Genomic DNA, 57,545 nt, shown 5'->3' with positions numbered 1-57,545 from the left:
TGTCTGGTGCTGGAGGGGATCCGGAGTATTGACCCTGAGGCAAGAAAGGCGGCCAGCGCGTTTCATTCTGCTGCTGAAGGCAGGCTCCGCGACTACATTGCCGCACGTCACCCCGAATGTGCGGAGCGGCTGACCGACTTCATCAGCACCACGCTGTCTGGCCTCTCGGCCAAAGCGCGTTACGGTTGCAGCCAGGGTCGCCTGTTGGCAACCGCGCGGCTGGCAGGCCTGGTTGTGGTGCATGAGATTTCTGGTAAGTGAGCCATTCCATACAGGGATCGCAGCAGCAATGGAATGGCCTGCACCTGAAAAATTATGCCTCTTTCAGGCCCCGGTTTATCAGCATAGGTTCGATCTCCGGATCGTGACCACGCCAGTCTGAATAGAGTTTTTTCAGGTCCTCGCTGTTGCCGCGTGACAGGATTTTCTCACGATAGATCTGGCCGTTTTCTCGCGTCAGGCCGCCCCGCTCCCGGAACCATTCGAAGCCGTCATCGGCCAGCATCTGCGTCCACAGGTAGGCGTAATAACCCGCAGCGTAGCCACCTCCCCAGATATGATTGAAATAGCTGGAACGATAACGCGGCGGTACGGCTGCCAGATCCACCCGATCGGCCTGCAGGGCGCTCTTCTCGAAGCTGTCGACATCCTGCTCTGGCTCGCCCGCTGACAGGCTGTGCCAGTGCATATCCAGTAGTGCTGCGGCCAGCAGCTCAGTCATGTCATAGCCCTTGTTGAATTTACTGGCTTTGATGATTTTCTCATGCAGAGCGGCAGGCATTGCCTCACCAGTCTGATAATGGCGGGCGAAGTTTTTAAACACCTGCTCATCGCTCGCCCAATGCTCATTGCACTGTGAAGGAAACTCGACAAAGTCTCTCGGCGTGGCCGTGCCCGACAGGCCCGGATAGCGCTGCTCCGCAAACAGACCGTGCAGCGTGTGGCCAAATTCGTGGAACATAGTGATGACATCATCCCAGGAGATCAGCGCGGGCTGGCCGGCAACCGGTTTGCTATAGTTGCAGACGTTGTAAATGACCGGCACCGATTTCAGCAGGGTCGATTGTTCAACAAAGTTACCCATCCACGCGCCGCCGCTTTTGTTGTCCCGCTTAAAGAAGTCGGTATAGAACAGCGCCATCGGCTCGCCGTTGCTGTCAACAATCTCATAAACCTTCACATCCGGATGATAGACAGGGATTTCGGATCGGGGCTTAAAGGTGATGCCAAAGAGCTGGGTGGCGGCGTAGAACACCCCGTTTTCCAGCACGCTGGTGATTTCGAAATAAGGTTTAATCTGGCTGTCATCGAGATCGTATTTCGCCTTGCGTACCTGTTCGGCATAGAACTGCCAGTCCCAGGGCGCGAGACTGAAACCGCCCTTTTGCTGGTCGATGACCTGTTGGATATCAGCAGCTTCCCGCCTGGCACGGGAAGTGGCTGCAGGAACGATTTCCCGCATAAAATCCAGCGCGGCCTGCGGCGTTTTCGCCATCTGGTTTTGCAGATTCCACTGCGCATAATTTTCGAAACCCAGTAGCTGCGCTTGGCGGGCACGCACGCTTGCCAGCCGGGCAATCAGGCTGCGGGTGTCGCTGTCATCGTTTTTCTCTGCCCGGTTCCAGCCAAGACTGAACAGGGCCTCACGTGTTTGTCGATCGCTAAGATCCTGCAGCGCGGGTTGTTGGGTCGTGTTTTGTAACGCCAGCAGCCATTTACCCTGCAGTCCCTTTTCACTGGCGGCCTGTGCGGCAGCGCTCAGTTCAGCTTCACTCAATCCGGCAAGCTGTACAGGATTTTCCACGCTTAACCCGCCGGATTTCGTCGCGGCCAGCAGCCGGTTGGTGAACTGGGTACTCAGGCTGGCAGCCTGTTGGTTAAGGACTTTCAGCCGGGCTTTCTGATCCTCATCCAGACTCGCTCCGGCCAGCTGGAAAGTCTGCCAGGTCACCTCGACCAGCCGCCGAGATTCCGCATCCAGCTTCAAGTTCTCGCGCTGTTGCCAGACAGCGTTCAGTCGCGCAAACAGCTTTGCATCCAGTTTGATGTCATCTTCCAGTGCGGTCAGCTTTGGCGACATCTCTTCATCCAGTGCCTGCAGAGTATCGCTGGTGTTGGCGGCGGTCATGGCACCAAATACCGCCACGACGCGTTTCAGCATCTGGCCGCACAACTCCAGAGCCTGATAAGTATTTTCGAAAGTCGGCGCATCAGGGTTATCGGCAATGCGTTGCACTTCTGCACGCTTTTGCTGCATACCTTCTTCCAGCGCGGGACGGTAATCGCTCTCGCTGATTTTATTGAACGGCGGCGCCTGGAAAGGCAATGTGCTTTGCTGACTGAACGGATTGACTGGCATGATTTATCTCCTTGTCTGATAAACACTTCAGCACAGGATAAGAAACTGCGCAAGCTGGCCTCAGGCCGCTTTCACCTCAGCCTTCTGCTGCCAGACGCACTGGCCGTTAACCCAGGTGCAGGCGATATTACGGTCGTCGCCCAGCGTCATCAGCACAAACAGTTTTTCCCAGATGTCGCGGCTGTTACCGTGACGCATCTGCTGCAAAGCGGAAACGGCCGGGTCCAGCACTACAAAATCAGCCTCTTTACCCGGCATAAAATTGCCGATGCGATCCTGCAGATCCAGCGCCTGAGCACCGCCAAGCGTGGCATGATAAAACGCTTCGCAGGCTGCCAGTTTATAATGCTGAAGTTGCCCCACCTTGTAGGCCTCACCCAGTGTTTTCAGCATGCTGAAGGTGGTTCCCGCACCGACATCGGTACCAATCCCCAGCTTCACGCCCTTCTCCCAGCAGGTTTTCAGATTGAACAGACCGCTGCCCAGAAACAGGTTCGAGGTCGGACAGAAGGCCGCCGCCGAGTCGGTGTGATGCAGGCAATCCCACTCTTTCTCTTCCAGATGCAGGCAGTGTGCGAAGACACTGCGACGGCCGGTAAGCTGGTACTGGTGATAAACGTCAAGGTACCCATCATGCGCAGGAAAAAGCGCTTTAACCCATTCTATTTCCTGAGGGTTCTCACTCAGATGGGTATGCAGCCAGGTATCGGGATATTCCGCCTTCAACTGGCGCACTTTTTCCAGCAGAGCCGGTGAGGATGTCGGAGCAAAACGCGGGGTCAGTGCATAGCTCAGGCGGCCATGATTGTGCCAGCGCTCAATCAGCTTACGGGTTTGCTGATAGCTCTCTTCCGGCGTCTCGGTCAGATAATCCGGCGCGTTACGATCCATCATCACTTTACCGGCGATCAGACGCATGTTGAGTGCCTCTGCCGCGCTGAACAGCGCATCCACCGACTGAGGGTGAACGGTGCCAAAAACCAGCGCGGTGGTCGTGCCATTGCTCAGCAATTGATGCAGAAAGAAAGCGGACATTTTTGCCGAATGTTCCGGACAGTGATACTGGCTTTCTACTGGGAAAGTGTACTGCTGGAGCCATTCCAGCAGCTGCTCGCCAAAAGCACCGATCATTTCCGTCTGCGGATAATGAATATGCGTGTCAACAAAACCCGGCACGATGAGTTTGCCACGATAGTCGATCACCCTGCTTTCATCTGCCAGCCGCTGGCGGCCCTCTTCCCAGCTCTGTAGCGAGACAATTTCACCGCCGTTAAGCAGGAGCAAACCGTCTTCAATATAGCGGGCATGCTCAGGCAACTGCTGAGGATCGGTTACCGTCACGGTAAGATCAAAAAAGCTGCCACGAACAGCCTGGGTTACTGATACTGACATAGTGATTCCTTGTGAGAGCGTGTACCGCTCTCCGCGTGTTGTTGCAGGTAATGACGTATTTATTAATGTGATAAGCAAAGACTATGCCAGTTGATGAAGATGATAAATTACCATTAAATATCAATGTATTATAAAAAACAGACCACTACACCAGACCACTCTGCACGTAATCGTATGCGCAATCGCTTGCTTTGATATGCAAACGGTTGCTTTGCGAAACATCCTGTTTCACTGCGACTTACGGATGCTTTATTAATACTTTTACGCACCAGCAGAAAGCGGGTTGTTGCCGCTGCGCACCATCAGCGTGCAACATTTCTCATCAATCATCACATTTCCGTTCTTATCACTCCCCGGGGGAAGTGGTATGGTGATGTAAACCCAAAATGTGTTGAGGAACAGTGAGATGATCGTATTTGTTACTGGTGCCACCGCGGGCTTTGGAGAGAGCATTACCCGCCGCTTTATCGCTCAGGGCCATAAAGTGATTGCGACCGGTCGTCGTCAGGAACGCCTGCAGGCGCTGAAAGATGAACTCGGTGACAGCCTCTTTACCCTGCAGCTGGATGTCCGCAACCGTGCCGGGATTGAAGAGGCGCTGGCCAGCCTGCCTGCCGACTGGCGCAATATTGACGTACTGGTGAACAATGCCGGGCTTGCGCTGGGAATTGAACCCGCGCACAAAGCCAGCCTGGATGACTGGGAAGCAATGATTGATACCAACAACAAAGGCCTGGTCTATATGACCCGCGCCGTGCTGCCAGCCATGGTGGAACGCAACATCGGGCATATCATTAATCTGGGCTCTATTGCCGGAAGCTGGCCCTATGCAGGTGGCAACGTTTATGGAGCAACCAAAGCCTTTGTACGACAGTTCAGCCTTAACCTGAGAACCGACCTGCACGGCACCGCCCTGCGCGTCACGGATATCGAGCCAGGCCTGGTTGGCGGCACGGAATTCTCAAACGTGCGTTTTAAAGGTGACGATGCCAAAGCCGACAGCGTGTATGAAGGTGCCGAACCCCTGACCGCGGAAGACGTCACGGAAGCGGTTTACTGGGTGGCGACGTTGCCGAAGCACGTCAACATCAATACGCTGGAGATGATGCCGGTAGGCCAGACGCTGGCCGGTCTGAAAGTGCATAAAGCTTAATAGAATTTTGTGGCGGGCTGGTCGTCCGCCACAGTGCTGAACAGTTCCTGTTGCCAGCAACCAGCCCGGTTCAGGCTCGTCCCCATCCCGCCACAATAATCAACATGCCACTGAATGCCACCGCTGCGCCCAGCCAGTCGTAATGACTGAGTTTGACCCCATCAATAAAACGCAACCATAACAACGCGGTCACCACATACACCCCGCCGTAAGCCGCGTAAACCCGCCCACTCGCCGCCGGATGCAATGTCAGCAACCAGACAAACAGCGCCAGACTTGCCGCCGCAGGTAACAGCAGCAGCACCGAAGCCCCTTTTCTCAGCCAGAGCCAGGGGAGAAAGCAGCCAATAATTTCCGCCAGCGCGGTAAGAAAAAACAGCAGCGTTGTTTTTAGTAACATACTAATCTCTCTGAATCTTAAACGATGTCACAGGCTTCAGTACGGACCCGGCGAGGCAGATGATATACTAAACATAGCGATCGTCGCAGCTGCACAATACTGCTGTGAGGGATATACACAAGGAACCGATGATGAAGATGACGATGAAAAAATGGCAAAAACAGCTGAGCACCGCCGCTCTGCCACTGGTGCTCTTTGGCACCCTGTTCAGCATTCAGCCCGGCGCTCAGGCGAAAACGGACACCCTGATCATCCAGGACGGCAGCAGCCCCCTGTCCAACGAACAGGCCCGCCAGCAGAAACAGCAGTGGGATGCCACTCAGCGCCTGCGTAATAAAGAGAATCTCAGAGATGAGAAAAACTTCGATAAAAGCGATCGGGCTATAGATACCCGTGATGCCTGTGACCAGAGTCTGAACGTTAACGCCTACTGGGAACCGAACACCCTGCGTTGTCTGGATCGTCGCACCGGCCGTCCGGTTGCCCCCTGATAATATAATGCTGCTATAGTTATCGCTGGTTTCATGTAAAAGGAAAGGATGATGAAAAGGTTTAAGTGGATGTTAACTGCGCTGATTATTGCCACCCCGCTGGCGGTACAGGCATCATGTGAAACGGTCAAAGCGGACATTAACCATAAAATTATCAATAATGGCGTACCGGCTTCCGGTTTTTCACTGGAAATAGTACCGAATGACCAGGCCGATCAGGCTGGCGGCCAGGTAGTGGGACACTGCGAAAACGACACGCAGAAGATCGTCTATAAACGAAGTGGCAGCGACAGTGATGCATCTGCTCCAGCCACTACCGGAACATCACAGGACGCACCGTCCTCTTAAGACTACTGATGTTGTAAAGCCAGTTGGTTGTATAACTGACTGGCTGTTTTCAGGCGTTGAAGACCCCTTTCCCCGAATCAGCTGTTTCACTCCTGATGGCATACACCGCTCCCTGACCACCGGTTTTCTCGCATAGCTGAAATTTATCGTCCAGACTTAAATCAAAGACGTAGTCTGCGCAGGCATTGTGCTTTACACTGCGCGCTGCAAAAAATTGAGTAGATTAACGATTAAGCGGGCGGAAACGGCGATGAACGGAACGATCACATCCTGGTTTAAAGACAAAGGTTTTGGCTTTATTAAAGATGAAAACGGCGACAACCGTTATTTTCATGTGATTAAAGTCGCCAATCCTGAGCTGATTAAGAAAGATGCTGCGGTGACTTTCGAACCCACCACTAATAACAAAGGCTTGTCCGCATATGCGGTGAAAGTCCTGCCAGAAAGCAAATACATCTATATTGCAGGCGAGCGCCTTAAGCTCACCTCAATCAAGTCTTACCTGGTTTTCAGCGAAGAAGTGCCTGCCGAAACCCGAATTGATAAAGAAAATGCGATACTTTCAGTGGGCGTTCTGATGAACAGTATCAAACCGAAATCAGCTGCTGCACAGCCTGGTGAAATGCGATCGCTGAAAAAACTGGCGATCACCACCTTCCAGGGAACGACGTTAATTTTCTCGGAAGATGAGATAGATGTGGAGAGCACGGTGAAACTGCTCAAGGTCTGAATCCATCCCGCCGAAACCTTGCATCTTCCCAGGATTTCGGCATCGCCTACTGACCTTTAAAAAACACTAATCTGGCCTGCGTGCCGGGATCAACCGTGCAATAACCAGGCTGCCCAGCGCAATCACCACCGATACGGCAAAAACCCAGTGCAGTGAAGTAGCAATTTCACCGATCATCTGCCGCAGGTTGCCGGGTGCCAGCGCGTCACGCTGGGCCTGTGACATAATTTGCTGCACCGGATCGCTGTGTTCAGGTAAACGCAATAACAGGTTATAATTCAGCACCGCCCCCATCACTGCCGTGCCCAGCGCAGAGCCCAGCATGCGGCTGAACATGATTGAGGCGGTACAAATCCCGAGAATTTCAAACTCAGCGTCATTCTGAACTGCAATCAGAAACGTGGTGCTGGTCATCCCCATCCCTGTGCCAATCACAAATGCCGATAAACCGGCGTGCAGGACTGAACTGTCGCTGTGCAGCGTCAGCAGCATTGCCGTGCCGATAATTAACAGAAATGATCCGGTTTGCGCGGTAAAACGGTATGAAGTGCGCTGCATCAGTCGCCCACTCAGCGTACTCGCCAGCGGCCAGCCTATTGACATCATTGCCAGCGCACTACCCGCCTGCAGCGGCGTGCCGCCATTTACTCCCTGGATCCAGGTTGGCAGGAATGCGCTGATCCCCATCATCGCCGCCCCGATAACCAGATTTCCGGCATTGCCTGCGACAATGGTGCGGTTCTGCCACAGAGCCAGCGGAAACAGTGGCTCGCCGGAATGCTTTTCATGACGTAACAAAGCATACCCGGCCAATCCCGCCAACAGCAGCAGCGCCACAACCCAATAGCCCAGCGTTTCAGCCTGCAGCAGCGCCGTCAGCAAGGCGGCCACTGCCAGCATCAGCCAGCCGCTCCCTGCCAGATTGAGTTTTTGCCGCTCCTCGTTACGTGATTCCGGGAACCAGCGGGCCAGCATCAGCATCGAAACAATCCCGATTGGCACGTTAACCCAGAAAATCAGCGCCCAGTTAAAATGCTGCACAATCCACGCGCCGGTCAGCGGACCAATAATCGCCGACACGCCCCATACGCTGGAGAGCCATCCCTGGATGTTAGCCCGCTCTTTAGGCTGATAAACATCCGCGATGATGGTTGCGGTCAGCGGCATAATCGCCCCGGCACCCAGTCCCTGAAAAGCCCGAAATAAGATCAGCCAGCCCATGTGTGAGGCAAAGCCACACAAAACAGACCCGAGTAAAAACAGTGAGGTGCCAATAAAGAAGACCCGCTTTCTGCCCCACAAATCAGCCAGACGGCCATAAATGGGCACGGTCACTGCCTGAGTCAACAGGTAGATGGAGAAAACCCAGCCAAACTGAGAAAACCCGCCAAGTTCCGCAACAATTGTGGGCATCGCCGTGGCGACAATGGTGACCTCAATCGCGGCCATAAACATCGCCAGCATTGAGGCAATCAGGATCCAGTGACGGTGTGCCACCGGTGCATGTGTTGTTTCTGACATAGGTATCCTTTCTTATATGTCCTCTCATTCTGGCCTGGTTTTCACTTCAGAGTTTCCGAATTGTGCGGTGGTGACAATGTGACGTTGTCACCAATATGACGATGAATTTTTTTTATGGACCGCAAACCCAGCGTTTACAAGGGTTCGGGCCAAAAACGCCGAAATTCTATCCTGCTGATTTTCGGCCCGAAACTGGCACTGAGTGACAGATACTGCTATAGCTTTTAAAGCACTTTTTACCGCTTGATAACAAAAAAGCGCCAGAAGAGTTATTTATTGATTTCAGGGAGAGTGGATTTCATGCAAAACACAACGCTTCTGCGGCGCGGCTTACTCGCCGTGCTGTTTATTATCGTGGTGGTCGCCCTGCTGGTTTATGGACTGGGCCTGGACACGATTAAAACCCGACAGGTCGACCTGGTTTATCTGGGACAACAGCATATGAAACTGGTGTTCTGGTCAATGCTATTCGCGCTACTGGTTGGTATCCCCAGCGGCATCCTCCTCAGCCGACCTTTTGCCCGCGGCTGGGCAGAGTATGTCATGCAAATCTTTAACGTCGGAAACACTCTTCCGCCACTGGCCGTTCTGGCTCTGGCGATGGTGATTATCGGGATTGGCGATCGCCCGGCCGTTATTGCCCTGTTCCTCGCCTCACTACTGCCCATTGTACGTAACACCTATTCCGGACTCTGCTCAGTTCCGGCTTCTCTGATTGAAGCCGCCAACGGCATCGGCATGACCAAAGGCCAGCGCCTGCGTCAGGTTGAGCTGCCAAACGCCTGGCCGGTAATGCTTTCCGGGATCCGTGTCGCGACCGCCATCAACGTCGGCACCGCCCCGCTGGCGTTCCTGATTGGCGCCAGCAGCTACGGTGAGCTGATCTTCCCGGGTATTTATCTGAACGACTTCCCGACGCTTATCCTCGGCGCAGCGGCAACAGCCCTGTTTGCGCTGATCCTCGATATGCTGCTGGCTGGCCTGGGCCGCGTGCTCAGCCCACATACCGCCGTATAAAAGAACAATCAGGAGCTGATTATGGCGAAGGCCACCCCTTTGACCCGCTGGGTCCGCAATACCGCGCTGGCACTGAGTGTCATGCTGGCAGGCACTGCCACCGTCTCGGCCGCCGCACCTATTGTGATGGCGACCAAAAGTTTCACCGAGCAGCATATTCTTTCAGCGCTCACCACGCTCTATCTGCGCAAGAAAGGATTCCAGATTGAACCTAAAACCAATATCGCCACCACCATTGGTCGTAATGCGATGATCAACAAGCAGATTGATATGACATGGGAATATACCGGCACTTCGCTGATTATTTTCAACCATATCAACAAGCCGATGTCCCCGCAGGAAGCCTATAACACGGTGAAAACGTTGGATGCAAAACTGGGCCTGGTCTGGCTCAACCCTGCCCCGATGAACAATACCTATGCTTTCGCGATGCAGCGCAAGCGGGCTGATGCTGAGCATATCGATACCATGTCTCAGATGGTGGCAAAAATTGAGGATATTCGCAAAAACGATCCGGACCATAACTGGATGCTGGGTCTGGATCTGGAGTTTGCCGGCCGCTCTGATGGCCTTAAGCCACTGCAGAAAGCTTACAACATGCCGCTGGACCGGCCACAGATCCGCCAGATGGATCCCGGTCTGGTCTATAACGCCGTGCGTGAAGGCTTTGTGGATGCCGGTCTGATTTACACCACCGATGGCCGCGTGAAAGGTTTCGATCTGAAAGTGCTGAAGGATGATAAAGGTTTCTTCCCGAGCTATGCCGTAACGCCAGTTGTCACTAAAGAAACGCTTGACTCCCATCCGGGTCTGGCCGATGCGCTGAACAGCCTGTCGCCGCTGATCACCGATGAAGCAATCACCGAGATGAATAAGCGCGTGGACATTGATCATCAGTCTCCACAGCAGGTGGCGAGCGATTTCCTGAAATCTAAAGGCCTGATCTGAGGAGGATGAATGGACACTATCCATTATATTATTAATAACTGGAGTTATTTAGGCAGCCTCACCCTTCAGCATCTGTGGCTGGTCGGGCTGGCCGTCGGCCTCGCCATCATCATCGGCGTACCGGTTGGCATCATGATTGTGCGTTATAAATGGCTGGCAACCCCGGTACTGGGGCTGGCAACCATCGTCCTGACGATCCCGTCAATCGCCCTTTTCGGCCTGATGATCCCGCTGTTTTCGATGATCGGACAGGGTATTGGCGTGTTACCCGCCGTGACCGCTGTGTTTCTCTATTCACTGCTGCCGATTGTGCGTAATACCCATACCGCGCTGGAGAACCTGCCCGGCGGGCTGCGCGAAGCAGGCCGGGGGATTGGCATGACCTTCTGGCAGCGTCTGCGCTGGGTGGAAATCCCGATGGCGCTGCCGGTCATTTTCGGCGGTATCCGTACCGCTGTGGTAATGAATGTTGGCGTGATGGCGATTGCCGCCGTTATTGGTGCGGGTGGTCTGGGCCTGCTGCTGCTTGACGGCATCAGCGGCAGTGACATCCGTATGTTGATTGCAGGTGCGCTGATGATTTGTCTGCTGGCAATTATTCTCGACTGGCTGCTGCATCGTCTGCAGCTGGCGCTGACTCCTAAGGGGATTCGATAATGATAAAACTGGAAAACCTCACCAAAACCTTTACGCAAAAGAACGGTAATGCGATTAACGCCGTCGATAATGTCAGCCTCAATGTGCCGGAAGGCGAAATGTGCGTGCTGCTTGGCCCTTCCGGCTGCGGCAAATCGACCACGCTGAAAATGATTAACCGCCTGATCCCCTCTTCCAGCGGCAAAATTTTTATCAATGGCGAAGATACCAGCGGACTGGATACGGTCACGCTGCGCCGTAACATTGGTTATGTGATCCAGCAGATTGGTCTGTTCCCGAACATGACCATAGAAGAGAACATCACTGTGGTGCCGAGGATGCTGGGCTGGGACAAAAAACGCTGCCGCGACCGCGCCAGTGAGCTGATGAGCATGGTGGCGCTGGATCCGAAAACGTTCCTGCAGCGCTACCCACGCGAATTGTCCGGCGGGCAGCAACAGCGTATCGGGGTGATCCGTGCTCTGGCCGCAGATCCACCGGTACTGCTGATGGATGAACCGTTCGGCGCAGTCGACCCGATTAACCGTGAGGTGATCCAGAATGAGTTTCTGGACATGCAGCGTCAGCTGAAGAAAACCGTGATGCTGGTCAGCCACGACATTGATGAAGCACTTAAACTTGGTGACCGGATTGCGGTGTTTGGCCAGGGGAAAATCGTGCAGTGCGCCAGCCCGGATGAGTTGCTGGCAACGCCGCGCAATGACTTCGTCGGATCGTTCGTCGGCCAGGACCGCACGCTGAAACGTCTGCTGCTGGTATCTGCTGGCGACGTTACCGATCAGCAACCAACCATTACCGTCAAGCGTACAACCACGCTGACGGAAGCCTTTGGCACCATGGATGACAACGATATGCGTTCAATTACCGTGGTTGACGATGAGGGCAAACCTCTGGGCTTTGTGAAGCGTCGCGAAGCACGTAACGCCAGCGGAAGCTGCGTTGACATGCTGCATACGTTCAAAGTGACAGGCCGTGCGGAAGAGAACCTGCGCGTGGTGCTGTCTAAGCTGTATGAGCACAACACCACATGGATGCCGATTGTCGATGAGGATGGCCGCTACAGCGGTGAGATTTCCCAGGATTACATTGCTGACTATCTCAGCTCCGGCCGTACGCGCCGCGCGCTGAATATGGCCTGATGCTGAGAGTGCGGCAGGGAAGCCGCAAATTCGTCTTACCCCACTCCCCGCATTACCCTCTGCCCACCCCACTCAGGTCCAGATACTTCGCCAGATCGCGCGTTTCCGCCCTTGGCAGATAAGGCAGCTCTCCCATAATCGGTGCCGGAATATTGTTGCTCAGCACCTCGATGATCTCGGCGTAATGTGCCAGCCCCGGATTAATGCGGTTTGCTACCCAGCCCAGCAGAGGCAGCCCGTCATTAATAATGGCCTGCGCGGTCAGCAGCGCGTGGCTGATACAGCCCAGTTTGATGCCCACCACCATCACCACCGGCAGTTTTTCTTCCACTGCCCAGTCCGATAACGGACGCATATCATTCATCAGGCTGCGCCAGCCTCCGGTGCCTTCCACCACCACGTGATCCGCCTGGTCACACAGGTAATGCAGCCCCTGGCTCAGAGCACGGTAGTCAATAAGAGTATCACGGCTGGTGCTGATCTCATCGGCCAGCAAAGTGACCGGATTGATGGCCGCATAAGGTAAGACAAGAGATGAGGAAGATTGCAGGATCAGCGCGTCTTTATTACGCGGGCCGGCTTCAGTTTGCTGGCTACCTTTGGCCACAGGTTTGTACCCTGCCACCCGTTTGTTTCCTGCGGACAGCTTCTGCAGGAGCGCACGGCTGACCACTGTTTTACCTACTTCGGTATCGGTCCCCGTAACAAATAAACGCTTTAACATACCGCTCTCCACAATCTGCTCCGATGAGAAATGATAAATAATAATTAACAATTTCAAAGCAGATATCTTAGGCCATGGCCCGGAAAAGCAGCTTGCGTTAGCGCAATCTTTTTAGCAATAAAGAGATATCGTCAGCCCTGCAGCAATTTCACCAGCAGCGTGCCGTTATAAAGCGCATCTTTCACCAGCGCAGCGCCCGGCATGGTGCCAATGTTATGAAACTGGGTCGGCTCAACGACAATTTCATGGCTGTAAGCGGGAAGAGACTGGCGACGAATGCAGTCGGTAATGGCCGGATGTAAAATCTCCTTCGCCCGGTTCAGTGGCGAACCGATCAGGATTTTTTGAGGATTAAATAAGTTAACCATAATAGCCAGAATCCGGCCGACGCTGTGCCCCACGCCGGTAATAATATCCTTCGCCAGCTGATCGCCAGCCAACGCTGCGTCACAAAGCGATTCAGTGGTAAGAGGCTGATTATGCAACAGCGTGCTGAGCGAGGCCTGCATACGTTGAGCAGCCAGCTCCAGCACGCTCTGACTGCTGGCCACCGTTTCCAGACAGCCATGGTTACCGCAATAGCACTGTTTGCCGTAAGGATCGACCTGGGTATGACCTATCTCGACCAGCGTACTGCTGCCGCTGTGCAGCAGACGTCCGCCAGTAATTACCCCGGCCCCGACATTATGGTCAATCACGACCTGGATCACGTTGCTGGTATCTCGCGAGGCGCCAAACAACGACTCAGCCAGAGTCCAGGCGCAGATATCATGCTGAATATAGACTGGCAGACCAGTCCGTTTTTCCAGCGCCGGCCCGAGTGCCATTTCACTGACGTGATAGAAAGGCATGCGGTGCACAATTCCCTGTGCAGCATCCATTATGCCTGGCAGCGTAATGGCAATGGCGGTCAGCCGCTCCAGTCTTTTCTGGTGGCGGATGAAAAAGCTATCGATTTCACTGATAATCCGGTTCAGCAGCGGCCTGGGATCGTCTACGGGGAGCGGAAGAGTCTCTTCCACGACCATCTGGCTGCTTAAATCTCTCAGTGCCAGAGTGATATCTCCTTTCCCGATGCGGACGGAAAGATAGTGCCAGGCAACGGTATCAAGGATCAGCCCGACGGCCGGACGTCCCCGACTGCCAGCTTCATGAAACTCCGTCTCCTGCACCAGATGAGCTTCCAGCATTTCGCGCACTATCTTGGTAATGCTGGCAGGAGCCAGTTGGGCTTTGCGGGCCAGTTCAATACGCGAAATGGGACCAAACCGATCAATCAGCCTGTACACTGCGCCTGCATTAGTCTGTTTAATCTGGTCGATATGGCCAGGTTGACTGTCCGTTATCACGCCCTGCTCTCACTTATTTTCGCGCTTCTAAATAAACCTTCTGGCCATGGTGAAACACTTACCGGACTGCGTCAAATATTTGATTAGGAATGTGATTTGCAGCACATAAAAGCGTGTTAAACGTCCGATTAACACTCACTCAGACACTTTCAGCAGCAGGTTTTTCATGTGTTTCATCACCGCGCTGACTTCACGCCGGTTAGACCACACCAGCCAGACTTCGGACCAGGCGTCCTCTTCCTGCAGCGGGATCCAGCTGACCTCTTTCAGCCGGGCACGACGAAATGAGGCAGGCAGAATGGAAACGCCCAGGCCGGTCGCCACCAGGCCCAGAATGGTCATCGCCTCTCCCACTTCCTGAGCTATCGCCGGGGAGATATTGTAGCGTTGCAGCAGCATCAGCGTTTCCGAATACAGCGCTGTGCCCACCTGCGGATCGAAGAAAACAAAAGGTTCGCCGTCCAGATCCGTGATGGAGATAGTGTCCCGCTGTGCCAGACGGTGAGCATGGTGAACAACCGCGCACAAAGGTTCGCGCAACATTAACTGGTGGTCCAGCGTCTCTGGCAGCGGTGTGTTGCGCATGACGCCCAGATTGAGCCGACCCTCGTTCAGCGGCTCAATCTGCTGGCGGGTGTTAATTTCCTGCATACGGATATGAACGCCGGGATAACGCTGCCTGAAAGTGAACAAGGCATCCGAAACCGCAGTAATAAATGGCGCGGATGAGGTAAATCCAATCCGCAGCTCCCCTTCCTCTCCCCGGTGCAGCCTGGCAGCTTTATCCGCCGCGGTGGCAACGTTCTGCATAATTTGCCGGGCATCGACAAGAAACTGTGCACCGGCAGCAGTCAGTTGCACGCTGCGGTTAGTGCGGGCGAACAGCCGGGCACCGATTTGCTGCTCCAGCATCTGAATCTGCTGGCTCAGCGGCGGCTGGGAGATGTTCAGACGTTGCGCGGCGCGGCCAAAATGCATCTCTTCCGCGACGGCGATAAAGTAACGCAGATGGCGCAGCTCGATATTCATATTTTAAAAGTATCATTCGAGATTATTAATAGATTAGACATCATATTAATCCCTCTTTACAGTTAACAGAATGATTTTTCACCTTTTCAAAGGATTTGCAGTGAACCGCTCCTCGCAAACCGCCACGCTGGATGACAGCGTCAAGCGCCCCTCCGGACAACCTTCCATTGAGTACATCAGACGTGGTACGCCGCAGTATATGCGCGTTACCCTGGCACTCTTTTCTGCCGGGCTGGCCACTTTTGCCCTGCTCTATTGCGTGCAGCCCATTCTGCCGGTGCTTTCACAGGAGTTTGGCGTTTCCCCGGCCACCAGTAGCCTTTCACTGTCCATTTCGACTGGCCTGCTGGCGCTTGGCCTGCTGGTCACCGGTCCGTTGTCAGATGCCATCGGCAGGAAATCGGTGATGGTCACCGCGCTGCTGCTGGCGGCTGTCTGCACGCTGCTGTCCGCCACCATGACCAGCTGGCATGGCATTCTGATTATGCGTGCGCTGACCGGTTTGTCGCTGAGCGGCGTTGCCGCAGTGGGCATGACCTACCTCAGCGAGGAAGTCCATCCCAGCGTGATTGCCTTTTCGATGGGACTCTATATCAGCGGTAACTCTATCGGGGGAATGAGCGGACGTTTGCTCAGCGGAGTGATAACCGACTTAAGTTCGTGGCGCGTGGCCATTGCCGCCATTGGCTGCTTCGCCCTGGCTTCGGCGCTGATGTTCTGGAAAATTTTACCGCCTTCCCGACATTTTCGCCCTGCCTCACTGAAGCCTCGCAGTTTGCTGATTAACTTTCGCCTGCACTGGCGCGACAGCGGCCTGCCACTACTGTTCGCCGAAGGTTTTCTGCTGATGGGTGCTTTCGTGACCCTCTTTAACTATATTGGCTATCGCCTGCTGGCCCCGCCTTATTCGCTGAACCAGGCGATTGTAGGCCTGCTGTCTGTGGTGTATCTCACCGGTTCGTGGAGTTCGCCAAAGGCCGGAGCGATGACCGCGAAATTCGGTCGTGCGCCGGTGTTGCTGTTCTCAACGGCAATAATGATTGTGGGCGTGCTGATTACTCTGCTCAGCTCAGTGTGGCTGATTCTGGTGGGCATGATGCTGTTTACCGCAGGTTTCTTCGCGGCACACTCGGTGGCAAGCGGCTGGATTGGCCCACGCGCCCGTCGCGCCAAGGGGCAGGCTTCTTCGCTCTATCTGTTCAGCTACTATCTGGGCTCAAGCCTGGCAGGCACGCTGGGCGGCGTATTCTGGCATCACTTTGGCTGGCACGGCATTACCGTGTTTATCACCGCATTGCTGGCGATTGCGCTGCTGGTGGCGGTGCGTCTGAGGAGCAGAAAGCTGTAGAAATAAAAAAGTCCCGCACTATGGAGAGCGCGGGACTGATTACAACGGAGAGCCTTTCTGATACTGATTACGCCCCCGGAGGCAAAGTCTTATTTAGTGCGGTTAGCATAACGCTTCTGCAGCTTTTGCAATTTTGGTGGGATCACCGCCAGGCAATACCGGTTTTCCTGACCTTCTCCTTCCCAGTAATTCTGATGGTAGTCTTCAGCAGGATACCACTCACCTGTTTCAATAGTGGTCACAACCGGATCGCTCTGTTCACTCTGAGCACGGGCAATTGCCGCTTTGGCTTCAACAGCCTGGGCTTCATCGGCCGGGAAAATCGCTGAGCGATACTGGGTGCCAATATCGTTACCCTGACGGTTCAGCTGGGTCGGATCGTGGGTGGCGAAGCTGATATCCAGCAGATCGCCGTAGCTGATTTTTTCCGGATCAAACCCCAGACGAATCGCTTCTGCATGACCGGTATCTCCGGCACAAACCTGACGATAAGTTGGGTTTGGCAAATGGCCGCCAATATACCCACTTTCAACCGACTCAACGCCGTTGATCTGTTTAAACACCGCTTCGGTACACCAGAAGCAGCCCCCGGCGATGGTTGCATACTCAATTGTCATGATTAACTCCTCTTTTACAACGCCGCCCGGTAATCAGGTACCAAGCTTGCTTAACGCGGGCCATTGCAGCATAAGTGTATCAATAATGCTATCCAGTTCCGCACGGCTGGCCCCTTCCCGGGCGCGTACCGACATCCCCTGCAACAAACAGCCAAGATAAGCGCATAAAGCAGTGATATTGGTTTGCGCTGGCAGTTCACCCAGTTGCTGTCTGGCCAGCAGGAATGTCTGCAGATCGTTTTCCTGGCTGGTATGGCGTGCCCGCAGCATATCTGCCACTTCTGTCGACTCTGCCGAAAGCGCGGTGGACGTGCAGATAAAGAAGCAGCCTGCCGGTTTACCTCCCTCAGTGAAGCAGGCAGCCGTGGAGCGGAAATAACTTTCAACGCCCTTGGCCACGCAGCTTTCGGGACAGGCAAGCGCCGCTTTACGCTGACCCGCATACTTTTCTATATAGCGGTCAATCGCAGCACGGAACATCCCCTCTTTATTGGTGAATTCCGCATACAGCGTGGGAGCCTTGGCCCCGGTTGCTTCAACAAGATCGGAAAGCGAAGTGGCTTCATAACCATGACGCCAGAACAGGAGCAATGCTTTATCTAACGCTGCTTCCCGATCAAAGGTTTTTGGCCTTCCCCGACCCTTACGTGTGCAGATGTCCTGATCGCTCATGGTTCCTCACTTGCTGCCGTCGGCGAATAAATTACCGATCATTATAAAAACATTTGACCGCGGCTGTCGAGTCCCTTCTCAATCAGTGAAAAATGCCTCTCACAACAGGATGAGCTCCCTGCCTTAAGCATTTTTTTGAAAGTTTAAATCATTTTTTATCATAGGCTTAGAAATTAAATTAACGATCGATAATAAAATAAAGTTGACGAAGTGGTTGCCGGGGAATAACATTTAATTATCGATCGTTAATTAATAACGACGCAGACATGAACCTAACCGAATACAGAGAGAGAAAAAACCATGAAAACCATCAAAATGACCCTGGCCGCCATCGCACTGACTTCCGTTTCATTCGCTGGCTTTGCAGCCGATCTGGTCGGTACAGAACCTGCTCATCAGGAACAGGTCGGCGTAGTGTCTGCCAGCGGCAGCAACCTGTCCTCACTGGAATCCCATCTTGCAGCAAAAGCTGATGCAGCGGGCGCTAAATCATTCCGCATCAACAGCACCACCGGGAATAACCGCATGCATGGTACTGCAGTGATTTATCAGTAATTGCACCGTTTGAGCTTTGCTTCCAAATCAGAATTTTTTAAAATTAAGGGTATCGTCATGAAAAACATTAAATTCGCTTTAGCTGCTGTAGTTTTAGGTTCCATTTCTTTTGCCAGCCTGGCCGCCGATCAGGTTGACAGCGCCCCTGCCAATCAGCAAAAAATTGGCGTAATCAGCGCAACGGGCAGCACCAACCTGACCTCTCTGGAAAACCAACTCTCGGAGAAGGCCGAACTGGCGGGCGCGAAATCTTTTCGCATCACTTCGACCTCTGGTCAGAACAACCTGCATGGCACAGCCGTCATCTATAATTAATCGTCTGCCAGACAGTATTATCCCGACTGCCGCCAGAGCAAAGCCACTGGCGGCTTTATTTTACTCTGCATAAAAAAAATCCCCGGAAAACATCCCTCTCGTCACCGGTTGAATATCCTTACCAATAACCTTTCTCTTCTCGTGGTTTATTTCCAGACGAACAGAAATTTCCGCAACAAAATTAACCCACACTCTGAATGACGTTATTCACCTTGCTCTGTAACAAAATTTATTTTTAATTGAATGCTCAATCAATAAAACTTATCATACCCCCACGTTGTTAACAAAATCCGTATGATAGGTGCAAAAAATGTAAGAAAACCTCCCACTAATCAATAAACTAACCCATAACACCTGTCAACTTCCTCAGTGTAGTTAGCGGATATGCGGCGGATGTTTCCCAGTATGCGCTAAGGCATGCTTTGCGAAGAGAGACGGTTTCCCGTTCATTTTTTCGGAGATGGTATGCCGGTAACTGAAATACCCAGAAAAGAGCAGCAAGACCGCATTAATCCCGTGGTTTTTTATACTTCTGCAGTACTGATCCTGCTATTTTCCCTGACCACAATTTTCTTCACTGATTTATCCGACAGATGGATCAACAATACCCTTGAGTGGGTCTCCAATACTTTCGGCTGGTATTATTTACTGGCGGCCACCGTGTATATCGTTTTCGTGGTGTTGATTGCAGCCTCGCGCTTTGGTTCCATCAAGCTCGGGCCGGAGCAGTCAAAACCAGAATTCAGTTTGATGAGCTGGGCGGCAATGTTGTTTGCTGCTGGCATCGGTATTGACCTGATGTTCTTCTCCGTGGCGGAGCCGGTGACGCAATATATGATGCCGCCGGAAGGTCAGGGTCAGACAATGGAAGCAGCGCGCCAGGCGATGGTCTGGACACTGTTCCACTACGGTCTGACCGGCTGGGCAATGTATGCGCTGATGGGCATTGCGCTGGGCTACTTCAGCTACCGCTACGGCCTGCCATTAACCATTCGTTCGGCGCTCTACCCGATATTTGGCAAACGCATTAACGGCCCTATTGGTCACTCTGTTGATATTGCCGCGGTGATCGGCACTATCTTTGGTATTGCCACCACATTGGGCATCGGTGTGGTCCAGCTGAACTACGGTCTGAAGGTTATGTTCAACGTGCCTGAAGGTTTGACCGCTCAGGCGGCGCTGATTGCCCTGTCGGTGATTATGGCGACAATTTCCGTAACCTCCGGTGTCAATAAAGGTATCCGTATTCTGTCGGAGCTGAACGTGCTGCTGGCGCTGGGGCTGATCCTGTTCGTGCTGTTTATGGGCGATACCAGCTTCCTGCTGAACGCACTGGTGCTCAACGTGGGCGACTACATTAATCGCTTTATGGGCATGACGCTGAACAGCTTTGCCTTTGACCGACCGACGGAGTGGATGAACAACTGGACGCTGTTTTTCTGGGCCTGGTGGGTTGCCTGGTCGCCGTTTGTTGGGCTGTTCCTTGCGCGTATCTCCCGTGGCCGCACCATCCGCCAGTTTGTGGTAGGAACGCTGACCATTCCGTTTATCTTCACACTGCTGTGGCTGTCGATTTTCGGCAACAGCGCGCTGAATGAGATCATTCACGGCAACCTGGGCTTTGCGCAGGAGACGCTGGCACACCCGGAACGCGGCTTCTACAGCCTGCTGGGCCAGTATCCGGCATTTACCTTCAGTGCTTCGGTAGCAACCATCACCGGCCTGTTGTTCTATGTGACCTCGGCAGATTCCGGTTCGCTGGTGCTGGGTAATTTCACCTCGCGCCTGAGCGATATCAATAATGACGCGCCGAACTGGCTGCGGATTTTCTGGTCACTGGCGATCGGTTTGCTGACGCTGGGCATGCTGATGGTGAACGGCGTCACTGCGTTACAGAAGACCACGGTGATCATGGGCCTGCCCTTCAGCTTTGTAATTTTCTTTGTAATGGCCGGGTTGTACAAATCCCTGCGGGTTGAAGACCATCGCCGGGCAAGCAACGCCGTCAGTACCCCGCCGGTGCCGGTTTCACGGGAAGACCGCCTGAACTGGAAGCAACGAATCTCGCGCGTGATGAACTATCCGGGCAGCACTCATACCCGCAAGATGCTGGATACCGTTTGCCGTCCGGCGATGGAAGAAGTGGCGCTGGAACTGGAACGTCGTGGTGCGCAGGTGCAGGTCAGTGAACTGCCGCCGCAGGAAGATGAACGTCTGAACCATCTGGAAATGCTGGTTACGCTGGGCGACGAACAAAGTTTCCTGTATCAAATCTGGCCACAGCGTTATTCCGTTCCGGCTTTTACCTACCGGGCACGCAGCGGCAAGTCTGATTACTTCCGGCTGGAAACCTTCCTGCTGGAGGGCACTCAGGGCAATGACCTGATGGATTACACCAAAGAACAAATCATCAATGACATCCTCGACCAGTACGAGCGTCACCTGACCTTCCTGCATATCCACCGGGAAGCGCCGGGGAACACCATGCCATTCCCGGAAGTGTCATAAATTTAAAGGCCAGACTTCCACAGTCTGGCCTTTATGCTATCAGCTGTTTTCTCCCTGCTTCGCCTGACGGGCCGCCATGGTATTTGCCATCCATCTTGCCAGCGCCGGTCCGGTGATCAGCACCAGCAGAAAACGCCCGGTCTGCATCGACATCACAAACGAAATATCCACGTTGCTGGAAGAAGCGATAATCGCCACCGAATCTGCCCCACCGGGGCTGGTCGCCAGATAGGCGGTCAGTGGATCAATGCCCGCGAAATGCACCAGCAGAAACGCAAATCCACCACAAATCGCGACCAGGCTGAAGATGGAAAGCAGCAGGCGCGGTAATGCTTTAGCAACATATAACAGGATCGCGCGATTAAACCGCAGGCCGATGCTCCAGCCAATCAAAGCATAAGAGACCATCAGTAACGCCGGAGGTAACTCAATATTTAGCAGATGAGTGTCCTGAGCAATAATCCCGCCCGCCAGAGAGAGTAATAATGGTCCGGCTGGAATGCGCAGATAACGACTGGCAATCACACAACAAGCAATTAATACCAGCGTCACGCCAAACGCTCCCCAGGCAACCGGCTGGATAATATCAAAGCTTGACGGCGCGGAAGCGGACGGCGGCGGTGCCCAGATCCTTGCTACCAGCGTTGCCGCAATTGCAACAATTACCACCCGCAGATATTGCATAAAAGCCACCAGGCGTACATCGGCACCGTAACTTTCAGCCATTAATGTCATTGCCGTGGCCGCGCCCGGAGAAGATCCCCAAATCGCTGTTGAACCGGGTAATACCTGATAACGGGTCAGCAACCAGCCCAGGAAGGTACTGGCAACAATCACTGAAAGAATACTGGCAGCAAACAACGGCCAGTTTTTTGCCATTTCTATAAATACCGAGGAAGGAATGGCTCTGGCAATCATGCTGCCGACCACGCCCTGCGCCAGATAAAATAAATGGCGATGAATGACCAGCGGTTTATCTCTGGCAGCAAACACAATGGCGGCAGCCATCGGTCCTAATAATAGAGCTGCAGGTAAATGCAGGCTTTCCAGCGCGACAACGACTACGACCGAAACCAGAATCAGCCAGAACCAGCGCAAGGGAGGGGTTTTCATTATGTTCTCCGGTTGGAAATTAAGCGTCAGCGAGGCGGGCTAACAATTCAACCGCCTCACTGAGCCGTTGCTGTTCTTCGGGTGAAAATTTGTTCTGGATAGTTTTCACCAGCCAGTCATCCCGCTGCGCCCTGTTCCCTTCTATTAATCTCCGGCAGTCTTCATTGGGCGAATACACTTTTTTACGGCCGTCGGCAGGATCGGACAGCGCGACCAGCAAGCCAGCGTTTTCCAGCACGGTGATAATGGCCCCCATAGATTGTGGGCGCATCCCTTCCAGCAAGGCCAGTTCGGTGACGGTCGCCTGGCCCATGCGATACAGGTGCCCAAGGGCGGAAATTTGCGACCAGGTCAGGTCGCCTGGAGGCGCCTGTTCACGCAGGCGGCGACGCAAACGCCCTATGACGTCGCGGAGGTCGGCAGCGGTTGCCGGGAGATTTTTCATGATTTTCAGTCCGGAGAAGCGAATTGTTTATCCTGACATAAGCCAAGGAGAACTACAAAGGTTAGCTTCATATCTTTCTTTCTCCTGCACAGCAATGTGTGCACTGCTCCAGAAGCTACACTTTACTCATTCTGTACACTGGTACTGACGCGATAAATTAAATGTCACTTTTAGTATGTTGTAACTAAAAAAGTGATTCTTTGTTGTTCTACTTTTCGTGTCTGTGCAGCCCCACCTTCTGTCCTGAGCAAACGATAATCTCTTAATCGTGACGACTCAGGGTGATGGTCTTAAATAGAAAGTGTTACGGTGCTGTCGCAAATTGAATAAATTTCTGTCCCCCGCAGAGGACGATAACGCAAATCGGGACCATTTAATTCAATTTAAAATGTGACATAAATCCGCTGCAATTATCGACTAAACCCCACCGTCCGGCAGTTCATTCGCTCAAACTCAGCGTGGTTTAAGGTGTAGGACTATTCCCAATAAATGTAAATATATTTCCATTTTCTTCGGGGTCATTCGCAAAAAATATGAAAAACCGCTTAAATAAAGAGATATTTTGTTGATTAGGTGTTTTTAACTGACCAATTTGTCTGTACACTGGTCTTCGATTCATACACTGATTAATTTTAAACCACCCAACGCTACGGATTCCTTTATGAGCGAAACTCTGAAAGTATTAAATAACATTCGAACCCTTCGTGCACAGGCTCGTGAAGTTTCTTTAACTGAACTTGAAGAGATGCTGGAAAAACTCGAAGCGGTTGTCAACGAACGCCGTGATGCAGAAGCGGCTATCGCTTCTGAGATCAAGGAAAAAGAAGAGAAACTGGCAAAATACCGTCAGATGCTGCTGGACGACGGCATTGATTTAAGCGAACTGACTTCTGCTGAAAATACTTCCGGCAAATCTCGTGCTAAGCGTGCTCCACGTCCAGCTAAATACCAGTACACTGACGAAAATGGCGAAACCAAATCCTGGACCGGCCAGGGTCGTACCCCGGCGGTGATTAAGCAGGCGCTGGATGCTGGTAAGAAACTTGAAGATTTCCTGATCTAATCTTCCGCCACGCTGGTTAACCCCGGCGTGGCTTCTTCTTCCCCCTCTCTCATCTCTTTTTTATACCGTTCTTCTACCTGTCATATAATTTCTTCTACCCAGTCGTTGACGCTGAAAATTATTTCCGCTTCTGCTACCCTCATGAGCATGTTGTAACTAAGAGAGTCGCTATGAGCCGATATGATGCTGTTGACGAACTGCACCTCTGCGTGGCCAGACTGGAAGCTGCCCTCGCCTCTTTTACCTACCAGCTTCCACAGCAGCGCCTGCTGGCAGCCCGGGTGTTCGAGCTTCCCCTAATAAAAAAAGGTCAGGAGCACGAGCCGCTGAATGAAATAAAAGTCGTGCAGCATCTGGCACAACCGGCGTTACAAATGGCACTGACTCATTACAGCCGTCTTTTTATGCAACACCAGTCTGAAACCCTGAGCACTAAATCCGCGGTTCGCCTTCCCGGCGCGATTTGTGTAGAAGCCAGTACGGATGAAGCCAACCTGCTGAAACAGCAAATCGACACGATTAATACGCTGAAAGCAAGGCTGGAACAGATAATAACCGTTGATTCCGGTGTCTCCAGTGAGGAAAGATTTGAATTTGTGCACCAGCACCTTCGCGGGCTTATAACGCTGAATGCCTACAGGACAATAACACTGGTGGAAGGGGTTGACTCGGTACGATTCGGCTGGGCGAATAAGCATATTATTAAGAATGTCACCCGGGATTCGATCCTCGATAAACTAAAAAAAAGTGTGCAGTCCGGCCGCGCTATGGCTCCCTGGTCGCGTGAACAGTGGGCTGAAAAATTAGACCGTGAGATAGCTGCCCTTAATTCTTTGCCGGCGAAGGCGCGGCTGAAGATTAAGCGTCCGGTAAAGGTTCAGCCAGTGGCCAGAGTATGGAATAAACAACAGCAGAAGCAAACTCAGCTCGCCTGTCCTTCCCCCCTGCTGGTGCTGTGTGCCGATGCCGGTCAGCTCCCCAAATTGGGTGAGTTATTAAATTATGATGCTGCTAATGTTACTCATCGTTTCAAACCGCAGGCGGAAACCCTTTATCCGGTGATCCCGCGACTACACCTTTATAGCGACAGACTCCCCGGATGCAGATAAAAGCCAGGCGGCAGGCAAAAAAAAGAGCGGAATATTTTCCGCTCTGCCCGAACCTGAAGGATTATGATTTCATACTGCCGACCATATCTTCCGGACGAACCCAGGCATCAAACTCTTCTTCCGTCAGATAACCCAGCTTCAGCGCCGACCCTTTAAGCGTCAGGCCCTCTTTATGTGCTTTTTTAGCTATTTCGGCCGCTTTATCGTAGCCAATATGGGTATTTAACGCCGTAACCAGCATCAGCGATTCATTAAGCAGCTGCGTAATCCGGTCGTGATTCGGTTCGATTCCAACCGCGCAGTGGTGATTAAAGCTGTCCATGCCATCGGCCAGCATACGTACCGATTGCAGGAAATTGTGGATGATCATCGGACGGTAAACGTTCAGCTCAAAGTTACCGGAAGCCCCTCCCATATTCACCGCCACATCATTGCCCATCACCTGGCAGCACAGCATGGTCATCGCTTCACACTGAGTCGGATTTACTTTGCCCGGCATAATCGAACTGCCCGGCTCGTTTTCCGGTATGGATATTTCGCCTATTCCGCAACGTGGACCGGAAGATAACCAGCGCACGTCGTTAGCGATTTTCATTAATGAAGCAGCCAGGCCTTTCAGCGAGCCATGAGCATGTACCAGGGCATCACAGGTGGCCAGCGCTTCAAACTTGTTGGGTGAAGTCACAAAAGGCTGGCTGGTCAGTTCTGCCAGCTCTTTTGCCACGCGCACGGCATATTCCGGATGGGTATTCAGCCCGGTCCCTACCGCCGTGCCACCCAGCGCCAGCTCGGCTACGTGCGGAATACTTTGCTCAATATGCTTTAGGTTATGGTTCAACATCGCCACCCAGCCGGAAATCTCCTGCCCCAGCGTCAGCGGTGTGGCATCCTGCAAATGCGTGCGGCCAATTTTAACGATGTCTTTAAAAGCCTCAGCCTTATCGTTAAGGGTTTTCTGCAGCACCTTAAGCTGAGGCAGCAGATGTTCCCTCACAGCAATCACCGCGGCAACGTGCATCGCCGTCGGGAAGACGTCATTGGAGCTCTGACTTTTGTTCACATCGTCATTTGGATGAACCAGGCGGGACATACCGCGCTCGCCGCCAAGCAGTTCGCTGGCGCGGTTGGCGAGCACTTCATTCATATTCATGTTGGTCTGAGTGCCGGAACCGGTCTGCCAGATAGCCAGCGGAAACTCGCTGCCGTGCCGATTATCCAGCACCTCATCGGCGGCTTTAATGATCGCCTGAGCCCGCTCGTCCGGCAGTAATTTTAAATCATTGTTCACTTTTGCCGCAGCGCGTTTGGTCAGCGCCAGCGCGTGAACCAGTTCGACGGGCATTTTTTCTGTGGAGATACGGAAGTGTTCCAGTGAGCGCTGAGTCTGTGCGCCCCAGAGTTTATCTGCAGGTACGTCGATGGGGCCCATTGAGTCTTTTTCAATGCGATTCGCGGCCATGAGTGTCTCCTCTGGTAATTATATGAATAATGCCCCTCTCTTCGCCTCTGCGGGCGTAAAGCGCGGGCCGTAGTTTGACATACAATAATTTAACATTATGCGACTCATTCGTCCTTCCTGCACTGAAGATTGTCTTTTTGGCGCGGTTTTCTGCTTTAATACGCAGAGTGATAACCGGATTATCTGTGAGTGAACATGCAAAAATTAATCAATTCGCTGCAAAATTATGCATGGGGCAGCCGCCAGGCCCTGACCGAGCTTTATGGTATTGCCAACCCTGACCAGCAGCCAATGGCCGAGCTGTGGATGGGCGCGCATCCTAAAAGTCCTTCCTTTATAGAAGTTGATGGACAGAAGCGCTCATTGAGGGACGTAATTGAACAGGATAAAGACCGTTTGCTCGGTAAAGCCGTGGCGACTAAGTTTGGCGAGCTGCCGTTCCTGTTCAAAGTCCTGTGCGCCGATCAGCCGCTCTCCATCCAGGTGCACCCCAGCAAATCAGCCGCTGAAATTGGCTTTGCTAAAGAGAACGCAGCAGGCATTCCACTTTCCGCTGCTGAGCGTAACTATAAAGATGCCAACCACAAACCTGAGCTGGTGTTTGCCCTGACACCGTTCCGCGCGATCAACGGTTTCCGCGAGCTGCATGAAATCGTTTCGCTGCTGCAGCCGGTAGCCGGTGCGCATCCGGCCATTGCCCATTTTCTGAAATCTCCTGAGATGAGGGGCCTTTCTCAACTGTTCTCCTCCCTGCTTTCCATGCAGGGCGAAGAGAAAAGCCTGGCGCTGGATATCCTGAAAGCTGCCCTGCAAAACCAGCATGGCGAACCGTGGGATACCGTGCAGCTGATTGCTGAGTTCTACCCGGAAGACAGCGGCCTGTTCTCGCCACTGCTGCTGAATGTGATTGAGCTGCAGCCGGGTGAAGCGATGTTCCTGTTCGCCGAAACGCCTCATGCCTACCTGAAAGGGGTGGCACTGGAAGTGATGGCGAACTCTGATAACGTGCTGCGCGCAGGCCTGACGCCGAAATACATCGATATTCCGGAGCTGATGGCTAACCTGAAGTTTAAAGCAAAACCTTACGCCAGCCTGCTCACTCAGCCGGTGCATCAGGGTGAGACGCTCAGCTTCCCGGTGCCGGTAGAGGATTTTGCTTTCTCACTGCATCAGCTCGGTGCCATACCGCAGACCGTCAGCCAGCAAAGTGCCGCTATCCTGTTCTGCGTTGAAGGCCAGACGGTGATTGGTCAGGGCGACAGCCAGCTGACCCTGAAGCCAGGCGAATCCTGTTTTATCCCGGCAGATCAGTCACCTGTAACCCTGGCCGGCACGGGTCGCGTGGCACGGGTTTACAACGATCTGAGCGATTGCGGCTGACGTGATAAGCCACAGTTGCTATTATGATTTAAATTATTAAACAAAAACGCCTTTATGGCGTTTTTTACTTCGCCAGGCTTTTGCCAGCAGGAAGGAATTGCCGGCGCCAGTGACTGATAAGGACGACTTTACAGATGAAGAAAACCAAGATAGCTGTCGGCGTGGTTGTTGCCCTTGGCGTGATTTGGACCGGAGCCGCATGGTTCACCGGAAAACAACTGGAAAAGAATATGGATCAGCTGGTGCAGAACGCTAATGCCCAGATGAACAACATGGCGCCAGAAAGCCGCCTGCAGCTGAGCTACCAGGATTTCCAGCGCGGCGTGTTCAGCAGTACCGCCCGCGTTGTGTTGCAGTCCAGCTCGCAAACTGAAGATAACTCGCTGATCAAACCGGGACAGAGCATTGTGTTTGATGAGAAGATCGATCACGGTCCCTTCCCGTTTGCCCAGCTGAAAAGATTCAACCTGATCCCAAGTATGGCTTCCGTACATACCCAGCTGGAAAATACCGATGCGGTGAAGAAGCTGTTTGAAATGGCTCAGGGAAAATCTGTGATCCAGGCTGATACCCGCATTGGCTACGGCGGTGCAACCGCTTCAGACATCACCCTGTTACCGGTGGATTACAACAATGCCCAGACCGGCGAGCGTTTCGCTTCCAACGGTGGCAAACTGAACGTCAGCGCTGATGACAAAGGTGACAAGGTCGATTTCAGCGGTGACCTGGACAGCCTGGCGCTGACCACCAAAAATCAGTTGGATATGCCGGTTCTGTTCACCGCCAACGGCCTGAAGCTGAATGCCAACACCCACCTCAGTCCGGAAGGAATGCGCATCGGCGATCAGAGTATTAACCTGCAGAAGCTGACCGCTGCCGTTAATGGCCAGGAGGCGTTTACCGCACAGGGCCTGAACGGGAAATCCTCTTTCAGTTCTGAAAAGAGCCTGATTTCCGGCACCATCGATTACGCACTGGATTCGCTGAAGATCCAGAATCAGGACTTCGGTCAGGGCAAGCTGGCGATCAAACTGTCGCAGTTCGATGCCAACGGCATGAAAGCCTTCTCAGAAAACTATAATCGTCAGGTGCAGTCGCTGTTGAATGAGCCGGGAGTAAGCGATAATCCGGAGCTGTATCAGCAGCGCATGAGTCAGGTACTCAGCGCTAACCTGCCGCTGCTGCTGAAAGGCGACCCGGTAGTGAACATCGCGCCGCTGAGCTGGAAAAATGACAAGGGCGAGAGCAGCTTCAACCTCTCAGTGCACTTCAAAGATCCGGCAACCGGCGCGCCTCAGCCACAGAACATCACTCAGGCGGTGGATAACGTGCTGAAAACGCTGGACGGCAAGCTGACCATTTCTATGGATATGGCGACCGAGCTGATGACCCACGTGGCAATGGCCGAAGGCTATAAGCAGGAAGATGCGGCCAGACTGGCGGATCAGCAGGTCAAAGGCGTGGCGGCGATGGGCCAGATGTTCAAGCTGACTACGCAGCAGGATAACAACATCGTCACCAGCCTGCAGTATGCTACCGGCCAGGTGACGATGAACGGTGAGAAAATGCCTCTCGACCAGTTCCTTGCGCGCTATATGCTGGGCGGTGGAGTGGCACCTGCAGGGATGCCGCAATAATACTCATCGCTATATGCCCCCGGCTCACGGGGGCAGATTCCGCCTTGTTCCCTGTCTTTCACTGCATTTTAAGTTTCAACAACCATTCAGTGCCAATCGCCGGATAAATACCGGCCTCCAGACGATCGTTCATCATGCCCACCGGCTCCACCATCTTAGAAAACCTACCACCGTTCAGATTGGAAGTTCGCCAGTTGGCGTGTTCAGAAACCCCTGCCTGCAAGCCCGGGCGCAAATTATGCGCCCTTCTTTATGCCGACCCACGTTCAATAAGCACCGGAGGCAGGATCACGTTTTGCACCGCGCCTTCTGGCAGGGCCATTCTTTGTATTAAACGCACCGCCGCGCTGCGGCCAATTTCCCGCGCCGAGCTGGTGATAAAAGTCAGTGGGGGATCGGTCAGCTCCGCTTCCGGCGTGTCGCCAAATCCTACCAGCGCCATCTGCTGACCATAATAGCTGTCCACCGCGCCTTTGCCGATGGTTCTGCCGGTATGCTGCAGGCCGAAATAACAGCCCAGCGCGACCGGGGCGTTATGACAGAGAATGGCGGTAATGGTGGGATGATGATGGATCAGCTGCTCGGTGATGTCCGCAACATCTCGCTGATGGCGTCCACACTCCACGATCCATTCGCTGCGAAACGGCAGTCCGTACTGCAGCAGCGTGGCGCAATAGCCCCCGATGCGTTCAGCGCGGGTCAGCGAGGACCCTGAACCGCCCAGCCAGGCGATACAGTGGTGTCCGCGCTTGATCAGATATTCGGTTGCCATCTTCGCCGCATGCAGATTATCCGGACGGATGGAGTCAGTTTCATCCAGGCTGCTGGCGCGTGACGCGCAGATCAGCGCAATCCCCTGCTCCCGGGCTTTCTCCACCAGATGTGAAGCATTTTCTGCGCCACCGCCCAGCACAATGCCTTCCACGCCCTGCGCCACCAGCGAATCGAAGCAGCGATCGATGTTCTGCCCCCGGCTACCACTCTGCGTCAGGAACAGCACCTTGTCATTTTTTTCAAGCCCTTCGCTCAGTCCTGCCGTCATCTCGGCATAGAAGGGATGGCAGATATCCCGCACAATCAGGCCGACCACGCCGCTGCCTCCTCCCCGCAACATTGCTGCAGAACGGTTGCGCACAAACCCCAGTGTTTCGATAGCCTGATTAACACGGTCCGCTGTGGCTGGTGAAATACGGCCTTTACCGGAAAGGACCAACGAAACCGTGGTGACAGAGACACCGGCTTCGGCGGCAACATCATTAATAGTGATTTTTTTCAGCGACATAGTTAACCGATTCAGGCCGGGCAAAAAAAGCGCTCAGCGCAGCGGAAATATAAAGGTAAAACGTTACACCTGTAGGAAGGCAAATAAAACCTCAGTAACGCGAAATACTGTGATTTGACGCTCATTAATGTTCGGTAAAACGTTTTATCATTTTTTTATCTCAGCAAGGGCTGAGCTTTTTTTAAGCCAGGAGCATCTATGTCGGCCACCCCTGTTAAACAAAAAATCACGCTCTGGGAATTTTTCCAGAGCCTAGGAAAGACCTTTATGTTGCCCGTCGCGCTGCTGTCTTTTTGCGGCATTATGCTGGGCATTGGCAGCTCGCTGAGCAGCCACGACGTCATTACCCTGATCCCGTTCCTCGGCAATCCGGTTCTGCAGCTGATCTTCACCTGGATGAGTAAAGTCGGCTCCTTTGCCTTCACTTATCTGCCGGTGATGTTCGCCATTGCCATTCCGTTGGGGATGGCGCGTGAGAATAAAGGCGTGGCTGCCTTCTCCGGTTTCGTCGGATTTGCGGTGATGAACCTGGCAGTAAACTTCTGGCTCAATGCCAAAGGCATTCTGCCAACCACCGACGCGACTGTTCTGAAAGCCAATAACATCCAGAACATCATCGGCATTCAGTCAATTGATACCGGTATTCTGGGGGCGGTGATCGTCGGTATTATCGTTTTTTATCTGCATGAACGTTTTCACACCATCCGCCTGCCAGATGCGCTGGCATTCTTCGGTGGCACACGTTTTGTCCCGATTATCACCACTCTGGTCATGGGTCTGGTGGGCCTGGTTATTCCGTTGATCTGGCCTGCATTTGCGGCAGCCATTACCGGCCTGGGCTGGGTGATTAACGGCGCGGGTGAGTTTGGACCGATGATTTTTGGTACCGGCGAACGTCTGCTGCTGCCGTTTGGCCTGCAGCATATTCTGGTGGCGATTATCCGCTTTACCGATGCGGGCGGCACCATGGACGTCTGCGGACACAGCGTCAGCGGTGCGCTGACCATCTTCCAGGCGCAGCTCTCCTGCCCGACCACCAGCGGCTTCTCTGAAAGCGCCACCCGCTTCCTTTCGCAGGGTAAAATGCCTGCCTTTCTCGGCGGCCTGCCGGGTGCGGCGCTGGCGATGTATCACTGTGCACGTCCTGAAAACCGCCACAAAATTAAAGGCCTGCTGATCTCCGGCGTGGTGGCCTGCGTGGTTGGCGGCACCACCGAACCCATTGAATTCCTGTTCCTGTTCGTCGCGCCAGTGCTGTATGTGATCCACGCGCTGCTGACCGGTTTGGGCTTTACCGTAATGGCGGTACTGGGCGTGACCATTGGTAATACCGACGGCAACGTTATCGACTTTGTGGTGTTTGGTATTCTGCATGGCCTGTCGACCAAATGGTATTATGTGCCGGTGGTGGCAGCGATCTGGTTTGCCGGTTACTACCTGATTTTCCGCTTCGCTATCACCCGCTTCAATATTAAAACGCCAGGGCGTGATAGTGATAACACCACAAGCGTGGAGAAAAACTTCTCCAGCGCCGTGGCCGGAAAATCAGGCTACAACACCCCTGCGATCCTTGCGGCTCTGGGTGGCATGGAGAATATCACCTCACTGGATAACTGCCTGACACGTCTGCGTCTGCAGGTGAAAGATATGAGCCTGGTGGATGACGCCGCATTAAAGGCCAACCGCGTGATCGGCGTGGTGCATCTTAACCAGCATAGTCTGCAGGTGGTGATTGGCCCGCAGGTGCAGTCGGTGAAAGATGAAATGGCCAGCCTGATGCAGCCTGCCCCGGTCTGACCAGGCAAGAGCAAAGGATTAAACCAGCCTGAGCGTAAGCAAAAGGCCTGACGCACTGGCCTGACTGAAACCGGCGCCTTCACGGCGCCGTTTTATTTGAGGATGTTATGTCTGATTTTGACCGCGTAATCGACCGCCATGGCAGCTGGTGTACCCAGTGGGACTTTGTCGCCGACCGTTTTGGCCGCGACGATCTGCTGCCTTTCACCATCTCTGATATGGATTTCGCCACCGCGCCCTGCATTACCGCCGAGCTGCACAAACGAGTGGCGCATGGTGTGCTGGGTTACAGCCGCTGGCAGCACGATGATTTTCTCTCCTCCATTACTCACTGGTATCAGAAGCGTTTTGAGGTTACTGCCAGACCAGAGCAGATCGTTTATGGTCCGTCAGTGATCTACATGGTGGCGCAAATGATCCGCCACTGGTCACAGCCGGGTGATGGCGTGGTGATCCACACTCCGGCCTACGATGCGTTTTACAAAGCGATTGAAGGAAATCTGCGCAATGTGCTGGCTCTGCCACTGCGTCGTGTGAATGCTGAGTGGCAATGTGATATGGCAGAGCTGGAAACGCTGCTGGCGCGTGATGATTGCAAAGTGCTGCTGCTGTGCAGCCCGCATAATCCGACCGGCAAAGTCTGGCGGCGCCAGGAGCTGGAGCAGATGTCTGCGCTGTGCCAGCGGCACAACGTGCGGGTGATCAGCGACGAAATCCATATGGATATGGTGACGGGAGAGGCGAAGCATCTTCCCTGGTCAGAAGTGGCGAGCGGACGCTGGGCGCTGTTCACCTCAGCGTCAAAGAGCTTCAACATTCCGGCTCTGACCGGCGCTTATGGCTTTATCAGCGATGAACAGGACCGCGCGGCCTGGTTTCAGGCGCTGAAGAATGCCGATGGTCTCTCATCTCCTGCCGTGCTGGCCGTGGCCGCGCATATTGCGGCTTATCGCCACGGCAGCCACTGGCTGGATGCGCTGCGTGATTACCTCCGCGACAACCTGCAGCATGTGGCACGACGGTTGAATGAGGCTTTTCCTGAACTCAACTGGCAGCCTCCGCAGGCCACCTACCTGGCGTGGATCGATCTGAATCCGTTGGCGATCGATGAGCATCAGCTGCAAAAAGAGCTGATCGAACAGCAAAAGGTGGCGATCATGCCCGGTTATACCTACGGCCCTGAAGGTCAGGGATATCTCCGGCTGAACGTCGGCTGCCCGCGCAGTAAAGTGGATGACGGGCTGGACCGCTTGATTGCCGGAATTGCACGCTGCCACTCAGCCAGGCTCAAATAATCGGCAGTTAAAAGAGGGATTGCGCAATTCGCTGGCGGAGTTGCGCAAAATGTTTTTATACTGTTCTGCACTTTACGGTTAACAACAGAGTGCACTCACATGATCGACAGCCAGCTTCCCCTCACCGACATTCATCGCCACCTTGATGGCAATATTCGTGCACAAACCATTCTTGATTTAGGCCGCGAGTTTAACCTGACCCTACCCGCCTCCTCGCTGGAGGCGTTACGCCCGCACGTGCAGATAACCAGCAACGAGCCGGACCTGGTCAGCTTCCTGCAGAAGCTGGACTGGGGCGTGAGGGTGCTGGGCTCGCTGGATGCCTGCCGTCGCGTGGCGATGGAAAACGTGGAGGATGCCGCCCGCGCGGGTATTCACTACGCGGAGTTGCGTTTCTCTCCCGGCTATATGGCTATGACCCATAACCTGCCGGTTGCTGGCGTGGTAGAGGCGGTCATCGACGGGATCCGCGCCGGTTGCCAGCAGCATGATATTGAGGTGCGGCTGACAGGTATCATGAGCCGGACCTTTGGCGAGGAAGCCTGTCTGCGCGAGCTGGAAGGTTTACTGGCCCATCGCGATGGCATCACCGCCCTCGACCTGGCCGGAGACGAGCTGGGCTTTCCGGGCAGCCAGTTCCTCAGCCATTTCAACCGCGCGCGTGATGCCGGATTCCGCATTACCGTTCATGCTGGCGAAGCAGCAGGTCCGGAGAGCATCTGGCAGGCTATCCGCGAGCTGGGTGCCGAGCGTATCGGGCATGGCGTGAAGGCGGTGGAAGATCCGGCACTGATGGATTTCCTCGCGGCACACCAGATTGGCGTGGAATCCTGCCTGACTTCCAACATCCAGACCAGTACCGTCTCTTCACTGGCACATCATCCACTGGTGACGTTCCTTGACCACGGCATTCTGGCAACCATCAACACCGATGATCCGGCGGTTCAGGGCATTGAGCTGGCGCATGAATATCAGGTGGCTGCGCCTGCGGCAGGACTGAGCCAGGAGCAGATCCGCACCGCGCAGGAGAACGGCCTGAAGATTGCGTTTTTAAGCGAAACAGAGAAACAGGCTATTCGCGCCAAAGTGGCAGCATGAATTAACGGGCGTCTTCGGCGACGCCCACGATCAGGAGAAATACGGAAAAAAAGAAACAGGAGTAAGTGAATAAATATTTATTCATTTGAAGAGGGATATTGAGTAAATGAAAAAAAGAACGACATCAGATGCCGTTCTTTTTTTCATTATCAGGGAAGAAAAAGTTATTTCAGCGACAGCGTCTGGCGTTTTTCCGCAGACTGCAGGCCCAGTTCAATCAGCTCCATCACCTGAATTGCCTCTTCCGCCGTTACCGGATTGTTACCATCACCATTTATTGCATCGCGGATACCGGCGTAATAAGCAGGATAGTTGCCAGGCGTGGTCAGCAGCGTCTCTTCTGCCATCAGATCGCCGTTAGCTAACGTCACCACGCCGTCGCGCATATCGTAACCCCAGTCTTCCTGCGGCGGGCGGGCACCCGCTTTAAGGTTATCTTCCTGCGGATCAAGACCATACTTCACGTAGCTGCCTTTGGTGCCGTGAACCTGGTAACGGGCAGATTCTGCAGCCACCAGCATGCTGGCGTGCAGCACCACACGGCGCTGAGGATAGGTCAGCACGGCATGGAAGTAATCCGTGGTCTGGGCACCCGGACGCAGTTCAGCCATATCAACGTTAATCGCCACTGGCGAACCGAACAGCTGCAAAGCCTGGTCAATCACATGCGGCCCCAGATCGTACCAGATGCCGCTGCCCGCACCCTTCTGCTCGCGCCAGCGGTTACGTACTTCCGGACGGAATCGGTCAAAATGCGATTCGAAATAACGCACTTCACCCAGCGTGCCCTGCGCCAGCAATGTTTTCAGCGTCAGGAAATCACTGTCCCAGCGGCGGTTATGGAACACTGACAGCAGCAGCCCTTTGGCTTTTGCCAGCGCATCCAGTTCACGGGCCTGCGAAAGGGTCACGGTAAAAGGCTTATCAACCACCACGTGCTTACCGGCATTGAGCGCGGCTTTCGCCAGCGGGAAATGGGTGTCATTCGGCGTCGGAATTACGATCAGCTGCAGCGAAGGGTCATCAAACAGCGCCTGTGGGTCCGACACTACCTGAGTGGTTGGCCAGTCCGCATGGACTTTGCCGGCATCGCTGCTGGAGACAACCGCCAGTTCCATCCCGGCGGCGCCCGCGATTAACGGGGCATGGAAGGTCTTGCTGGCGAAGCCGTAACCAACCAGCCCTACACGAATTTTGTCGCTCATTTGCATTCCTCTTGTCTCAGACCCTGATGATTTAAGACCATCATCCGGGTAAGAACAAGCGGGAATTACCTTAATTGTTTCCCCGTCATACTTCGAGTTGCATGTGCGTTGGCTGCACGAGCGCACCCCAGTCACTTACCTGAGTAAGCTCCTGGGGATTTGCTCGCTGGCCGCCTGCCTGAAACTCGAATTATTTCGGGGAGGATTGATTACTGATTGGCACTTCTGGGCAAATCCCAGGTCTCCTGGGCGACCAGCGCATCATGCGCATCATGCGAGCGGCGGCGGAAGTCGCTGGGACTGACGCCAACCCTTTTACGAAACACACGGGAGAAATAGAGCTGATCGTCGTAGCCGACAATGCGACCCACGGTGGCGATCGGTTCCTGAGTATTCTGCAGCAGCATCTTGGCGCGGATCACCCGCTGATCCTCACGCCAGCGCAGTAGATTCACGCCCATCTGCTCGCGGAACAGGTGGGCCAGCCGCGAAGGAGAAAGGCAGACGTGGTTGGCCACCTCGTCGATTTTCAGTTCCCCGGCCAGATTGCTGGTGACAAACTGACAGGCCTCAATCACCCGCGGATCGCGGATTTGCTGATGGCTGCGCGGATCTTCTTCCACCGCCCGCAACAACAACCTCTCCAGCAGGTTCATCGCCAGCTCTTCGGCAAAGCGTCGACCTGAAGTGTGAGTCTGCTCAATATTGGCAAACAACCTTTCGAATTCCCCGCGCAGCGGTTCCGGCAACCTGAGCCGCCCGACGCTGCGGGTTTCATCCTGCCACACCAGCCAGTCGCTCCAGTAGGCTCGCGGACGGAAGTAGATCCAGCGATGGTGCCAGCTGTCGCTTCCCGGCGATCGACCATAGTAATGCGGCGTTTTTGGCCGGAACAGCAGCAGGTCGCCGGGTTCACAGTCGAAAGCGTCCTCGCCGCTGAACACCTGGCCGCGTCCTTTGGTGGTCAGGTTAATGATATAGCCCTTCATACCCTGAGGCCGATCAATAAAAAAATCGAGAGGATCACCCGCGTTAATCGGCGTCAGTCCGGCTACCAGCCAGGCATTAAAGGGATAGCCGGGTAGCAGCGGGTTTGATTGCGCTACCGGGGCTAAACGATGATACATGACGCCTCCTCAGGCCGTTTTGGCTTTCTGTTTGTAGCGGTCGAAAATCACCGCAGCTAACAGTATCAGACCGCGCACCACGTACTGTGAGAACGGCGAGATATTGAGAAGATTCATCGCATTCTCAACCGTACCAAGGATCAGCACTCCGGCCACCACATAAGAAATTTTGCCGATGCCGCCCTTCAGCGACACGCCACCCAGCACGCAGGCTGAGATAACAATCAGCTCATAGCCCAGCGAAGTCATGGGTTGTCCGCTGGTCATGCGTGAGGCGAGGATGATGCCCGCCGCGGCCGAAACCAGCCCGGAGAGAATAAAAATAATGATGCGGGTACGCACCACCGGCACGCCTGCCAGTCTTGCCGCTTCTTCATTGCCACCAATCGCCAGCGTGTTGCGGCCAAACGTGGTTTTATTCAGCAGGAAGCCAAAAATCACCATGGTGCCGATGGTCAGCCAGACCGGCGCAGGTACGCCAAGCCAGTTGGCATATCCCAGTGCAAAAAAGCGTTCATCTTCAATACCCACCGCCTTACCGTCGGAGAAAATGTAGGCCAGGCCGCGCACAATTTGCATCGTTGCCAGCGTGGTGATCAGTGCATTGATCTTCAGCTTCGCAATCACAAAGCCGTTGATAAAGCCGCAGACCACACCGAGCAGCAGACCGGCAGCGATACCAATCCACAAGCTTTCGGTCATATTGATCACCACTGCGGTGGTGACCCCAGCGCAGGCAATTACTGAAGCGACGGAAAGATCGAAATCGCCTGAGGCCAGGCAGAACAGCATGCCGCAGGCCACCATGCCGGACATCGACATCGCCAGTCCGAGCCCCTTCATATTGATCAGCGAGCCAAAGTTTGGCACAAACAAGGTGCAGCAAATAAACAGCACGGCAAACACGACCAGCATGCCGAAGTTATCCCAGATGCGGCCCAGGTTAACGCGCTGAGAGCGTACCGGTGGCGTCGCGGAGGAAGTGGTGGAAGATGACATCAGAGATCTCCTTCAGATCAGGCCACAGCGGCAGTTTTTTGGGTGGTTTTTGGCATAGCCAGGCTCAGGGTCCGCGCTTCAGTGGCTTCAGAATGGCTCAGCTCACCGGCGATTTCCCCTTCGCGCATCACCAGGATACGGTCGGCCAGCCCCATGACTTCGGGCAGGTCGCTGGAGGCGAACAGCACCGCGATGCCCCTCTCCGCCAGCGCATAAATCAGGTTATAGATTTCATGCTTCGCTCCCACATCAATGCCGCGGGTCGGCTCATCCAGCAGGATCACTTTCATCTCTTCCGACAGCCAGCGTCCGAGGATCGCTTTCTGCTGGTTACCGCCGGACAGGTTCATGATCGGCTGGTCCGCCGAAGGGGTTTTGATATTCAGCGAATGAATATGGGACTCAGCATTTTTGCTTTCCCAGCGATTATCAATCAGGCATCCGGCGGTCAGATTGTTGCGACGGGCGCTGATATTGATGTTGTCGCGCACTGAATGCACCGGGATGATGCCATCGGCCTTACGGTCTTCCGGACAGAGCAGAATTCCGGCACGAATAGCATGAGCAGGCTCTCTGACCACCAGCTTTTCACCATCCAGCAACAGCTCGCCGCCGGTCAGTCTGGTTGCGCCAAAAAGGCCTTTCATCAGCTCGCTGCGCCCGGCACCGACCAGGCCAAATAACCCAACGATTTCCCCGGCACGCACGCAGAGGGAAACGGGCATCCGCACGCCTTTAGCCTGCACGTTATTCAGCTGCAGCCTGATTTCACCCGTTTTACGCGGTGAATAGCCGTAGATGTCGCCAATTTCGCGACCGACCATTGCCTGCACCAGCTGATCATGGCTGGTTTGACTGACATCTTTGAACGTCCGCACGTAGCGTCCGTCTTTAAACACGGTAATCGCATCGCTGAGGGCAAAAATCTCCTCCATCCGGTGTGAGACATACAGCACAACTCTTCCCTGTTCACGCAACTGGCGGATCACCCGGAACAGATGCTCAATCTCACGAGCGGAAAGCGAGCTGGTTGGTTCATCAAAGGCGATCACTTTGGCATTTCGCGCCAGGGCTTTCGCAATCTCCACCATCTGCCACTGCCCCAGAGAGAGGTTTTTCAGCGGCGTATCCGGATCGATATCCATACCGAGGTTCTGCAACTGCTGGCCCGCTTCATAACGCAGCAGCGAGCGATTCACAAAACCTGCCCGCTGCGGCAACTGACCAAGATAGATATTTTCAGCCACCGACATCTCCGGGATCAGATGCAACTCCTGATAGATGATGGCAATCCCCGCATCCAGCGCATCGGTGGTGTGAGTAAAGCTGACCGGCTGGCCTTTGACGCGGATTTCGCCGCTGCTGGGCTGATAGCTGCCGCTGAGGATCTTCAGCAGCGTGGATTTTCCGGCACCGTTTTCGCCCATCAGCGCGTGAACCTCGCCAGCCGCACAGTCAAAGCTGATATCCTGCAGCGCCTTCACACCAGGGAAGGTTTTACCGATACCGTGGAAGCTGAGATAAGGGGGTTGCGTGCTCATTGATCCTCCTGCATACGTGACACTGTAACCTCAGGGCCGCCTGATGAGCGGCCCTTTGTGGTTTTACATCAGGCCTTTTTTAGCCAGCTCGGTTTTGAAGTTGTCGCGGGTTATCAGCACCACATCAGTCACTTCGGTAAATTTCGGGGGTTCGGTCCCTTTGGTTACCCAGTTGTAGAGCATTTGCGTGCTCTTGTAGCCATGCACGTCCGGGCTTGGCAACAGCGAGCCATAGAAGCCGGTTGGCTGACCTTTCGACAGTTCGCTGACCGCATCCACGCCGTTAATGCCGATACCAATCACATCCGGTGCTTTGAACCCCTGGCCTTCAGTGGCCCGCACGCCGCCGAGGACGGTGTTGTCATTCATGCCGAGGATCAGCCAGTGTTTCACGCCGGGATGCTGCACCAGCAGCGAATTACCGGCATCGAATGCGCCAGGGATATCATTGGATTTGGTCGGGACTTTGTAGATCTGTGCAGCCGGGAAACCGGCCGCTTTTAACGCATCCATTGAGCCGGTGGTGCGGCGACGGGCGGTATCCAGTTCATCGGCGGTAATCGCCATCACACCGGTATCTTTCGCCTCCCATCCGCGCTTTTTCATCTCCTTGTACAGCTCCTGCCCCTGACGCTCGCCGATTTTGGTGGCCGCCATCATCACCAGCGGCACGGTGTCCATGGGCTTCCCTTTTGCGGTGACAAACTGGTCATCCACCGCGATCACCTTCAGGTCATAGCTGCGTGCTTTGGCCTCAATAGCCGAACCCAGTTTCGGGTCAGGCGTGCAGATAACAAAACCTTTAGCCCCACTGGCGGCCAGACTGTCAATGGCGTTCAGGGTCTTTTCCCCGTCGGGAACGGCAATTTTGATCACTTCAAAACCCAGCTCTTTACCGGCTTTATCGGCAAACTTCCACTCGGTCTGGAACCAGGGTTCCTCTGGCTGCTTGACCAGGAAACCCAGCTTCAGGGTCTCCGCCATAGCCGATTGTGACATAACGGCTGCGAGGCCAACGGCGGCCAGCGCGTGGGTAATTTTGTGCATGAGGCTCTCCGGCAAAGTCACCGCTTTTGGCGGTGTGATGTAAACGGTATCAATTGGAATGCCTGAATGCTTAACAGGCTGTAATAACGATTCATTCGGGCCATGACACCCGTTAAGGCACCGATAAGCGCTAGTTGTAACGGGATTAATTCTGTGAAAGGGAGAGCGTTATCACACCCTGAGATAACAGCAGATTCGTGCATATATTCAGCCAGTTTAACCAACTCATTACATTTGACCGCGGTCACAAAAGCGCTTCTGATGACAGAAAAGTGCATATCTACAGCGTTCGCTTCCTAACCGCCCCGGCCGCGGCTTCTTAGGGTAGTAAGACCGTTAACTACCGCCAGGAGATTAGATAATGCAGTTGGGTGCTATCACTATAGGGCTGGATTTTGGCAGCGATTCAGTCCGCGCACTGGCGGTCGATTGTGCCAGTGGAGAAGAGTTGCAGACGCAGGTTGTTGCCTATCCGCGCTGGCAGGCCGGCCAGTTCTGTCTGAGCCGCATTAACCAGTTTCGCCACCATCCACAGGACTATATCGATGCTTTTGAGCAGGCGATTCGTGACGTTGTCACTAAACTGTCACCTGAACAACGGCTGAATGTGGTTGGCATCGGTGTGGACTCCACGGGTTCGACCCCTGCTCCCATCGACCGCGAGGGCAACGTGCTGGCGCTGCGTCCTGAGTTTGCGGAAAACCCTAATGCGATGTTTGTGTTGTGGAAAGACCACACCGCCATTAAAGAAGCTGAGGAGATTACCGCACTCTGTCACAGCGGGAAGTTTGAGGATTACTCGCGCTTTATCGGTGGCATTTACTCATCGGAATGGTTCTGGGCGAAAATCCTGCACGTCAGCCGTGAAGATGCAGCAGTGCGTGAGGCAGCAGTGTCGTGGATTGAGCTGTGCGACTGGGTTCCGGCCCTGCTCAGTGGCACCACGGCACCACAAGCCATTCGCCGCGGCCGCTGCGCCGCCGGGCATAAATCGCTGTGGCATCCCGACTGGCAGGGGCTGCCAACAGCAGAATTTCTTGACGAGCTTGATCCGATACTGACCCGGCATCTTGACTTCCCACTGTTCACAGAGACGTGGACCGCCGATCTGCCAGTCGGAAAAATCACGGCAGAATGGGCCAGCCGCCTTGGCCTGCCAGAGAGCGTCACCCTTTCCGGCGGTGCTTTTGACTGCCACATGGGCGCGGTGGGTGCGGGTGCCGGACCTTACACACTGGTTAAAGTTATCGGCACCTCGACCTGCGACATCCTGATTGCCGACCATAACCGCGTAGGCAGCCGGGCGATTAAGGGGATCTGCGGACAGGTTAACGGCAGCGTGATGCCGGAGATGATCGGGCTGGAAGCAGGACAGTCGGCGTTTGGTGATATGTATGCGTGGTTCAGCCAACTGCTGAGCTGGCCGCTGACCAAAGCTGCAGAGCAGCACCCTCATCTGCGGGCAGAGCTGGCAGGCATCCAGAAGAACCTGCTTAACGAACTCACTACCGCCTGGGCTGCCGATCCGCAGCTGGATCACCTGCCGGTAGTACTGGACTGGTTCAATGGACGTCGCACACCTTTCGCCAACCAGCGCCTGAAAGGCGTGATCACCGATCTGAACCTTGGCACCGATGCCCCGGCACTGTTCGGCGGATTTATAGCCGCCACCGCTTTCGGTGCCCGCGCCATTATGGAGTGTTTTGAGCAGCAGGATATCCCGGTTGAAAGCCTGCTAACGCTGGGTGGTATCGCCCGCAAATCCCCGGCAATCATGCAAGTGTGCTGTGATGTGATGAACCGGCCGCTGGATATCGTCGCCTCTGATGAGTGCTGTGCGCTGGGCGCAGCGATTTTTGCCGCCGTCGCCGCCGGAGTGCATGCCGATGTCCTTGCCGCCCAGCAGAAAATGGCCAGTCCGATTGCCACCACCCTGCAACCAGACGCCTCCCGCGTCGAAAACTATCAGCAACTTTATCTGCGTTACCTTCAGTGGTGTGAAACGTCCGAACCGCTGTTCGCCGCGCGCCCGTCCAAAATTTAAGGAGAATTGTATGACTCAGCTTAACGCGCTTAACGTGTGGTTTGTGATTGGTACTCAGCATCTTTATGGCGCGGAGACGTTACGTCAGGTCGAACATCATGCTCAGCAGGTGGTGGACGGGCTTAACCGTGAGGGCAATCTGCCCTTCACCCTGACCCTGAAACCGCTGGTGAAAAGTCCGGACGAAGCGCTGGCGTTGTGCCGCCAGGCCAACCATGCCGAAGAGTGCCTGGGTATTGTCACCTGGCTGCATACCTTCTCACCGGCAAAAATGTGGATTGGCGGCCTGTCGATCCTGAATAAACCGCTGCTGCAGTTCCATACCCAGTTCAACGCCGAGATCCCCTGGGACAGCATGGATATGGACTTTATGAATCTGAACCAGACGGCGCACGGCGGCCGTGAGTTTGGTTTTATCGGTGCGCGGATGCGTCTGCCACACAGCGTGATCGCTGGCCACTGGCAGGATAAAACCGCTCAGGAACGACTCGGAAAATGGATGCGTGCCGCAGCGGCGAAGCAGGCCAGCCAGAACCTGAAAGTGGCGCGTTTTGGCGATAACATGCGTGAAGTGGCGGTAACGGAAGGCGACAAAGTGGCCGCGCAGATCCAGTTTGGCTATGCCGTTAACGGCTGGGGCGTGGGCGATCTGGTTGAGGTGATCAACAACGTGACCGATGGCGACATTAATGCGCTGGTCGATGAATACGAGAGCCTGTATGACTTCACCCCGGTTGCCGCGATCAACGGCGAAAAGCGGCAGAACGTGCTGGATGCGGCGAAAATCGAGCTGGGGATCAAACGCTTCCTGCAGACCGAAGGTTGTATGGCCTTTACCACCAACTTTCAGACGCTGCACGGCATGACGCAGTTGCCCGGGCTGGCGGTACAACGTCTTATGGCGCAGGGCTACGGTTTCGCCGGTGAAGGTGACTGGAAAACTGCCGCGCTGCTGCACATCTTCAAAGTGATGGCGACTGGCCTGCCGGGCGGCACCTCGTTTATGGAGGATTACACCTATCACTTCGCACCGGGTAATGAGCTGGTACTGGGTTCGCATATGCTGGAGGTCTGCCCCTCCATTGCCAGGGAATCCCGCCCGCTGATTGACGTGCAGTATCTGGGTATCGGTGGCAAAGCCGATCCGGCCAGGATGATCTTCTCCACGCCAGCCGGGCGTGCCGTAAACGCCAGCGTAATTGATATGGGCGACAGGTTCCGCCTGCTGGTAAACGTGGTGGATGCTATCGAACAGCCCAAACCGCTGCCAAAACTGCCGGTTGCCCGCGCCCTGTGGAAAGCCCAGCCATCACTGACCACGGCCTCTGAAACCTGGATTCTCGGCGGCGGAGCGCACCACACGGTGTTCAGCCAGGCGCTGACGGTGGACGATATGCGGCAGTACGGTGAGATGCATGGGATTGAAGTATTGGTGATTGATGAAGAGACTACGCTGCACGGGTTTAAGGACGCCCTGCGCTGGAACGAGGCTTATTACCGCCTGAATCAGCGCTAAAGAGGCCACGATTTACGGCTTCGCTGTACAGGCCAGAGAATGAAAGCAGGACTGACCGGGCAGAGAGAGAGTTTCACCCTTTCTGCCCGGCGGGTTTGTAACAGAAACACTGTTTTATTTAGCGAATATCAAACGCCATAAACATGCCGTTATTGAACCACTTCACCGTAGCGCCGGCATCATTGATAAACCAGCCTGCTTCACCCATTTTCGAACCCAACCAGCCACTTTTCTCTTCTGTTGCAGTGGCCAGACCAACGGCGTTCACAATATTTTGCGAGCGATTAAAATAGCCTGAGTAACCAGTTTTAAACCAGTCGGTGGTGCCCCACAGATCCATCAAATCACTTTGTGACATATCAGCTCCGCTGACTGTCTTCATTTCCATTGAATTTAACTGACGCATCATATCTCCATATCATTATTGCAATAAGCTATGAAAAATAAAGGTTTTTGGCTATTACCATTTTTCTCAGCGGGACAATAAGCGAGGTCGACTAAGAGTGAAATAGTAAAAAAAAGGAATAATTGCTAAATGGGTCGAAATTTCCCCTGACCACTAAAAACGCAGTTTGACGGTTAAATATTATATTTCCGGGGCGAATGAGATATTCAGCACGTGCATAATTTTATTTATAGTTCCGACAACAACAGCCCTTTCTGAATAAAAGTGATGCGGGTGGCTTCGTTCAGATCAAACTCAGCCAGCCTGCCGGGACTGACCACTCTATGACCTGAAATTCTTCATTAAAGGTCACCTCGCGGTCAGCACTGTGGCAATCAATGATAAGAACGGCGTGTCCGTGTTCCGGATAACCCCTCCAGCTATCACCCGACACTACAGCGCCCCCCCCATCGGATAACCGCTCCAGCGATCGTCTGACACTTCAGCGACCAGCCACCACGTCACTATGTCGGCAACCGCTTCACCGGCGCATTCTGCTGCCGATCCCACATCACCGTCAGCAATCTTTGCAGCGCAATAAAGGCAAACAGCAAAATTCCGATAGCGATCTTGGTCCACCACGAACTCAGCGTGCCGTCAAAGTTAATCCAGGTCTGGATCAACCCCTGAATCAGCACTCCAAACAGCGTCCCCAGCACCGTGCCGACGCCCCCCGAAAGCAGCGTACCGCCGATCACCACCGAGGCAATCGCGTCCAGTTCCACCCCCATTCCCGCCAGTGCATAACCCGCCGAGGTGTAGATCGAGAAGACAATCCCGGCCAGCGTTGCCAGCGCCGAAGACAGCATATAGATTCGCACCGTGGTGCTGCGCGTCGAAATTCCCATCAGTTGCGCGGAAGTCGCATTGCCGCCAATCGCATATACCTGATTACCAAAGCGACTACGGTGCGCCAGCACAATCCCCAACACGACCACCACCAGCATCACCACCGCCAGCAAGCTCAGCCTGCCACCGCCGGGGATCTTCCAGGCCATACCGGACAACGTCTCATACAGCGGATGATCGATCGGAATCGAACTTTCCGCTACCAGATAACTGCTGCCGCGCAGGAAAAACATCCCCGCCAGAGTAATGATAAAAGCCGGGATCTTCAGCGCATCAATCAGCCAGCCCATCATTGCGCCAAATGCGGAACCCATCACCATCACCAGCGCAAACGCCAGCCACGGATCCAGATGGTAATCCCCTATCATTCTCGCCAGAAATACACCGGTGAAGGCAATCACCGCGCCAACAGAGAGATCGATGCCGCCGGAGAGAATAACGAAGGTCATGCCCACCGCGATAATACCGAGGAAAGCATTATCGGTGAGGATATTGGCAATCACACGGGTGGAGGCGAAGCCCGGAAACTGACTCAGGCAGAACAGATATCCCGCCACAAACACCAGCAGCGTGATCATTAACGGCAGATGACGTTTAAACACGCGGGCGCCCTCTTTTAAACAGTTGAATAAAGCGCGGTGACTGGATTAACAGTACAGCCATCACCACCACGGCTTTCACCACCTGATTCAGTTCCGGCGGAAAACCCGACAGCAAAATGCCGGTGTTCATCGCCTGAATAATCAGTGCGCCAATCAGCGACAGCAGCAAATTGAAGCGCCCGCCCATCAGCGAAGCACCGCCAATCACCACCGCCAGAATCGCGTCCAGCTCCAGCCATAACCCGGCATTATTGGCATCCGCACCGCGAATGTCCGCCGCGACGATCAGTCCGGCTACTGCAGCACACAGACCGCTGATCACATAGGTGCTCATTACCACCAGCCAGCCGTTTACCCCGGCGTTACGGGCTGCCCGCAGGTTGATCCCCACCGCTTCGATAAACATTCCCAGCGCGGTTTTTCTCGTCAACAGCCACACCAGCGCCACCATCACCAGCGTGATCCACACCGGAACCGGGAACAGCCACAGCGTGCCGCTGCCCAGATGGGCCAGTGACTCGCTATCGAAGGTCACGATTTGTCCTTGCGTGATCAGCTGTGCAATACCACGTCCGGCCACCATCAGGATTAAAGTGGCAACGAACGGCTGGATCTTCAGCAACGCCACCAGCACACCATTCCATAATCCACACAGCACGCCGGTCGCCAGCGTGACCAGAATGATCAGCGGCAGACTGTGCCCGGAAACGGTCAGCGTCGCAGCCGTGGCACCGGCAATGGCCATTACCGCTCCCACCGACAGGTCGATGCCGCCAGTGGCAATCACCAGCGTCATGCCAATCGATAACAGCGCGACCGGCGCGGCGCGGTTCAGGATATCAATCGGGCTGCCAAACAGGCGACCATCCTGCAGGTGAATAGCGAAGAAGTTATGCGCCACCAGACTGTCAACGATCAGCACCAGTACCAGCGCGGCGATCTGCGGCAGCCCGGCGGGCAATTTACGTTTAGACATGGGCGATTTCCCCGGCACCAGATGTGACTCAAGCATGTTGCGCCCCTCCCGCCGCGATAGCATTAACGATGGAGGCAACGGAAAGCTGCTCCAGTGGGATCTCCGCCACCTGCTGACGGTCACGCAGGATCAGCACGCGATCCGCATAACCTACCAGTTCCTCCAGCTCCGATGAGATCACCAGCAACGCCAAACCATCGGCGCACAGGGATTCAATCAGACGGATAATTTCGGCATGCGCCCCGACATCGATGCCACGTGTCGGCTCATCGAGGATCAGGAACTGCGGTTTGGTCACCAGCCAGCGGGAAAGCAGCACCTTTTGCTGATTACCACCGGAAAGCAGCTCCACTGGCTGATCGGCATGTGGCGTACGGATACCGAGGCTTTTGATAAAGCGCTCAGCAATCTGCTGCTGCTCGCGTCGCTTGATCGGCCGTAACCAGCCGCGCTGGGCCTGCAATGCGAGGATAATGTTCTCCCGTACCGAAGCAGCACCAACAATACCGTCCGTTTTGCGATCTTCCGGACAGAAACCCATGCCCAGTTTTGAAGCCTGAGCAGGCGTGCGGATAGTCCGTTTTTTTCCCCTGATGAAGGCGCTACCGCTGTCGGCCCGCTTTATGCCGAACAGCAATTCTGCGGTTTCGGTGCGTCCTGACCCCAGCAAACCGGCCAGACCGACGGCTTCGCCGGGACGCACGCTCAGGCTGAAGGGTTCAAGCGTCCCTTTTTTGCCATAATCTTTAAATTCCACCACCGGCTGATTGCTCTTCAGCGTGCTCCCGGCGCGCTGCAGAGCGGTCTCCAGCAGCTCACGTCCCAGCATCAGTTTGATCAGTTCAATCTGCGGCAGCTCGCTGGTTTTCCGCGTGGCGACAAACTGCCCGTTGCGCAGCACGGTAATGCGGTCGCTGACTTTATAGACCTGGTCAAGAAAGTGGGTGACGAAAATCAGGCTCATGCCCTTCGCTTTCAGCTGGTTCATCAGCGTGAACAGCATTTCTACTTCGCTGGCGTCCAGGCTGGCGGTGGGTTCATCAAGAATTAACACCTGTGCAGAAAGATCCACAGCGCGACAGATGGCAATGATCTGCTGCATGGCAACCGAATACTGACCGAGCGGCCGGGTCACATCCAGCTCAAACCCGTAGGTTTTCAGCAGGTTCTGCGCCTTTTTCACCAGCGTTTTGCGGTCAATAAAACCAAACCGACGCGGTTCACGCCCGATAAAAAGGTTATCCGCTACCGACATATTTGGCAGCAGATTGACCTCCTGATAAACCGTGCCAATTCCGGCATCCTGGGCTTCCGCCGTACTCTGCGGGTTAATGGTTTTGCCTGCCAGCGCGATCGTCCCGGCATCGCGTTTATACACGCCGGTAAGCACTTTAATCAGCGTGGATTTACCCGCACCGTTTTCACCCAGCAGCGCCATGATTTCGCCACTGCGAATATCAAAAGAGACGTTATCCAGCGCCTTAACGCCGGGAAAGGCTTTGCTGACGCCGCGAATATCCAGCAGCACGTCAGAAGATGTTGTCCGGGTTGTCATACGGCTTCGCCTCAACCATAAAAAAGCCGCCTGCGTACAGGCGGCGCGGTGGTCAGTAACCCATGCCTTTTTTCTTGTCTAACTGAGACTGTGCGTCAGCGGGCAGGTAAAGCTTCGATTCGGTTTTGATAATTTTTGGCGGCATGGTGCCATCTTTTTTGAATTTCTCCAGCGCATCGAATGCCGGGCCAGCCATATTTGGCGTCAGCTCAACGTTGGCATTTGCTTCACCGGCCAGCATTGCCTTATATATATCCGGCACGCCGTCGATAGAACCGGTCAGAATATCTTTGCCCGGCTTAAGACCCGCCTCTTTAATAGCCTGAATGGCACCGATAGCCATATCATCATTGTGTGCATAAACCATGCAGATGTTTTTGCCGTTATTCTCTGCCTTAATAAAGCTCTCCATTACTTCTTTCCCCTTACTGCGGGTGAAGTCGCCGGACTGAGAACGGATAATTTTAATGCCTGGCGTCCCTGCTATCGCATCAGCAAACCCTTTTTTACGGTCAATGGCGACGCTGGCACCTACAGTTCCCTGTAACTCAACCACATTACAGGGCTTGCCGGCTTGTTTTTTCACCAGCCAGTCACCGATCAATTTCCCTTCGTAAACGTTATCCGCTGTGACCACCGCCATATACAGCGACTTGTCTTTCACCACGATGGCGCGGTCAAGCAGGAACACCGGGATTTTGGCATCTTTTGCTTCTTCCAGTACCGGTTCCCAGCCTGTCTGCACTACCGGTGCGATGAAAATAGCATCCACGCCCTGGGCGATAAACGAACGTACCGCCTTGATCTGGTTCTCCTGTTTTTGCTGGCCGTCAGCAATTTTCAGCGTAATCCCACGCTTTTGGGCTTCACTTTTGGCAACGGTGGTTTCTGCCGCACGCCAGCCCGATTCGGAGCCAACCTGCGAAAAACCAACCGTCATGGATTCTGCCAGCGCCGTGCCGGATAAGCTGGCGCTGATGAGTGTGGTTAAAAGTAAACGCTTCCACATGGTCAAATTTCCTCTGATGGGATTCAGTCTTGTAGGGTTAAACGCCACTCAAGCCTGGACTAATAGCGGAAAAACATTTTCGACAAAGCTCACAAATTACAACAATTAAAGGGGGTTACGTGATCCGCGAGAAGAGTGTCTTATCAACAGGATATGGACAAAATGCGTGGAATCTGAAGAGGCCATGTTAAATAAGTGTAATAAAGATAAGCGCTTATCCGCAAGCGGAATGGAAACGATTACAACACCGGATCAGGTTCTGTCATGGCAGACGGGAAAATGATCGGCAAGGCTAATTACTGAATTTGTGAGCCAAGACACATATGTAAGTACCAGAGAATGAAAATAGCACCGCTATCACTATTAGTGTCAGAAAAATAAGTCTGAACCTTACTCTTTATTCCGAATTTACGTCGTTTTTGCAATTATCACTATGGACACTCAGCCCGCCAGCCATATACTTGGCTCCCTGACTCTCTGACCGTATCGGCCATCATGACAGTTCAAGAATACCTGTTGAAATTTCGTAAAGTTAGTTCGCTGGAAACCCTGGAAAAGTTGTTTGATCATCTTAATTATTCGCTGACGGATAATAACGAGATTGTGAACATGTACCGCGCTGCCGATCACCGTCGCGCAGAGCTGGCCTCTGGCGGACGCCTGTTCGATCTGGGGTGTGTGCCGAAATCCGTCTGGCGCTATGTGATATAAACTTTTTCTAACGTTATAATCTGAACTGTTTTTTACGTATAATCCTTTGTCCATATCGTGCGTGACTCGTTTGGACTGCAAACGGTCAACCTTACCCGTTCAGAAGGATTCATCGTGGCTGTAGATTCAAAACCGCGCATCGCCGGGCTCCTGCTCGTTCCACTCGCCTGGCTGCTGATGACCATGCTGACCAGCGCTCTGGTTGTCGCCATGTATTTAAGCGCGTTACTGACGCCTGACCTGCGCAATGCCCTGTTCAATAACACGCATGCCTTCACTCTGCAGTGGAGTATTTCGCTGGGGACTTCACTGATTGTCTGGTGTTACAGTCTGTGGGTTACGTGGATTTTCTGCAAACGTTCGCGACGCCTGCCGAAGCATTATATTGTCTGGCTACTGGTGACCGTGCTACTGGCAATTAAAACCTTTGCGTTCTCGCCCGTCAGCGATGCGGCGGCAATCAGAACCCTGCTTATCGCCCTGCTGGCCGCCGCTATCCTGGTGCCCTACTTTAAACGTTCACAACGAGTTAAAAACACCTTTATTGAACCCTGAAAATCAGGCGCCTTTCAGGCAGAGCACCTGATAAGCCAGCAGTGAATAACTGGCAGATTCAGGTGCTGCTCCCCCTTCCGTCAGCCCATTTGCCGATAAAGAAAATTCTGTATCAACAGCTTCAGCAGGCAACGCCAGCCTGACTGGTTTTCCGGTGAGGTTGGCATACAGCCAGTAACGCTGACTGCCACGTGACAATACCAGCGACGCCATTTCCCCAGAGAAACTCGCCTGATAACGGCTGCCCACCAGTCCGGCCAGAAATCTCACCACGTACCAGGCCGGCCAGGGTTGGCTCTGTTCTCCGCCATTGAATGGCTGCAGCCCTGCTTTGCCACACAGAGCCGCCGGACACCAGTGACTGACGCCGGAACCCTGTAGCTGCGCCAGATAGCCCACCAGCCAGCAGGCAAAAAACAGTCCCCGCTGGCGGGGATCGGCATCTGTCATGGTCAGGCGAATATTGTCCGGGTTGGGGTAAACACCTGCACCGTAAGGATTGCTGCGCATGCTGATCGTGCCGGGGCCGAGGTGATAAGGCTTATTGTCGCCGATAAATGAGCGCGTGGTGCGGGTGATATAAGGCAGCGATTCCAGCGTCTGCATGACCGCCAGATCCGCAGCATCATGGACCACCGGGCAGGTGGCATGGCTGATAAAGCCGGCCAGATCAACGGGCGGCCGCTTACGGTTCAGCTCGGTAAAATAGCTGATCATCCCGCCGCCCAGCTCCGTGTGCGGAAAGATCTCCCGGGCTGCCCGGTAAATGTCCTCCAGCGGTGGACACCACGGCCATTCACTGCCCGGAGGCGTGGAGATTAAATCCGCATCCGGAGAAACCATCACCGACACCGGCTGCACGGCAAGCGTCTGCACCTGCTGCCAGAATGCCGTCAGCGCGGGCCGGAAATCCTGATCCGGATCCACCGGCAGCACGTACTCGATGCGCAGCGGTAAGGTTATTCCCTTGACCCGCAGCTGTTGCAGAAAAATGTTCAGCAGCGACAGATCCAGTCCGTGCTGGCGGGGATCGCAGTGATAAAGCAGGTATCCCGGCATCAGCGACTGCAGCATCTCCGCACAGCGCCGGTCTGTCAGCAGCTCCGGCGTCAGCAGGCAACCCACCGCAGGGATGATCCCCGCCTGCTCTCCTTCCGGCGGATGGAGGGGAATCTCCACTGCCGGAACTGACACGGAGGAAGCAGAGAAGATCAGCTGCTGTTCAATTCGCTCTCCTGCGGCAATCCGGTAAGGCCACTCTTTCTCCAGCGGCCGCGAGTAAACTTTGTAAGAAGCATCCGACCAGGCGCGCTGGTCCTCCATCTCAAACACATCACCGGAATAGTCTGTAGTGACCTTTATGCCCTGCTGATGCTGATAGCTCAGCGTGCGGATCTCCTTAAAAGGCTGCCAGGGTTCAATCAGCTCAGGAAAGACATTTTTATCGACCTCGCCGCTGACCTTCACCACCTCAACAGGCGCACCCACCACGCCCTGCAGCGGATACAGTACGGTGAAACCGGTGCGGGCAGTACGGAAGTTTTTTTCCGGCCTGAACACGGCGGAAAAAGTTAGCGGCCCAGTACCGCTCAGCGTCAGCGTGGTTTCAATCAGCAAACTGTTATTGCTTTCCACCACGCATTCCCGACGGGTTTTGATGGTCAGATGATCTTCTTTTCTCACCTGCTCGCAGCTGAGGATCTTCGCCTCGCAGGTTCCCCTCCAGGCGTCGCGGATCACAAAAGCAGCCGAGCGGATAACCTCCACGCCGTCATACCGCAGCGCTTTTAAATCACCGCTGACCAGAGAAAATGTCCACCGTCCCAGGGCGATCTCTTCAGGCGTTTCAACAGGCTGATCGGTTCCGAAGTAGTGCATTGCCTCTGTCGTCATCTGCTCACCCCAGCGCATTTTTAAATTCGGCATCAATGTCCTGCCCGGTTTTGATGTCCTTCAGCAACAGCGTGAACCACATGCCCAGCGAGCCGACGACCGCCACGATGATCCAGGTGGCAGAAGTGCTGTGCAGCGTGGTGGCCAGCGTCCACAGCAGGCTGCCGAGAACAAAACCTGACACCATCATTGAGGAGAGGAAGCCGATGGCAGTCCCGCGCACTGCAGTTGGGAAACTTTCACTCTGGTAGACGTAACCGGCAGAGGCCCAGATGCCGTTAGTGACCTGGAAAATCAGGAAATAGACCGCCACCACCAGCCAGTAACTATCGGAAAGCAACAGCAACAGGCACAGCGGCGCAATGGAGATTGCGGCCACGGTAATCACTTTTTTACGGCCAAATTTCTCGCCCAGCCAGCCGCCGATGATGTAGAAGAAGAAGCCGATAAAACCGCAGTACAGCATCAGTTCGCTGGCCTGCGAGCCGGTAAATCCTTTGCGCTGGGTCAGCCACCAGGTGATATAGAAGTTGCTGGCAACATAGCTGATGCCATAAGAGATCCAGCAAACGGCCATGGTCAGCAACCTTCTTTTCAGCAGCGGATTGCCGAACAGCATTCTGATCGGGTTAACCCTGGCCTCCCCCTGGCTCTGAACATTCTCTTCAAAGCGATCGGACTCTTTAATAAAGATACGGCCAACGATCACAATAGCGATTGGGATGGTGCCGAGCAGAAAGACCACTCGCCAGCCGTAATGACCGAATGCCATATAAACAGCAGAAGCGAAAAAGACGCCCAGCGGCCAGCCGCCCTGCACAATGGAATAGAGCAGGCCGCGATTTTTTGATGGCAACTGCTCATTCACCAGGGTGATGGACACGGCCAGTTCTGAATAAGCCAGTCCTGAGGCGAGCGCGCGCACCAGCACCAGTTGCCAGAAGCTGTCGACGAAATAGGTTGCTCCGGTAAAAATCGCCGTGCCGCACAGGCAGATCATCCACAACAGTTTGCGGCCAACCCGGTCCATGCTGTAGCCCACAATCAGCGTGATTAGAAATTGCGAACCGTAAACGAAGAAGCCCAGCACGCCGAGCATTTGTTCAGAGATAGCCATCTCTTTAGACATTTCTGGCAGCGCCAGCACCAGCAAATTGACGTCGTATGAGGCCAGCGACCAGCCCACGCATGCGATAACTATCAGATAAACCGTGTAATACTTGTCGATAACAGCGTTTTGTTTATTCAGGGTCAATGCCATTTTAAGCTCCACTGTAATAAGTCAGCGTTGTGGTTATAGTCCTGCAAGCAGGTTCGCTCAGGGCGCGATGTCGTTCTGCCATAGCAACAGTTGTCCCGATTCGGTGTTGTTAATGAACATTTGAACATGTGAATTACAAATGATCCGAGACGGAACCACGGTATCTGCTTAAAAAAGGCGATGCGGTGAATTCGATCACAATTCCAACCGATAAACAGGCTGAAATTGTCGATAAATTGTCAATCACTTGAACACTTAATGCTCATTTGAACACTCCAGGCAGAGAAAGAAAGTGCTCCGGAAGAGAAAAACAGCGGGTGAGCGAAGAAAAAATCAGCGCAAATTTAATTCTCTGTGCGTTTAGGGAATATCCTTACGGCTCAGATGTTGTCGTCAGGCCGCCGATGCCTGATAATAGGCGGCTTTCATTTTTATCAGGCGAAATAATGACCGATTACCTGCTTCTTTTTATTGGCACAGTGCTGGTGAACAACTTCGTTCTGGTGAAGTTTCTCGGCCTCTGTCCCTTTATGGGCGTTTCCAAAAAACTGGAGACGGCAATTGGCATGGGACTCGCCACCACTTTCGTTATTACCCTGGCCTCGATCTGCGCGTGGCTGGTGAATCATCTTATTCTGCTGCCACTGGACCTGGTCTATCTGCGCACCATGGCCTATATCCTGGTGATCGCCGTGGTGGTGCAGTTCACCGAGATGGTGGTGCGTAAAACCAGCCCGGACCTCTACCGTCTGCTGGGGATTTTCCTGCCGCTGATCACCACTAACTGCGCCGTGCTGGGCGTGCCGCTGCTGAGCGTCAACCTGAATCACACCTTCCTGCAGGCCGCGCTTTATGGCTTCAGTGCTTCGATCGGTTTCTCACTGGTGATGGTGCTGTTCGCCGGTATCCGCGAACGTCTGGTGCTGGCCGATGTGCCCGCGCCGTTTAAAGGATCGTCCATTGCGCTGGTGACTGCCGGGCTGATGGCGCTGGCCTTTATGGGCTTCAGTGGGCTGGTGAAATTCTGATGACTGCGGTTTGGATTGCTGTTGCGGTACTGGGCATGCTGGGCCTGCTGTTCGGCGGCCTGCTTGGCTACGCCTCGCGTCGTTTTGAAGTGGAAGAAGATCCGATTGTTGAGCAGATAGATGCGATCCTGCCGCAGAGCCAGTGCGGACAGTGTGGCTATCCCGGCTGTCGCCCTTACGCAGATGCCGTGGGCAACAACGGCGAGATGATCAACAAGTGCGCGCCCGGCGGAGAGCAGACTATGCTCAAGCTGGCTGCCCTGCTGAACGTGGAGCCGCAGCCGCTGGGCGATGAAACCGCCCGCGAGCCGGAGCGTAAAGTAGCGTGGATCGATGAAGAGAACTGCATCGGCTGCACCAAATGCATTCAGGCCTGTCCGGTCGATGCCATTGTCGGTGCCACGCGCGCGATGCATACCGTGCTCAGCGATATCTGTACTGGCTGCGACCTGTGCGTCGCGCCCTGCCCAACTGACTGCATAGAGATGCGTCCGGTCGCCACCACCACGGCGAACTGGAAGTGGGATCTGCAAACCATCCCGGTCAGGGTTATTCCTGTGGAACACCATGCGTAATTTGTTCAGGCTGTTTAAAAAAGATCAATTGTGGGATTTCGAAGGCGGTATCCATCCGCCAGAGATGAAAACCCAGTCTAACGGTACGCCGCTGCGTCAGTTGCCGCTGCCCGCTCAGTTTATTATTCCTGTTAAGCAGCACATCGGCCATGAAGGCGAGCTGCTGGTCAGTCCCGGCGATAAAGTGCTGCGCGGCCAGCCGCTGACCTTTGGTCGTGGCCGGATGCTGCCGATCCACGCGCCCACCTCCGGAACCGTAGAAGCTATTGCTCCCCATATCACCGCGCACCCTTCCGCGCTGGCCGAGATGTGCATCTTTATTACCCCGGATGGTGAAGACCGCTGGTGTGAGCGCCTTCCGCTGGCTGATTACCGGCAGGCCGATCGCAGCGAAGTTATTGACCGTATCCACCAGGCAGGCGTGGCCGGTCTGGGCGGTGCAGGCTTCCCGACCGCCACCAAGCTGAAAGGCGGTCTCCGCGGCGTTAAAACGCTGATCATCAACGCGGCGGAATGCGAACCCTATATTACCGCCGACGACCGTCTGATGCAGGACTATGCCGGAGAAGTCCTGGAAGGCAGCCGTATCCTGGCGTGGGTGCTGCAGTCTGAGCGGGTGCTGATCGGCATTGAAGACAACAAGCCGGAAGCGATTGCCGCGCTGAAGCACGCGCTGGGTGGCGCGGACGATCTGCAGATCCGCGTCATCCCGACCAAATATCCCTCCGGCGGTGCCAAACAGCTGACCAGGATCCTGACCGGGCTGGAAGTGCCACACGGCGGTCGCTCCACCGATATCGGCGTTTTAATGCAAAACGTCGGCACGGCTTATGCCGTCAAACGCGCCATCATCGACGGCGAGTCGCTCACCGAGCGCGTGGTGACGCTGACCGGGGAATCAGTGGGCAAGCCGGGTAACGTCTGGGGCCGGCTGGGGACGCCGGTCAGCCATCTGCTGCACAACGCTGATTTCAGCCCGGCGGCCGGACAGATGGTGGTGATGGGCGGCCCGCTGATGGGCTTTACCCTGCCGACATTAGATGTGCCGGTGGTAAAAATCACCAACTGTATTCTGGCCCCTTCAGCCAGCGAGATGGGCGAGCCGGAACAAGAGCAATCCTGTATTCGCTGCAGCGCCTGTGCCGATGCCTGTCCGGCCGCTCTGCTGCCGCAACAGCTCTACTGGTACAGCCGCGGTGGCGACCATGAGAAAGCCCGCGTACACAATATTGCTGACTGCATTGAGTGTGGAGCCTGTGCTTATGTCTGCCCGAGCAATATCCCGCTGGTGCAGTACTACCGGCAGGAGAAGGCAGAGATCCGGGCAATCGATCTGGAAGCCGAGCGAACCGCGCAGGCAAAAGCCCGCTTTGAGGCGCGCCAGGAACGTCTGGAGCGCGAGAAGCAGGCGCGTGAAGCCCGCCACCAGCAGGCGAAACGCACCGTCAGCCAGAGCGACAAGTCTGAAATCAATGCCGCGCTTGAGCGGGTTAAGGCAAAGAAACAGGCTGAAAAAACCAGTCCGGAAAACGGTGTAAGCCAGCCGGAAAATGTCGCCGTTCTGGCACTGCGTGAAGCGCGCCATGCTCAGGCCCGCGCCCGGACCGCTGAAACCCAGTCCGAGACTGAACCGGCCACCCGCCAGGCTGGCGATCCG

Annotated in this window: 52 protein-coding genes (1 of these 52 only partly in view); 27 read left to right on the top strand and 25 right to left on the bottom strand. The window is 54.4% G+C overall.

Translation table 11 applies throughout. The annotated features are described in order from the left end of the window. Positions 1–261, top strand: partial view of a TetR/AcrR family transcriptional regulator gene (locus GSQ70_RS04135; protein WP_158781381.1) — the end only. It extends 333 nt beyond the left edge of the window; the window shows 261 of its 594 coding nt (coding positions 334–594); its start codon lies beyond the left edge, outside the window; the stop codon is at positions 259–261. A 52-nt stretch (positions 262–313) separates the two neighbouring features. Here the strand turns inward: GSQ70_RS04135 and dcp are convergent, their stop codons facing one another. Together dcp and guaD are read right to left on the bottom strand one after the other, a co-directional pair. Beyond that, the gene (gene dcp, locus GSQ70_RS04130) at positions 314–2,359 is read right to left on the bottom strand and encodes a peptidyl-dipeptidase Dcp (protein WP_158781380.1); all 2,046 of its coding nucleotides are present in this window, start codon (positions 2,357–2,359) and stop codon (positions 314–316) included. A 60-nt stretch (positions 2,360–2,419) separates the two neighbouring features. After that, on the bottom strand, positions 2,420–3,751 hold the full coding sequence (guaD, locus tag GSQ70_RS04125) for a guanine deaminase (RefSeq protein WP_158781379.1): 1,332 nt from the start codon (positions 3,749–3,751) through the stop codon (positions 2,420–2,422). 406 nt (positions 3,752–4,157) lie between these two features. Here guaD and ydfG point away from each other — a divergent pair, with 406 nt between their 5' ends. Next, positions 4,158–4,904: a bifunctional NADP-dependent 3-hydroxy acid dehydrogenase/3-hydroxypropionate dehydrogenase YdfG gene (ydfG, locus tag GSQ70_RS04120; protein ID WP_158781378.1), complete on the top strand. Its 747-nt coding sequence runs from the start codon at positions 4,158–4,160 to the stop codon at positions 4,902–4,904. A 70-nt stretch (positions 4,905–4,974) separates the two neighbouring features. On the opposite strand, the gene GSQ70_RS04115 is transcribed toward ydfG, so the two are convergent. Further along, entirely contained in the window at positions 4,975–5,304 is a 330-nt protein-coding gene (locus GSQ70_RS04115) for a YnfA family protein (protein WP_158781377.1), read from the bottom strand. Positions 5,305–5,447: 143 nt separating this feature from the next. On the opposite strand from GSQ70_RS04115, the gene GSQ70_RS04110 reads away from it, so the two are divergent. The 3 genes from GSQ70_RS04110 (at position 5,448) to GSQ70_RS04100 (ending at position 6,873) form a co-directional block, all read left to right on the top strand. Next, positions 5,448–5,795: a DUF1283 family protein gene (locus GSQ70_RS04110; protein WP_158785203.1), complete on the top strand. Its 348-nt coding sequence runs from the start codon at positions 5,448–5,450 to the stop codon at positions 5,793–5,795. A 48-nt stretch (positions 5,796–5,843) separates the two neighbouring features. Then, on the top strand, positions 5,844–6,143 hold the full coding sequence (locus GSQ70_RS04105) for a DUF1161 domain-containing protein (protein ID WP_158781376.1): 300 nt from the start codon (positions 5,844–5,846) through the stop codon (positions 6,141–6,143). A gap of 250 nt (positions 6,144–6,393) precedes the next feature. After that, a complete protein-coding gene (locus GSQ70_RS04100) occupies positions 6,394–6,873 on the top strand; it encodes a cold-shock protein (RefSeq protein WP_158781375.1) in 480 nt (159 codons plus the stop codon). A gap of 66 nt (positions 6,874–6,939) precedes the next feature. Here the strand turns inward: GSQ70_RS04100 and GSQ70_RS04095 are convergent, their stop codons facing one another. Further along, positions 6,940–8,394 carry an MDR family MFS transporter gene (locus GSQ70_RS04095; RefSeq protein WP_158781374.1) on the bottom strand — a complete coding sequence of 485 codons (1,455 nt, stop codon included), beginning with the start codon at positions 8,392–8,394 and terminating at the stop codon, positions 6,940–6,942. 300 nt (positions 8,395–8,694) lie between these two features. Between GSQ70_RS04095 and osmY the strand changes: the two genes are divergently transcribed. From osmY to osmV, 4 genes are all read left to right on the top strand, one after another. After that, positions 8,695–9,411 carry an osmoprotectant ABC transporter permease OsmY gene (gene osmY / locus GSQ70_RS04090; RefSeq protein ID WP_158781373.1) on the top strand — a complete coding sequence of 239 codons (717 nt, stop codon included), beginning with the start codon at positions 8,695–8,697 and terminating at the stop codon, positions 9,409–9,411. 81 nt (positions 9,412–9,492) lie between these two features. After that, positions 9,493–10,359, top strand: coding sequence for a glycine betaine ABC transporter substrate-binding protein (locus GSQ70_RS04085; protein ID WP_199257315.1), 867 nt, complete (start codon positions 9,493–9,495; stop codon positions 10,357–10,359). Positions 10,360–10,368: 9 nt separating this feature from the next. Next, the gene (gene osmW, locus GSQ70_RS04080) at positions 10,369–11,016 is read left to right on the top strand and encodes an osmoprotectant ABC transporter permease OsmW (RefSeq protein WP_158781371.1); all 648 of its coding nucleotides are present in this window, start codon (positions 10,369–10,371) and stop codon (positions 11,014–11,016) included. Continuing rightward, entirely contained in the window at positions 11,016–12,155 is a 1,140-nt protein-coding gene (osmV, locus tag GSQ70_RS04075) for an osmoprotectant ABC transporter ATP-binding protein OsmV (protein WP_158781370.1), read from the top strand. Before osmW ends, osmV begins: the two co-directional genes overlap by 1 nt. A gap of 52 nt (positions 12,156–12,207) precedes the next feature. Here osmV and bioD read toward each other — a convergent pair whose 3' ends face one another. The 3 genes from bioD to GSQ70_RS04060 form a co-directional block, all read right to left on the bottom strand. Then, positions 12,208–12,879 (bottom strand): dethiobiotin synthase, encoded by a 672-nt coding sequence (gene bioD / locus GSQ70_RS04070; protein ID WP_158781369.1) that lies wholly within the window; start codon positions 12,877–12,879, stop codon positions 12,208–12,210. A gap of 131 nt (positions 12,880–13,010) precedes the next feature. Continuing rightward, positions 13,011–14,228 carry an ROK family transcriptional regulator gene (locus tag GSQ70_RS04065; protein WP_158781368.1) on the bottom strand — a complete coding sequence of 406 codons (1,218 nt, stop codon included), beginning with the start codon at positions 14,226–14,228 and terminating at the stop codon, positions 13,011–13,013. Between the two features lie 135 nt (positions 14,229–14,363). Further along, the gene (locus tag GSQ70_RS04060) at positions 14,364–15,257 is read right to left on the bottom strand and encodes a LysR family transcriptional regulator (RefSeq protein WP_158781367.1); all 894 of its coding nucleotides are present in this window, start codon (positions 15,255–15,257) and stop codon (positions 14,364–14,366) included. 100 nt (positions 15,258–15,357) lie between these two features. On the opposite strand from GSQ70_RS04060, the gene GSQ70_RS04055 reads away from it, so the two are divergent. Beyond that, positions 15,358–16,605 carry an MFS transporter gene (locus tag GSQ70_RS04055; RefSeq protein ID WP_158781366.1) on the top strand — a complete coding sequence of 416 codons (1,248 nt, stop codon included), beginning with the start codon at positions 15,358–15,360 and terminating at the stop codon, positions 16,603–16,605. An 89-nt stretch (positions 16,606–16,694) separates the two neighbouring features. Here GSQ70_RS04055 and msrA read toward each other — a convergent pair whose 3' ends face one another. Together msrA and GSQ70_RS04045 are read right to left on the bottom strand one after the other, a co-directional pair. Then, on the bottom strand, positions 16,695–17,222 hold the full coding sequence (msrA, locus tag GSQ70_RS04050) for a peptide-methionine (S)-S-oxide reductase MsrA (RefSeq protein WP_158781365.1): 528 nt from the start codon (positions 17,220–17,222) through the stop codon (positions 16,695–16,697). 33 nt (positions 17,223–17,255) lie between these two features. Further along, positions 17,256–17,894: a TetR/AcrR family transcriptional regulator gene (locus GSQ70_RS04045; RefSeq protein ID WP_158781364.1), complete on the bottom strand. Its 639-nt coding sequence runs from the start codon at positions 17,892–17,894 to the stop codon at positions 17,256–17,258. A gap of 300 nt (positions 17,895–18,194) precedes the next feature. Here GSQ70_RS04045 and GSQ70_RS04040 point away from each other — a divergent pair, with 300 nt between their 5' ends. From GSQ70_RS04040 to GSQ70_RS04030, 3 genes are all read left to right on the top strand, one after another. After that, complete coding sequence (locus tag GSQ70_RS04040) at positions 18,195–18,449, top strand: YdgH/BhsA/McbA-like domain containing protein (protein ID WP_158781363.1); 255 nt, start codon at positions 18,195–18,197, stop codon at positions 18,447–18,449. 57 nt (positions 18,450–18,506) lie between these two features. Further along, the gene (locus tag GSQ70_RS04035; protein WP_158781362.1) at positions 18,507–18,764 is read left to right on the top strand and encodes a YdgH/BhsA/McbA-like domain containing protein; all 258 of its coding nucleotides are present in this window, start codon (positions 18,507–18,509) and stop codon (positions 18,762–18,764) included. 465 nt (positions 18,765–19,229) lie between these two features. Next, a complete protein-coding gene (locus GSQ70_RS04030) occupies positions 19,230–21,272 on the top strand; it encodes a choline transporter (RefSeq protein WP_158781361.1) in 2,043 nt (680 codons plus the stop codon). A gap of 39 nt (positions 21,273–21,311) precedes the next feature. On the opposite strand, the gene GSQ70_RS04025 is transcribed toward GSQ70_RS04030, so the two are convergent. Together GSQ70_RS04025 and GSQ70_RS04020 are read right to left on the bottom strand one after the other, a co-directional pair. Then, positions 21,312–22,385 (bottom strand): AbrB family transcriptional regulator, encoded by a 1,074-nt coding sequence (locus GSQ70_RS04025; protein ID WP_158781360.1) that lies wholly within the window; start codon positions 22,383–22,385, stop codon positions 21,312–21,314. 19 nt (positions 22,386–22,404) lie between these two features. Continuing rightward, positions 22,405–22,830 (bottom strand): MarR family winged helix-turn-helix transcriptional regulator, encoded by a 426-nt coding sequence (locus GSQ70_RS04020; RefSeq protein WP_158781359.1) that lies wholly within the window; start codon positions 22,828–22,830, stop codon positions 22,405–22,407. A 661-nt stretch (positions 22,831–23,491) separates the two neighbouring features. Between GSQ70_RS04020 and GSQ70_RS04015 the strand changes: the two genes are divergently transcribed. Then, positions 23,492–23,893: an H-NS family nucleoid-associated regulatory protein gene (locus GSQ70_RS04015; RefSeq protein ID WP_158781358.1), complete on the top strand. Its 402-nt coding sequence runs from the start codon at positions 23,492–23,494 to the stop codon at positions 23,891–23,893. A gap of 170 nt (positions 23,894–24,063) precedes the next feature. Next, positions 24,064–25,002 carry a DNA replication terminus site-binding protein gene (gene tus / locus GSQ70_RS04010; RefSeq protein WP_158781357.1) on the top strand — a complete coding sequence of 313 codons (939 nt, stop codon included), beginning with the start codon at positions 24,064–24,066 and terminating at the stop codon, positions 25,000–25,002. A gap of 61 nt (positions 25,003–25,063) precedes the next feature. Here tus and fumC read toward each other — a convergent pair whose 3' ends face one another. Next, positions 25,064–26,461: a class II fumarate hydratase gene (gene fumC, locus GSQ70_RS04005; protein WP_158781356.1), complete on the bottom strand. Its 1,398-nt coding sequence runs from the start codon at positions 26,459–26,461 to the stop codon at positions 25,064–25,066. Between the two features lie 195 nt (positions 26,462–26,656). Between fumC and manA the strand changes: the two genes are divergently transcribed. Further along, positions 26,657–27,841 (top strand): mannose-6-phosphate isomerase, encoded by a 1,185-nt coding sequence (manA, locus tag GSQ70_RS04000; RefSeq protein WP_158781355.1) that lies wholly within the window; start codon positions 26,657–26,659, stop codon positions 27,839–27,841. A gap of 134 nt (positions 27,842–27,975) precedes the next feature. Further along, entirely contained in the window at positions 27,976–29,478 is a 1,503-nt protein-coding gene (locus GSQ70_RS03995) for a YdgA family protein (RefSeq protein WP_158781354.1), read from the top strand. A gap of 250 nt (positions 29,479–29,728) precedes the next feature. On the opposite strand, the gene GSQ70_RS03990 is transcribed toward GSQ70_RS03995, so the two are convergent. Next, complete coding sequence (locus GSQ70_RS03990; protein ID WP_158781353.1) at positions 29,729–30,760, bottom strand: Mal regulon transcriptional regulator MalI; 1,032 nt, start codon at positions 30,758–30,760, stop codon at positions 29,729–29,731. A 198-nt stretch (positions 30,761–30,958) separates the two neighbouring features. On the opposite strand from GSQ70_RS03990, the gene malX reads away from it, so the two are divergent. The 3 genes from malX (at position 30,959) to add (ending at position 34,950) form a co-directional block, all read left to right on the top strand. Next, on the top strand, positions 30,959–32,557 hold the full coding sequence (gene malX, locus GSQ70_RS03985; protein ID WP_158781352.1) for a maltose/glucose-specific PTS transporter subunit IIBC: 1,599 nt from the start codon (positions 30,959–30,961) through the stop codon (positions 32,555–32,557). 107 nt (positions 32,558–32,664) lie between these two features. Further along, positions 32,665–33,852, top strand: coding sequence for a MalY/PatB family protein (locus GSQ70_RS03980; RefSeq protein WP_158781351.1), 1,188 nt, complete (start codon positions 32,665–32,667; stop codon positions 33,850–33,852). Between the two features lie 99 nt (positions 33,853–33,951). Next, positions 33,952–34,950 (top strand): adenosine deaminase, encoded by a 999-nt coding sequence (add, locus tag GSQ70_RS03975; RefSeq protein WP_158781350.1) that lies wholly within the window; start codon positions 33,952–33,954, stop codon positions 34,948–34,950. A 164-nt stretch (positions 34,951–35,114) separates the two neighbouring features. Here add and GSQ70_RS03970 read toward each other — a convergent pair whose 3' ends face one another. The 5 genes from GSQ70_RS03970 to GSQ70_RS03950 form a co-directional block, all read right to left on the bottom strand. Next, entirely contained in the window at positions 35,115–36,155 is a 1,041-nt protein-coding gene (locus tag GSQ70_RS03970) for an oxidoreductase (RefSeq protein ID WP_158781349.1), read from the bottom strand. Positions 36,156–36,364: 209 nt separating this feature from the next. Beyond that, positions 36,365–37,282 carry an arabinose operon transcriptional regulator AraC gene (gene araC / locus GSQ70_RS03965; protein ID WP_158781348.1) on the bottom strand — a complete coding sequence of 306 codons (918 nt, stop codon included), beginning with the start codon at positions 37,280–37,282 and terminating at the stop codon, positions 36,365–36,367. Between the two features lie 9 nt (positions 37,283–37,291). Next, complete coding sequence (gene araH, locus GSQ70_RS03960; RefSeq protein WP_158781347.1) at positions 37,292–38,281, bottom strand: L-arabinose ABC transporter permease AraH; 990 nt, start codon at positions 38,279–38,281, stop codon at positions 37,292–37,294. A 17-nt stretch (positions 38,282–38,298) separates the two neighbouring features. After that, positions 38,299–39,822, bottom strand: coding sequence for an L-arabinose ABC transporter ATP-binding protein AraG (gene araG, locus GSQ70_RS03955; protein ID WP_158781346.1), 1,524 nt, complete (start codon positions 39,820–39,822; stop codon positions 38,299–38,301). A gap of 63 nt (positions 39,823–39,885) precedes the next feature. Further along, positions 39,886–40,869: an arabinose ABC transporter substrate-binding protein gene (locus tag GSQ70_RS03950; RefSeq protein ID WP_158781344.1), complete on the bottom strand. Its 984-nt coding sequence runs from the start codon at positions 40,867–40,869 to the stop codon at positions 39,886–39,888. A 361-nt stretch (positions 40,870–41,230) separates the two neighbouring features. On the opposite strand from GSQ70_RS03950, the gene GSQ70_RS03945 reads away from it, so the two are divergent. Together GSQ70_RS03945 and araA are read left to right on the top strand one after the other, a co-directional pair. After that, complete coding sequence (locus GSQ70_RS03945; protein ID WP_158781342.1) at positions 41,231–42,913, top strand: ribulokinase; 1,683 nt, start codon at positions 41,231–41,233, stop codon at positions 42,911–42,913. Positions 42,914–42,923: 10 nt separating this feature from the next. Then, a complete protein-coding gene (gene araA / locus GSQ70_RS03940; protein WP_158781340.1) occupies positions 42,924–44,429 on the top strand; it encodes an L-arabinose isomerase in 1,506 nt (501 codons plus the stop codon). Positions 44,430–44,547: 118 nt separating this feature from the next. Here the strand turns inward: araA and GSQ70_RS03935 are convergent, their stop codons facing one another. The 5 genes from GSQ70_RS03935 to ytfQ form a co-directional block, all read right to left on the bottom strand. Then, complete coding sequence (locus tag GSQ70_RS03935) at positions 44,548–44,835, bottom strand: hypothetical protein (RefSeq protein WP_233268241.1); 288 nt, start codon at positions 44,833–44,835, stop codon at positions 44,548–44,550. Between the two features lie 503 nt (positions 44,836–45,338). After that, on the bottom strand, positions 45,339–46,325 hold the full coding sequence (gene yjfF / locus GSQ70_RS03930) for a galactofuranose ABC transporter, permease protein YjfF (RefSeq protein ID WP_158781336.1): 987 nt from the start codon (positions 46,323–46,325) through the stop codon (positions 45,339–45,341). Continuing rightward, positions 46,318–47,337, bottom strand: coding sequence for a galactofuranose ABC transporter, ATP-binding protein YtfT (ytfT, locus tag GSQ70_RS03925; protein WP_158781333.1), 1,020 nt, complete (start codon positions 47,335–47,337; stop codon positions 46,318–46,320). Before ytfT ends, yjfF begins: the two co-directional genes overlap by 8 nt. Then, a complete protein-coding gene (gene ytfR, locus GSQ70_RS03920) occupies positions 47,330–48,856 on the bottom strand; it encodes a galactofuranose ABC transporter, ATP-binding protein YtfR (RefSeq protein ID WP_158781331.1) in 1,527 nt (508 codons plus the stop codon). Before ytfR ends, ytfT begins: the two co-directional genes overlap by 8 nt. Before the next feature lie 52 nt (positions 48,857–48,908). Beyond that, entirely contained in the window at positions 48,909–49,865 is a 957-nt protein-coding gene (ytfQ, locus tag GSQ70_RS03915) for a galactofuranose ABC transporter, galactofuranose-binding protein YtfQ (RefSeq protein WP_158781329.1), read from the bottom strand. A gap of 495 nt (positions 49,866–50,360) precedes the next feature. Between ytfQ and ydgT the strand changes: the two genes are divergently transcribed. Both ydgT and GSQ70_RS03905 read left to right on the top strand, forming a co-directional pair. Further along, on the top strand, positions 50,361–50,576 hold the full coding sequence (gene ydgT, locus GSQ70_RS03910) for a transcription modulator YdgT (protein WP_158781327.1): 216 nt from the start codon (positions 50,361–50,363) through the stop codon (positions 50,574–50,576). A 114-nt stretch (positions 50,577–50,690) separates the two neighbouring features. Then, positions 50,691–51,131 carry a DUF2569 domain-containing protein gene (locus tag GSQ70_RS03905; RefSeq protein ID WP_158781325.1) on the top strand — a complete coding sequence of 147 codons (441 nt, stop codon included), beginning with the start codon at positions 50,691–50,693 and terminating at the stop codon, positions 51,129–51,131. Positions 51,132–51,134: 3 nt separating this feature from the next. Here the strand turns inward: GSQ70_RS03905 and GSQ70_RS03900 are convergent, their stop codons facing one another. Both GSQ70_RS03900 and GSQ70_RS03895 read right to left on the bottom strand, forming a co-directional pair. Next, on the bottom strand, positions 51,135–53,057 hold the full coding sequence (locus GSQ70_RS03900) for a hypothetical protein (RefSeq protein WP_158781323.1): 1,923 nt from the start codon (positions 53,055–53,057) through the stop codon (positions 51,135–51,137). Then, on the bottom strand, positions 53,029–54,285 hold the full coding sequence (locus GSQ70_RS03895) for an MFS transporter (RefSeq protein WP_158781320.1): 1,257 nt from the start codon (positions 54,283–54,285) through the stop codon (positions 53,029–53,031). Before GSQ70_RS03895 ends, GSQ70_RS03900 begins: the two co-directional genes overlap by 29 nt. Positions 54,286–54,731: 446 nt before the next feature. Between GSQ70_RS03895 and rsxA the strand changes: the two genes are divergently transcribed. From rsxA to rsxC, 3 genes are all read left to right on the top strand, one after another. Next, on the top strand, positions 54,732–55,313 hold the full coding sequence (gene rsxA, locus GSQ70_RS03890) for an electron transport complex subunit RsxA (RefSeq protein WP_034914646.1): 582 nt from the start codon (positions 54,732–54,734) through the stop codon (positions 55,311–55,313). After that, positions 55,313–55,888, top strand: a complete 576-nt coding sequence (rsxB, locus tag GSQ70_RS03885; RefSeq protein ID WP_158781318.1) for an electron transport complex subunit RsxB — start codon at positions 55,313–55,315, stop codon at positions 55,886–55,888. The genes rsxA and rsxB overlap by 1 nt, the downstream gene beginning before the upstream one ends. Then, positions 55,881–57,545: electron transport complex subunit RsxC (gene rsxC, locus GSQ70_RS03880; protein ID WP_158785202.1), on the top strand; the 1,665-nt coding region annotated here is incomplete at its 3' end. The genes rsxB and rsxC, both read left to right, overlap by 8 nt.

Source organism: Pantoea sp. BAV 3049 (genome assembly GCF_009765445.1).
Taxonomy (GTDB): Bacteria; Pseudomonadota; Gammaproteobacteria; order Enterobacterales; family Enterobacteriaceae; genus Erwinia.
Note: the sequence above shows the minus strand (reverse complement) of the source record. Positions and strands in the feature narration are given on the sequence as shown.

What these genes read in the sequence shown, in the direction of transcription:
- dcp (WP_158781380.1), bottom strand. Translation starts at nt 2,359, where the DNA reads ATGCCAGTCAATCCGTTCAGTCAGCAAAGCACATTGCCTTTCCAGGCG.
- guaD (WP_158781379.1), bottom strand. Translation starts at nt 3,751, where the DNA reads ATGTCAGTATCAGTAACCCAGGCTGTTCGTGGCAGCTTTTTTGATCTT.
- ydfG (WP_158781378.1), top strand. Translation starts at nt 4,158, where the DNA reads ATGATCGTATTTGTTACTGGTGCCACCGCGGGCTTTGGAGAGAGCATT.
- GSQ70_RS04115 (WP_158781377.1), bottom strand. Translation starts at nt 5,304, where the DNA reads ATGTTACTAAAAACAACGCTGCTGTTTTTTCTTACCGCGCTGGCGGAA.
- GSQ70_RS04110 (WP_158785203.1), top strand. Translation starts at nt 5,448, where the DNA reads ATGAAAAAATGGCAAAAACAGCTGAGCACCGCCGCTCTGCCACTGGTG.
- GSQ70_RS04105 (WP_158781376.1), top strand. Translation starts at nt 5,844, where the DNA reads ATGATGAAAAGGTTTAAGTGGATGTTAACTGCGCTGATTATTGCCACC.
- GSQ70_RS04100 (WP_158781375.1), top strand. Translation starts at nt 6,394, where the DNA reads ATGAACGGAACGATCACATCCTGGTTTAAAGACAAAGGTTTTGGCTTT.
- GSQ70_RS04095 (WP_158781374.1), bottom strand. Translation starts at nt 8,394, where the DNA reads ATGTCAGAAACAACACATGCACCGGTGGCACACCGTCACTGGATCCTG.
- osmY (WP_158781373.1), top strand. Translation starts at nt 8,695, where the DNA reads ATGCAAAACACAACGCTTCTGCGGCGCGGCTTACTCGCCGTGCTGTTT.
- GSQ70_RS04085 (WP_199257315.1), top strand. Translation starts at nt 9,493, where the DNA reads ATGCTGGCAGGCACTGCCACCGTCTCGGCCGCCGCACCTATTGTGATG.
- osmW (WP_158781371.1), top strand. Translation starts at nt 10,369, where the DNA reads ATGGACACTATCCATTATATTATTAATAACTGGAGTTATTTAGGCAGC.
- osmV (WP_158781370.1), top strand. Translation starts at nt 11,016, where the DNA reads ATGATAAAACTGGAAAACCTCACCAAAACCTTTACGCAAAAGAACGGT.
- bioD (WP_158781369.1), bottom strand. Translation starts at nt 12,879, where the DNA reads ATGTTAAAGCGTTTATTTGTTACGGGGACCGATACCGAAGTAGGTAAA.
- GSQ70_RS04060 (WP_158781367.1), bottom strand. Translation starts at nt 15,257, where the DNA reads ATGAATATCGAGCTGCGCCATCTGCGTTACTTTATCGCCGTCGCGGAA.
- msrA (WP_158781365.1), bottom strand. Translation starts at nt 17,222, where the DNA reads ATGACAATTGAGTATGCAACCATCGCCGGGGGCTGCTTCTGGTGTACC.
- GSQ70_RS04045 (WP_158781364.1), bottom strand. Translation starts at nt 17,894, where the DNA reads ATGAGCGATCAGGACATCTGCACACGTAAGGGTCGGGGAAGGCCAAAA.
- GSQ70_RS04040 (WP_158781363.1), top strand. Translation starts at nt 18,195, where the DNA reads ATGAAAACCATCAAAATGACCCTGGCCGCCATCGCACTGACTTCCGTT.
- GSQ70_RS04035 (WP_158781362.1), top strand. Translation starts at nt 18,507, where the DNA reads ATGAAAAACATTAAATTCGCTTTAGCTGCTGTAGTTTTAGGTTCCATT.
- GSQ70_RS04030 (WP_158781361.1), top strand. Translation starts at nt 19,230, where the DNA reads ATGCCGGTAACTGAAATACCCAGAAAAGAGCAGCAAGACCGCATTAAT.
- GSQ70_RS04025 (WP_158781360.1), bottom strand. Translation starts at nt 22,385, where the DNA reads ATGAAAACCCCTCCCTTGCGCTGGTTCTGGCTGATTCTGGTTTCGGTC.
- GSQ70_RS04020 (WP_158781359.1), bottom strand. Translation starts at nt 22,830, where the DNA reads ATGAAAAATCTCCCGGCAACCGCTGCCGACCTCCGCGACGTCATAGGG.
- GSQ70_RS04015 (WP_158781358.1), top strand. Translation starts at nt 23,492, where the DNA reads ATGAGCGAAACTCTGAAAGTATTAAATAACATTCGAACCCTTCGTGCA.
- tus (WP_158781357.1), top strand. Translation starts at nt 24,064, where the DNA reads ATGAGCCGATATGATGCTGTTGACGAACTGCACCTCTGCGTGGCCAGA.
- fumC (WP_158781356.1), bottom strand. Translation starts at nt 26,461, where the DNA reads ATGGCCGCGAATCGCATTGAAAAAGACTCAATGGGCCCCATCGACGTA.
- manA (WP_158781355.1), top strand. Translation starts at nt 26,657, where the DNA reads ATGCAAAAATTAATCAATTCGCTGCAAAATTATGCATGGGGCAGCCGC.
- GSQ70_RS03995 (WP_158781354.1), top strand. Translation starts at nt 27,976, where the DNA reads ATGAAGAAAACCAAGATAGCTGTCGGCGTGGTTGTTGCCCTTGGCGTG.
- GSQ70_RS03990 (WP_158781353.1), bottom strand. Translation starts at nt 30,760, where the DNA reads ATGTCGCTGAAAAAAATCACTATTAATGATGTTGCCGCCGAAGCCGGT.
- malX (WP_158781352.1), top strand. Translation starts at nt 30,959, where the DNA reads ATGTCGGCCACCCCTGTTAAACAAAAAATCACGCTCTGGGAATTTTTC.
- GSQ70_RS03980 (WP_158781351.1), top strand. Translation starts at nt 32,665, where the DNA reads ATGTCTGATTTTGACCGCGTAATCGACCGCCATGGCAGCTGGTGTACC.
- add (WP_158781350.1), top strand. Translation starts at nt 33,952, where the DNA reads ATGATCGACAGCCAGCTTCCCCTCACCGACATTCATCGCCACCTTGAT.
- GSQ70_RS03970 (WP_158781349.1), bottom strand. Translation starts at nt 36,155, where the DNA reads ATGAGCGACAAAATTCGTGTAGGGCTGGTTGGTTACGGCTTCGCCAGC.
- araC (WP_158781348.1), bottom strand. Translation starts at nt 37,282, where the DNA reads ATGTATCATCGTTTAGCCCCGGTAGCGCAATCAAACCCGCTGCTACCC.
- araH (WP_158781347.1), bottom strand. Translation starts at nt 38,281, where the DNA reads ATGTCATCTTCCACCACTTCCTCCGCGACGCCACCGGTACGCTCTCAG.
- araG (WP_158781346.1), bottom strand. Translation starts at nt 39,822, where the DNA reads ATGAGCACGCAACCCCCTTATCTCAGCTTCCACGGTATCGGTAAAACC.
- GSQ70_RS03950 (WP_158781344.1), bottom strand. Translation starts at nt 40,869, where the DNA reads ATGCACAAAATTACCCACGCGCTGGCCGCCGTTGGCCTCGCAGCCGTT.
- GSQ70_RS03945 (WP_158781342.1), top strand. Translation starts at nt 41,231, where the DNA reads ATGCAGTTGGGTGCTATCACTATAGGGCTGGATTTTGGCAGCGATTCA.
- araA (WP_158781340.1), top strand. Translation starts at nt 42,924, where the DNA reads ATGACTCAGCTTAACGCGCTTAACGTGTGGTTTGTGATTGGTACTCAG.
- GSQ70_RS03935 (WP_233268241.1), bottom strand. Translation starts at nt 44,835, where the DNA reads ATGCGTCAGTTAAATTCAATGGAAATGAAGACAGTCAGCGGAGCTGAT.
- ytfT (WP_158781333.1), bottom strand. Translation starts at nt 47,337, where the DNA reads ATGCTTGAGTCACATCTGGTGCCGGGGAAATCGCCCATGTCTAAACGT.
- ytfR (WP_158781331.1), bottom strand. Translation starts at nt 48,856, where the DNA reads ATGACAACCCGGACAACATCTTCTGACGTGCTGCTGGATATTCGCGGC.
- ytfQ (WP_158781329.1), bottom strand. Translation starts at nt 49,865, where the DNA reads ATGTGGAAGCGTTTACTTTTAACCACACTCATCAGCGCCAGCTTATCC.
- ydgT (WP_158781327.1), top strand. Translation starts at nt 50,361, where the DNA reads ATGACAGTTCAAGAATACCTGTTGAAATTTCGTAAAGTTAGTTCGCTG.
- GSQ70_RS03900 (WP_158781323.1), bottom strand. Translation starts at nt 53,057, where the DNA reads ATGCCGAATTTAAAAATGCGCTGGGGTGAGCAGATGACGACAGAGGCA.
- GSQ70_RS03895 (WP_158781320.1), bottom strand. Translation starts at nt 54,285, where the DNA reads ATGGCATTGACCCTGAATAAACAAAACGCTGTTATCGACAAGTATTAC.
- rsxA (WP_034914646.1), top strand. Translation starts at nt 54,732, where the DNA reads ATGACCGATTACCTGCTTCTTTTTATTGGCACAGTGCTGGTGAACAAC.
- rsxB (WP_158781318.1), top strand. Translation starts at nt 55,313, where the DNA reads ATGACTGCGGTTTGGATTGCTGTTGCGGTACTGGGCATGCTGGGCCTG.